Below are 52,073 nucleotides of genomic sequence, written 5' to 3'. Positions count from 1 at the left end.
CTTCGCCAAAGAAAAGTACCCAAAAGAAAGGCGACCCTACTGTCTGCGACCCTTCGCTGCGCTACGGGCACCCTGCGGTGCTCGCTTCAGGCGGGGTCCGCGCAAACTCGCTGCGCTCAAACATGCGCGGCCCTTGATCCGCCTGAAGCTCCGCTCCTCAGCGCATACAGAAGGGGGTGGGGAGAGATACAAACAGCCGAACTCCACAAGGACGCGCCATGGCGCGTCCTTGTTTGTATTTGCTTTTGGTTTTGTCTTGGTATTCGGTATTGGTATTTGCATCCGCTCCCACCCCGTCCTGGCTGGGCCGAGCAGCGCAGATGGAGGCGGGATCAGGGCCGCAGTTGTTTGAGCCGAAGGCGAGTTCTGCGGACCCCCGCCGGAGTCGAGCAGCGTAGGGACCCAGACTGCGGGTCGCCTTCTCTTTGCTTACTTTCTCTTGGGCAGAAGCCAAGAGAAAGTGAGTCGCCCGCCGGGGCGAGTCCCGGCCTGGCAGTGAAGGGCGACCGCTATCAACTCAATAGCTGTCTGCGCCCGCACTTCATGGGCTAGAGCGCCAAAAATATTAAAAACTCAATCCACCCTGGCGCCGGAAGCCTTGACGACTTTTTCGTATTTACCCAGCTCACTCTTCATGAAAGCGCCAAACTGCTCGGGCGTGCTGGCCACCGGTTCGGCCATCAGGGTGGCAAAGCGGGTTTTGGCTTCGGGCGAGTGAAGCGCGGCGACAAAGGCCTGGTTGAGTTTGGCCACCACATCCTTGGGAGTGGCCGCGGGGGCCACCAGTCCCCACCAGGTGTCGATCTCAAAACCCTTGAGCGTCTCGGCCACGGCGGGCACGTCGGGCAGGATGGCGCTGCGCTTGGCGGTGGTCACGGCCAGGGCTTTGAGCTTGCCGGACTTGATGTTGCTTGATGCGGTGGCGAGGTTGTCGAAGTTGAAGTCCACCAGGCCCGACAGCAGCGCGAGCTGGGCCGGGCTGCCGCCGCTGTAGGGAATGTGCAGCGCAAAAATGCCGGCTTCTTTCTTGAACATTTCACCGGCCAGGTGGCCGGCGCTGCCGTTGCCGCCGCTGGCGTAGTTGAGCTTGGCCGGGTTGGCCTTGGCGTATTTGATCAGGTCGGCCAGGCTGTTGATGTTCAGGCGCTTGGCGGTGTCGGCGTTCATCACCAGCACGTTGGGCACGCGCACCATCTGTGTGATGGGTGCGAAGTCGGTAGCCGCGTTGTACGGCATCTTGCTGTACAGCCAGGGGTTGATGGCGTGGGTGGCCACGGCCGAGATGCCGATGGTCAGGCCATCGGGCGGGGCCTTGGCGACCAGGTCGGCGCCGATGTTGCCGCCGCCACCGGGACGGTTTTCAATGATCACGGTGCCCAGCGTGTCTTTCACGCGCTCGGCCAGCAGGCGCGCGGTCACGTCGATCGGGCCGCCGGGGGCGTAGGGCACGATGATGCGCGTGACTTTGGGTTGGGCCAGCGCCAAAGTGGATGAAAGGGCCAGCGTGGCGGCTGCGCCGCAGGTGAGGAGGTGTCGGCGTTTCATGCGCTTGCCTTGTGTTTGTCGGCCTCGGTGGTGAATGCGTCGGCGTAAAACTCTTCCGCCGGCAGGCCGGCCAGGGCGCTGTACTCGGCACGGGCCGAGTCCACCACGATGGGCGCGCCGCAGGCATAGACCTGGTGGCCCGAAAGATCGGCGAAATCTTCGAGCACCGATTTGTGGACGAAGCCGGTGCGCCCCTGCCAGTTGTCCTCGGGCAGGGCGTTGGAGATGACCGGCACATAGCGCAGGTTGGGCATCTCGGCCACACGGGCCTGCACCCAGTCGTTCATGTAGAGGTCCGCCGGGCGGCGCCCGCCCCAGTACAGCACGGTGGGGCGCGTGATGTTCTTGAACTGCATGTGCTCGATCAGCGCCTTGATCGGCGCAAAGCCCGTGCCCGAGGCCAGCAGCACCATGGGCTTGTCGCTGTCTTCGCGCAGGAAGAAGCTGCCGTAGGGCCCTTCAATGCGCAGGATTTCCTTTTCCTTCATGGGGCCAAACACATGCTCGGTGAACTTGCCGCCGGGCATGAGGCGGATGTGCAGTTCCACGCCGGGGTTGTCGGCCTGGGTGTGCGGCGCGTTGGCCATCGAGTAGGCGCGGCGGTCGCCATCGCGCAGCAAAAACTCCACATACTGGCCGGCGTGGTACTTGAACACGTCGCTGGCCGGCAGTTGCAGGCGCACCACCATCACGTCGTGCGAGGCGCGCGTCAGGGTGCTCACGCGCGAAGGCATCTTCTTGATCGGGTAGGCGCTTTCATCGGTCACTTGGCGCGACTCGATCACCACGTCGGTGTGAGGCACGGCGCAGCAGGTCAGGATGAAGCCGCTGGCTTCCTCTTCGGGCGACAGGGCCTTGGCCTGGTGGGGGCCGTGGCTGACCGTGCCTTCGAGCTTTTTGGACTTGCAGGTGCCGCAGGCACCGTCCTTGCAGCCATAGGGCAGGCCTATGCCCTGGCGAATGGCCGCGGCCAGCAGGGCTTCGTCGGGGTTGGCGGTAAAGGCCCGGCCACTGGGCTGCACGGTCACGTTGAAGGTCATCTTGGTATCCTCGGGCGGTATCTGTTTTTTGTTTCTGCTGTGTTTTTCAGCAAACCCCTAGATTTTGCCTTCAAACCAAAACCCCCTCGGCGCACTGCCTTCCCGCTTCCGCCGCGAGCGCGTCCTTGTCATCGGCTGCGGTGACGTGGGCCTGCGCGTGGCGCGCCAGCTGGCCCGAAACGTCAGGCTGCTGGCGCTGACCTCCTCGCCCGACCGTGCGCCCGCCCTGCGCGCGCAGGCCATCACGCCCCTGCCGGGCAATCTGGACGACAGCGCCACGCTGCGCCGGCTGGCCGGCCTGGCCACGCGCGTGCTGCACCTGGCGCCGCCGCCCAGCGACGACCTGACCGACTGGCGCCGCGACCCGCGCACACAGGCGCTGCTGCGCACGCTGCGCTTGCGCAGCCGGCCGCAATCGCTGGTCTATGGCTCGACCAGCGGTGTCTATGGCGATTGCCAGGGCGACTGGGTGGACGAAACCCGGCGCGTGAACCCGCGCACACCACGCGCCCAGCGCCGCGTCGATGCGGAAAGCCAGCTGCGCTGGTTTGGCCGCGCCACCGGTACGCGCGTGCACACGCTGCGCATTCCGGGCATTTACGCCCCCGACCGCGAGGGCGGCACGCCGCGCGGACGGCTGCTCAAGGGCACGCCGGTGCTGCTCGCGCCAGACGATGTCTACACCAACCACATCCATGCCGACGACCTGGCGCGGGCCTGTGTGGCGGCGCTGTGGCGCGGCAAGCCGCAGCGCGTCACCAACGCCAGCGACGACACCCAGCTCAAGATGGGCGACTACTTTGACCTGGCCGCCGACCTGTACCAGCTGCCGCGGCCACCGCGGCTGGCGCGCAGCACGGCGCAGGAGCAGTTGCCGCTGGTGCTGCTGAGCTTCATGGGAGAGTCGCGGCGGCTGGACAACACGCGCCTCAAACGCGAGCTGGGCCTGAGGCTGCACTACCCGACCGTGGCGCAGGGCTTGCGCGCCTGAGGCGGGCTGGGACAGGTACCGCGGCGAGGATACGCTGGCGCCGGCAGAGCTGCCCCCGCGAGGCGTTTTCAATTCGGGGAAAAAAGCGTCATTCAGCCTCTTGTTGCGGTTATCGATCTCCGCAAATATTGGTACTGTGCACGTGCCCGCATCTCCCGCGTCTTGAGACGGCAGATGCCTGCAGGAAACATTACGATGCCATTGAAAAATTTGAAGGTCAGCACGCGCCTGGCGACGGGGTTCGGAATCGTGTTGTTGCTGATGGGGGGCCTGATGGCGGTGGGCCTGACCCACATGGCCGAGGTCGGCGCCGTCAGCCGGCAAATCGTCGGCGGCGACTGGGCCAGGGCCGAGGCGGCGGCCAGGGTCACCACCACGACCCAGGCCAATGCACGAAGGACCATGGAGTTGTTCTTCGCGGGCGACAAAGCCGCAGCGGCGCAGATCCGCCAGCAGATTGAAGCCAGCAAACAGGCCACCACCGCCGCGCTGGCGGTGTTGGAGCAGGGCGCCTCCCCGGACGATGGGAAGACTCTGCTGGCGGCCGCGCAAAGCACGTACACGGCTTATGTGGCGGCCTTGGACAAAGTGGCCAGGCAGCTGGAACAGGGCGACCGGGAAGCGGCATCCCGCGCCTTGATCGGCGAGGCCCTGCCGGCGCTGGATATCCTGCAGCAGGCCGCCCGGGCGCTGGCCGAGCTGCAGTCCCGCCAGGTCAAGGCCCTTGGCGACGAGATCGCGCGCGACATCGGATCGGCGCGTTATCTGATGCTCGGACTGGGGCTGGCCGCCTTGCTGATCGGCTGCGCCGTGGCTTACGGGCTGATGCGCAGCATTGCGAAACCGCTCGACGAGGCCATCTACATCGCCGAGACGGTGGCTGCTGGGGACCTGAGCCAGGAGTTTGTGACCGAGCGCGGTGGCGACTTCGGCCGCCTGCTGGGCGCCTTGGGCGACATGGAAGACACCTTGACCGATCTGGTGAGCCGCATCAAGGCCTCGACCGATTCGATCACCGTGGCCTCGAAAGAGATCGCCGCCGGCAACGCCGATCTGTCCCGGCGCACCGAAGAGCAGGCCGCCTCACTGGAAGAGACGGTTTCCAGCATGGACGAGCTGACCTCCACGGTCAAGCTCAACGCAGAGCATGCGCAGTCCGCCAGCGGCCTGGCCGCCAGCGCCTCGGGCATCGCCGAGCGCGGCGGCGAGGTGGTGGTTCAGGTGGTGGAGACCATGGTCTCGATCAGCAGCAGTTCGAAAAAAATCGTCGACATCATCGGCGTGATCGAGGGCATCGCCTTCCAGACCAATATCCTGGCGCTCAATGCCGCGGTCGAGGCGGCGCGTGCGGGTGAGCAGGGGCGGGGCTTCGCGGTGGTGGCCGGTGAAGTGCGCAACCTGGCGCAGCGCAGCGCGCAGGCGGCCCGCGAGATCAAGGCCCTGATTGGCGATTCCGTGGAGCATGTGGAAAACGGCTCGAACCTGGTGGGCCAGGCGGGCCGGACCATGCAGGACATCGTGCAGGCCGTCAAGCGGGTGAGCGACCTGCTGGCGCACATCTCGGCGGCTTCGGTGGAGCAAAGCAAGGGCATCGAGCATGTGAACCAATCCATGATGCAGATGGACAAGGCCACGCAGCAAAATGCCGCGCTGGTGCAGCAGGCGGCCACGGCTGCCGCGGCGCTGTCGGAGCAGGCTTACCAGCTGCAGACGGCGGTCGGCGAATTCAAGCTGGATGCCGAGCCTGCCGAAACGCCCGTGCCTCTGCTGGCGTGAGAGCAGGGCGGCTCACGCCGGTGAAGCGGGATTTGCTATAAAAACAGGAGCTTCCTGCGCCCATTAACAAAGGGCTGGAGGCCTGTTTGGCTCAAATAATTCAGATGCCCGAAGCTTTTTTGAGCGTGAGCATGCGGTCCTGCGCCCTGAGCACGATGGTCTTGATCTCGGCTCCCTGCAGCACCGTGAGCTTGACTTCCGCATCGGGCGCCGCGCGGGCCCAGAGTTTTTTGTAAAAACTCTCCAGGCTGGTCACGGTGCTGTCGTCCACCGCCAGCACCACATCGCCGGCAGCGAGGCCGGCCAGCGCGGCCGGGCTGTCTTCGCTGACACGCAGGATCTGCACCCGGCCCTCCTCGTCGCTGGAGGTCAGGCCCAGCCAGGGGCGGTGGCTGAGCTGGCTGCTGCCGGACTGCTGCAGCTCGGCCAGGATGGGTTTGAGCAGGTCCACCGGCACGAACATGTTGCCGGGCCGCCGGCGGTTTTGCCCCATCACATCCATCACAAACAACGAGCCAATGCCCATCAGCTCACCATGCTGGTTGAACAGTGCCGCGCCGCTGTGGTGGCCGTTGCCCGACATGATGGGCGGGCTGGTGAACAGCGCGGTGTCCAGGTGGTACTCCCAGTTGCCCGAAAAAGCCCGCTTGCTGACGAGCAGTGCCATGTTCACCTCGCCCTCATCGCCGTCGGTGCTGGCGCCGGTGACCGCCATCAGCAGTTCACCGGCTTGCAGGTCCTGGGTGCTACCCAGCGGCGCCGGGCTGATGCCGGGCAGGGGCAGCAGGGGTTTGAGCAGGCCGAAGCCGGTGGCCAGGTCGTAGGCAACGGCGGAGGCCGGGATGACTTTGTTGTCCTGTGTGATGACCTCGATCTGCTGCGCTTCCAGCATCAGGTAGCCAATCGTCAGCACCAGGTCGTCGGGTCCGATGACCACGCCCGAGCCCTGGCGCAGGCTGCCCAGCCGTTCGGAAGAGCGTGCGCCTTCGGCGGCCGTGACCTGGACCCCCACCACGGCCGCATTGGCCCGGCTCAGCGCATCGATCATGGCTTGTGGGGCCGCGGACTGCAGGGTGTTGGCATGCGCCGACGCCGCAAAGATCAGGTACAGCAGTGGGGCTGAGACCACCGAAAGAAGGGTGAAGAGCCAGCGACTTGAGGTGCGCATGATCGACTCCTGCAACGCGGCGAGGCCGCACTTCAAGAATGCACTTAAATCAAGCCGCCGACAAGAGCAAGGGGATTAAAAAAATCAGGTTTTAGCCCGCATATTTCACGCTACTGCATTTTTTGATGCTCTGCGCGTGGTGATGCTGGTGTAACGCGCCACATGGTTTGCGGCCATCGCGTCAGATGGCTTGAGCTTGCAGACCATGTGGCGCGTTACACATCGGCGTAGCACCTGCTACAAGCTTTTTTGTAGAACGCAAAGGGGATTTGTGGAAACGGTTTTGCTCTGAGAAGGGCGAAAAACCGTTTGGTGCCCGGGGCCGGAATCGAACCGGCACGCCTTGCGGCGGGGGATTTTGAGTCCCCTGCGTCTACCAATTTCACCACCCGGGCAGGAAGAAGCGAAGACCGAAATTATGGCACAGTATGGCGTATGAATTATCCAACCATTGAAGACGCGATCGGCAAAACGCCGCTGGTGGCGCTGCAACGCATCAACGCTGCCGACAACGCGCGGCGCGGCAACATCATCCTGGGCAAACTCGAAGGCAACAACCCGGCCGGCTCGGTCAAGGACCGGCCTGCACTGTCCATGATCAAGCGCGCCGAAGAGCGCGGCGAGATCAAGCCTGGCGACACCCTGATCGAAGCCACCTCGGGCAACACCGGCATTGCGCTGGCCATGGCCGCAGCCATCAAGGGCTACCGCATGGTGCTGATCATGCCGGAGGACCTGAGCATTGAACGCGCCCAGACCATGAAGGCCTTTGGCGCCGAGCTGATCCTCACGCCCAAGAGCGGCGGCATGGAGTACTCGCGCGATCTGGCCACGCAGATGGAAAAAGATGGCAAGGGCAGGGTGCTGGACCAGTTTGCCAACGCCGACAACCCGCGCATCCATTACGAAACCACCGGCCCTGAGATATGGACGGATACGTCAGGCAAGGTGACACATTTTGTCAGCGCCATGGGGACAACCGGCACGATTACCGGTGTTTCCCGCTATCTGAAAGAGAAAAATCCGGCGATTCAGGTGATTGGCGCGCAACCGAGCGAAGGCTCGCGCATTCCGGGCATTCGCAAATGGCCGCAGGAGTACTTGCCCAAGATTTACGACCCGACCTGGGTCGATGACCTGGTGCTGGTCAGCCAGGGCGATGCCGAAGACATGTGCCGCCGCCTGGCGCGCGAAGAGGGCATTTTTGCCGGCATTTCGGCCGCCGGCGCCTGCTGGGTGGCGCAGCAGATCGCCCAAAAGGTGGAAAACGCCGTGATCGTGTTTGTGGTGTGTGACCGCGGTGACCGCTACCTGTCGACCGGTGTTTTTCCAGCCTGATCCTTGCGAAACTTTATAAGAAAAGTAGCTGCAGCACCGGTAATTTGTGCGCTGACAGCTATCAAATAGATAGCAAAACACGATCCGCGTAACATGACCCACGAATTCAGGTTCTGCCCGAACTGCGCCGCTCCGCTGGCGCTGCTGACCCAGCCGGAAGACGGCGGCGAGAAGACCCGGCTGCGCTGCCCGGCCTGCGGCTACACCCACTGGAACAACCCCACGCCGGTGCTGGCCGCGGTCATTGAATATGAGGGGCAGATTCTGCTGGCGCGCAACGCCGCCTGGCCCGGCAGGATGTTTGCGCTGATCACCGGTTTCATGGAAGCCGGCGAGACGCCGCAGGAGGGCATTGCGCGCGAAATCCAGGAAGAAACCAGCCTGCAAACCAGCGAGTTGAACCTGATCGGCGTCTATGACTTTCAGCGCATGAACCAGGTCATCATGGCCTACCACGCGGTGTGCAGCGGCGAGGTGTCGCTGTCGCCCGAGCTGGTGGAGTACAAGCTGTACGCACCCGAGCAGGTGAAGTGCTGGCCCGCCGGCACCGGCTACGCCTTGGCCGATTTCCTGAAGTCGCGCGGCCATGAGCCTGCGTTTGTGGAGTGGGGTCAAAAAGGCTGAGACCGGTTGATCTTCAAGCTAAAAAACGGTTTTACCCAGGGCGGATGTTCGAAGTTTGCTACTTATTTTATAGCGAATGCATTGGACCCGAACCGCCAACGCGGTCAAGGCGCATGCCCCTGCCGCCCCTGCCGCCTTAAAATCAAGACAAAGCCTTCAAGGCTATTCGGCTATTTCCAAGGACAACCGATGCACATCGACAAAGAACTCGACACCCGCGGCCTGAACTGCCCCCTGCCTATCCTGAAGGCCAAGAAAGCCCTGGCCGAAATGAACAGCGGCCAGTTGCTGCGGGTGGTGTCCACCGATGCCGGCTCGACGCGCGACTTCCAGGCCTTTGCCAAGCAAACCGGCAATGAACTGGTGGAGCAGCAAACCTCGGGCACGGACTTCATCCACGTGCTCAAACGCCGCTAAGGCATGTAGCGAAGGGCGAGGATCGCGCGAGGCGTCAGCTCGGCGAAGCGAAGCCGTCGAGCGCGATCACAGGGTGTGCCGCCGCTGCTTGCTGCGCAACGCGGACGCTCTGGCGCACCCCCGCGCAGCGGGATCGACCAGCGTAGCGACTGGCGAACGTGACGCCCTCGATGGGCGTCACGTGAGTTGTCTTAGTCCGGTCCGCTCGGCTGGTTCAGCGCACCTGAAGGCTTCGTAGATAGCTGCGAAAGTGTTCGCCCACCTCGGGATGGGCCAGCGCCAGTTCCACCGTGGCCTCCAGAAAACCCTGCTTGCTGCCGCAGTCATAGCGCTTGCCCTGGTACTGCAGGGCGTACACGCTTTCTTCGCCCAGCAGGCCGGCAATGCCATCGGTCAGCTGGATCTCACCGCCCACGCCCGTGGGCTGGCGGCGGATGTGCTCAAAGATCGCCGGGGTCAAAATGTAGCGCCCGGCGACGCCCATGCGTGAAGGGGCGGTTTCTGGAGCCGGTTTTTCCACAATTTGCCGCACCTTGAGCAAATTCGTGCCCGCAGCATCGGCTGCGACGATGCCATAGCGGCGGGTGTGCGCCAGCGGCACTTCCTGCACTGCCAGCACGGACTGCCCCAGCACTTCAAACTGCGCGGCCATTTGCGCCAGCACCGGCAGGCCGCCGGGCGGGCCCACCATCAAATCGTCGGCCAGCAGCACGGCAAACGGTTCCTGGCCGATCAGGTGCCGGGCGCACAAAACGGCATGGCCCAGACCCAGCGAACGGGGCTGGCGGACGTAGGAGCAGTCCATGTCGCTGGGCTGAACCGAGCGCACCAAAGCCAGCAAATCGAGCTTTTGCGCCATCTCCAGCTCGTTCTCCAGTTCATAAGCGGTGTCAAAATGGTCTTCGATGGCCCGTTTATTGCGTCCGGTCACAAAAATCATGTGGCGGATGCCCGCCGCATAGGCTTCTTCGACCGCGTACTGGATCAAAGGCTTGTCCACGACGGGCAGCATTTCCTTGGGCTGGGCCCTGGTCGCCGGCAAAAAGCGCGTCCCCAGGCCTGCCACAGGGAAAATCGCCTTGTTAAGACTTGTGATTTTTTTCATCGATTTTGTTTTTGGAAAACGCTAAAGTGGACCGCTGTTGTTACAAATCAGGCGCCTGGCCTGTTTGCAAAAGAAAAACACAGGGTAACGGTCAAGGAAAAGGACTAACGGGTGGACATCTTACTTCTAGACGCGCTGGTGCCCGAGGCCATGGCCTGGCTCGAGTCACGCCACAGTGTCGAGTACCGCCCCGAGCTGGCCGATGACTTGCGCGCCCTGCGCCAGGAGGGTTACAAGACCAAGGGCATTGTGTTTCCGCGGCAAACGATTGTGACCCGCGAGTTTCTGGACTACCTGCCCAAACTCAAGGCGGTGGGCCGCTTGCATGTCGGCACTGACAACACCGACCTGGAAGCCTGCAGGGAGCGCGACATCAAGGTGGTTCATGCCAGCAGCGCCAATGTGCGCTCCAACGCCGAATACCTGCTCAGCAGCCTGCTGCTGCTGTACCGCCGCGGGCTGGTTTCGGCCTTGATGGGGCGGCGTCACCCGACCGCCCAGATGGGCCGCGAATTGCATGGCAGCACGATTGGCATTCTGGGCCTGGCCCCCACGGCGCACACGCTGGCCGGCATGCTCACGAGCCTGGGCGTGCGCCTGATCGGCTACGACCCGGCGGTGCATCACACCGCCCCGATCTGGGAGCGCCTGCGCATCCAGCCGGTCTCACTTCCCGAGCTCATGAGCCAGGCCGATGCCGTGTCGGTGCAAATGCTTTACGCCACGCGTTTCAAGGGCTTTGTCAACGACAAGCTGCTGGCGGCCTGCAAGCGCGGCCAGTTGTGGGTGGGCATCAGCCGCAGCGAGCTGTTTGATGAAGGGGCGCTGGCCACGGCGCTGTGCGATGGCCGCATCGAGGCCTGCATTCTGGACGGCGCCGAAGCCAGCTTTCTGGGTGAGAGCTCGCCCCTCAAGGGCCTTAAAAACCTGTTTGTCACGCCGCGCCTGGGCTCGCACACGCGCGAGGCGCGGCTGCGCTCGAGCTGGTATGTGGCGCACCGCATGCACGAAGCCATCAACGTGCATAAAACCGGCTTTGACCAGTTGCCCAGTGCGCCCATGGACCTGGAACTGCCGGGCGCCGGCACACCGTCACAGTGGTCCGAGCCGGAATTCATGATTAGATGATGGCCCCCACGGTCGCTCACTGCGTGTAGCTCCCTGCCCCCCGAGGGGGCGCTGCGCCTGCGGCCCGGCGAAGCCGGTTCCGCGGCCCCTGCTTGAAGTTGGAAACTTCACGCCGGCACCATGGAAAAAGCCCCGTTGAACGGGGCTTTTTTGTGGGCGGTTATTTCAACCGTGCCAGCTGCTCGCGGATTTTTTCGAGCGTGGCGGTGAAATCCACCAGGCGCTTCTTTTCCTGCTCCAGCACGGCGGGTGGCACCTTGGCCACAAAAGCCTCGTTGCCCAGCTTGGCGTTGACCTTGACCAGCTCGCCTTCCAGGCGGGCGGCTTCCTTGCCGAGGCGCGCTTTCTCAGCCACCACATCGACCTCCATATGCAGGCAGACGTGTGCTTCACCCACCACAGCCACGGGGGCTGCCTGTGCGGCGGCGGCCCAGGCGGCCTCGTCGTCGAACACCTTGACTTCGCTCAGCTTGGCCAGCGACTTGAGCACGGGCGCAACGCTGGTCATGAACGCACTGTCGCCCAGCACAAACAGGGGCAGCCGGGTGGCAGGCGACACGTTCATCTCGCCGCGCAGGTTGCGGCAGGCATCGACCAGGGTCTTGAGCTTGGCCACATGCGCCTCGGCTTGCGGGTCGATCTTTTCGGGCTGGCTCTGCGGGTAGGCGGCTTGGCCGATGAAGAGGCCTTTCTTGAGTCCTGCCACAGGCGCAACCTTTTGCCACAGCTCTTCGGTGATGAAGGGAATCAGCGGGTGCGCCAGGCGCAGGATGCCTTCCAGTGTGCGGATCAAGGTGCGGCGCGTGGCGCGCTTTTGCGCATCCGTGCCGGTCTGGATCTGCACCTTGGCGATTTCCAGGTACCAGTCGCAGAACTCGTCCCAGACAAACTGGTAAATGCTGCCGGCCACGTTGTCCAGGCGGTAGTCGGCAAAGCCTTTGGCCACGTCGGCTTCCACGCGCTGCATGGTTGAGGAGATCCAGCGATCGGCCTGCGAGAACGTCAGGTAGTTTTCAAATTCGCCACCGGGCGCGCACTGTGCCTTGGTGTGCTCGGCCAGGCCGCAGTCCTGGCCTTCGCAGTTCATCAGCACGAAGCGCGTGGCGTTCCACAGCTTGTTGCAGAAGTTGCGGTAGCCCTCGCAACGCTTGCTGTCAAAGTTGATGCTGCGGCCCAGGCTGGCCAGCGAGGCGAAGGTAAAGCGCAGCGCGTCGGCGCCATAGCCCGGAATGCCGGCCGGAAATTCTTTCTCGGTGTTCTTGCGCACCTGCGGCGCGGTCTCGGGCTTGCGCAGGCCTTGTGAACGCTTGTCGAGCAGCGGCGCCAGTTCAATCCCGTCAATCAAATCAACCGGGTCCAGCACATTGCCCTCGGACTTGCTCATTTTCTTGCCGTGGGCATCCTTCACCAAACCGTGGATGTACACGTGGTGGAAGGGTACCTGACCGGTGAAATGCGTGGTCATCATGATCATCCGGGCGACCCAGAAAAAGATGATGTCGTAGCCGGTGACCAGCACGCTGGACGGTAAAAACAGGTCCAGTTCTTTGGTTTTCTCGGGCCAGCCCATGGAGGAGAACGGTACGAGGGCCGACGAGTACCAGGTGTCCAGCACGTCTTCATCACGCGTGAGCTTTTTGCCGGGTGCCTGTTTTTGCGCTTCTTCCTCATTGGTGGCGACATAGACCTTGCCGTCTTCGTCGTACCAGGCCGGAATCTGGTGGCCCCACCAGAGCTGGCGCGAGATACACCAGTCCTGGATGTTGCCCATCCACTGGTTGTAGGTGTTGACCCATTGTTCGGGTACGAACTTCACGGCGCCGCTGTCGACGGCATCAATGGCTTTTTGCGCGATTGATTTTCCGGTCGGGTCTTTGTCGCTGACCTTGTTCATGGCGACAAACCACTGGTCGGTCAGCATCGGTTCAATGATTTGGCCGGTGCGCGCGCAGCGCGGCACCATGAGTTTGTGCTTCTTGGTCTCGACCAGCAGGCCCAACTCTTCGAGGTCGGCCACCACCGACTTGCGGGCATCGAAGCGGTCCAGGCCACGTAGGTTCAACGGTATTGTTGCCAGCGCTGCTTGCTCTTGGCTCTCTTCACCGCTCATAACGCCTGCTTTTATGCCCGGCGCAACTTCTGAACGCTTTGAAAAACTCGCTTCAAAGTTTGTTTGTGCTGAGCCTTCAACGATCTTGGCGTCGAGTGTCAGTACGCAAATCACCGGCAGCCCGTGTCGTTTTCCCACGGCATAGTCGTTCTGGTCATGCGCTGGTGTGACCTTCACAACACCGGTACCGAAGGTCTTGTCCACGTAGTTGTCGGCAATCACCGGGATGTTGCGGTTGCAAAGCGGCAGGTTGACGAGCTTGCCAATCAGGTGCTTGTAGCGCTCGTCCTCCGGATGCACCATCAGCGCTACGTCACCCAGCATGGTTTCAGGCCGCGTCGTGGCAACCGTCAGTGAGCCCGAACCATCGGCCAGCGGGTAGCGAATGTGCCAGAGAAAGCCGTCTTCCTCTTCGCTTTCCACTTCGAGGTCGGACACGGCGGATTTGAGGATGGGGTCCCAGTTGACCAGGCGTTTGCCGCGGTAGATCAGGCCCTGCTCATACAGCTGCACAAAGGTTTCGGTCACGACCTTGGACATTTTCGGGTCCATGGTGAAGTACTCGTGTTTCCAGGAGACCGAGTCGCCCATGCGGCGCATCTGGCGCGTGATGGTGGAGCCCGATTCTTCTTTCCACTCCCAGACCTTGGCGACAAAATTCTTGCGGCCCAGGTCATGGCGGGACTGTCCTTGCTCTTGCAGCTGGCGCTCAACCACGATTTGCGTGGCAATGCCGGCGTGGTCGGTGCCGGGCACCCACAGCGTGTTGTGGCCGCGCATGCGGTGGTAGCGCGTCAGCGAGTCCATGATGGTCTGGTTGAACGCATGGCCCATGTGCAGCGTGCCGGTCACATTGGGTGGCGGCAGCTGAATGGAAAACGAGGGCTTGGCACTGTCCAGCGTAGGCTCGTACTGGCCGCTTTGCTCCCACAGCGGGCCCCAGCGGCTTTCAATGGCGGCGGGCTCGAACGACTTGGCCAGGCCGTCCAGTCCGGGCGTGGGGACGGGTGTTTTGTCCGTGGCAGAGGCGGCAGCGGTCGGGGTGGGGGTGGCAGAGTCGGTCATGGTGCAATGAAAAACGGCATCTTGGGAGATGCCGCCGGGGTGGATACAACTGCCCTGATTTTATTCGACTGGCTGCTAGGAGCCTGCCGAGCTTGGGAAGCGCCGGCTGCAAATTGGCCGCAGCGGTCCATTTTCCACCGTCTTTTTGTCCCATAGGCTGGCTATGGGACTGCAAACCCGGCGAAAACTGTCCTCGCTGGGGCCAATTTTCGCTTTCGACGTCCCAAGCCCGACAGGCTCCCAAGCCTGCAATCTGCCGGTAACCCACCGGCCAATCAGTGGCCGGGGCTAGTGTGGTGTTGCACGCTATCCGGCACATAAAACCGCGTCTTTTTGTCCATGGCGGCGTTGCAAATCCGCGCCATAGTGCAACTATGGCTGTGGTTTGCGCCTTGCCTTGAACAAAAATCCATCGGTTTTATTGGTGCCGTCAAGCATGCAACACCACACTAGTTTCAGGCCCGCCGGGCCGGGCCGCGGCAATGCACTCGCGCAGCAGCTGCGTGTTGCCCAGCTGGTTGGCCATGAGCAGGATCAGGCGGGCATTGAGCAGCTCGGACTGCTCCCGGCTCAGGCCCTGGTGGGCGTCGAGCAGGGATTCGTAAAACGCATCGGCATCCTGGAAGTTGAGGGTGGTTTTCATGCGGTCTCTCCGTGCAGGCTCAGATCGGTGCCCAGCGCCATGGCAATGGCGTGCACCAGCGATACGTCAATGCTTTCGCCGGTCGCGGCCACGTAGCTGTCGGGCCGCAGCAGCGCCCAGGCATGGCCAAACACGTGGCAGCTGGCCTGCAGGTGGCCTTCCTGGTCAATCACGTGCTCCACGGCGCTCGCCTTGCTGTCGGGTGGAATGACCTGCACGCTGCGCACATCGGTGTGCGCGGCCAGCTCCTGTAGACGCGCTGCGGCGGCGGGGGACAAATCGCCAAACACCAGCAGCAGCAAACGGCCGCCCGCCCAGTTGAGCAGGTCGATCAGTTCGCCTTGGGTCCCGTTGGGCCAGGTCAGGCCGACGTTTTGTGTGGCCAGTCCGCCGGTTTTCTCGCAAACGCTGGAGTGTGTGTAGGTGTTGGGGGTGGACATGCGGCCGGTGTTGACCAGCTGCCGGGCAAACGCATGCTGCTTGGCCAGGCCCAGGACGGCGCTGCGAAACAGGCGCTCGGCGCCATCGGTGGGGCGCAAAAAGCGCGCGGTGCGGTTGGTGACCAGCACGTTGTGCTGCGCGGCCTCGTGCCGCTCGGCGCTGTAGCTGTCCAGCAGTTGTGGCGCGGCGCGGCCTTGCACCACGGCGGCCAGCTTCCAGGCCAGGTTGTCGGCGTCCTGCACCCCCGAGTTGCCGCCGCGTGCACCAAAGGGGCTGACCACATGGGCTGAATCGCCGGCAAAGAACACGCGGCCGTGACGCAGCGTGTCCAGGCATTCGCTGCGGTAGGTGTAAGGTCCCACCCAGACGATTTCACACTCCTCCGGCTTGAGTTCGCGTTTGAACTGGGCGTTCAGCCGGGCGCGCACCACGTCTTCGCGGCTCATGGCTTCCGGGTCGGCATGGTGCGACATCTGGTAGTCAATGCGCCAGACGCCATCGGCCATCAGGTGCTGCCAGACGGCGCGGCCTTCGTTGAAGGGCGCTTCAATCCAGGTGTGGCGCTCTACCGGCGGTGAATCCTTGAAACGCACGTCGGCGATGCACCAGCGGTCGTCGCCTTTCTTGGCGGTGGCCGTGGCCTTGCACCAGCCGCGAAACGGGCTGTGCGAGCCGGTGCAGTCGATCACATGGTCGGCCTGCAGCGAATAGGCCCCGGCAGGCGTGTCTATGGACAGCGTCGCAAATTCGGCATTCTGCTCAAAGCCGGTGATGCGGTGGCGCCAGCGCAGCTCCACGCCGGGACGGGCCTGGGCCAGCTGGTAGATCTGCTCGACCAGAAAGCCTTCCACATAGAACTGCTGGATGTTGATGAAAGGCGGCTGCTTGCTCAGCGAGTGCGTTTGCTGCTGGCGCAGGTCGAAGCTGTAGACCTCGTCGTCGCCGGCAAAGGTGCGCCCCACACTCCACTGCACGCCTTTGGCGGCAATGCGCTCGTAAACGCCCAGCCGCTTGAAGATTTCCAGTGTCTTTTGTGCATAGCAAATGCCGCGTGACGAAGCTCCCTTGACGCCGACGGTGTTGTCTTCGTCGAGCAGCACGGCCGGCACACCGTAATGCGCCAGCGCGCAGGCCAGCGTCAGGCCGGTGATGCCGCCACCCACGATGACGATGGGGTGGCGCTTGACCTCGCCCGAGGCAAGTTCGGGAGGAGCGACAAACGGGTATTCGGGCAGGCGGTAGCCTGTGCCCTGGGTGAATTCGTAGCCGTTGGTGAAGGCGGCTTCGGCATAGCCCGAGTGGTTTCGTAGCATGGGTGCAATCGCTCCTGCCTGCATTTATTTGAATGAATTCGGGCTTTAGCCCTTGTATTTGTTGCGTAGACAGCTATTAAATCAATAGCAATAGCGGTTTCTCATGGTTTCGTCGCTGCTTTTGCCGCCACTTCGGGCCGGTCGTTGTGCTGCGGCTTCAAAACCTCGGTGGCCTTGCCGGCGGCGCGGTCCTTGCGCCACTGCTCCTTGCGTGCCGTCCACTCGGCCAGCCGGGCGTGGGCGGTTTTGCTTTCCTCCTGCATCTTGAGTTCATCGGCCAGCTGGGCGGTCAGTTCGAGCCGTACGCCGTTGGGGTCGAAAAAGTAGATGCTCTTGAAGATATGGTGATCCGTCACGCCGATCACGTCAATGCCATCGGCTTGCAGCCGTATCTTCATGGCCTCCAGATCGGCGACCGAATCGACGCGAAACGAGATGTGGTTGACCCACAGCGGCGTGTTGGGCGAGGGCAGGGCGGCCTCGTCGTTGCCGAGGTCGAAAAACGCGATGAAGGAGCCGTCCTGCAGGCGGAAGAAGAAGTGGGTGTAGGGGCAGTACTCGCCGGTGCTGGGCACATAGTCGCTCTGGATGATGTGGTACAGCGGCAGGCCCAGGATGTCCTCGTAAAAATGCCGGGTTTCCTCGGCATCTTTGGCGCGGTAGGCGAAGTGGTGCAACTGGTGGATGGGGGCGGGCGGCGGCAGGCCGGCGGTTGAAGCGTTGACGAGCGAAATCATGGCAGTCTCCGGCAAGTGGTCGGGGTTGGTACCTTGGGGTGGTCAAGGCGCTTGGTGTTTTTGATTTACCTAATCATAATTGATTTACTATAACGTAATTAAAATGCCTTGCCAATCTGGCGATGGCCAATGCATCTGTCTCGCGGCGCCGGGCAAAGCCATGCAGCCAGGCTATGTGCTTGATCCGGATGATTGAGAATTGTTATTGATTGACGGTCATTAATAGCCTTTTTCAATTTTTTGTATTGAATCGCCCAATTAGACGAAACGCTCCAATTGGTCTATGGTTTTAGAGTCCTCGGCCCTTTCCTTTGGGCCAAAGCGACGGACTACCCTTGTTTATCAACCACGAAGGAGATTTCCATGGCTGCTCTCAAAGGCTCCAAGACGGAAGAGAACCTGAAAGCCGCATTTGCGGGCGAATCACAGGCCAACCGCCGCTATCTGTATTTCGCCAACAAGGCTGACGTGGAAGGCCGGCCCGATGTTGCGGCCTTGTTCCGCTCTACCGCAGAAGGCGAAACCGGCCACGGCTTTGGCCATCTGGAGTGGTTGGAACAATGCGGCGACCCCGCCACCGGCATGCCCTTCGGCGCCACCCGCGAGAACCTCACTTCGGCCATCGCAGGCGAGACCCACGAGTACACCGACATGTACCCCGGCATGGCCAAGACCGCCCGTGACGAAGGTCACGACGAAGTGGCCGACTGGTTTGAAACCCTGGCCAAGGCTGAGCGTTCGCATGCAAACCGTTATACGAAGGCTCTCGCCGAACTGGTCGATTGATTTTTGCCCGCTACGCTGCACGGCGTGGCGGGTTTTGGAAAGGATTTCAATCGCAAATCTTTTCCAAAGCCCACTCACCGAAGGTTCCATCAAAAGGGACAGACCATGGCTACTGAAGGCAATCTGCAAGCCCCCACCCGTCACGCTATCGACTGGAAGAACCCGGAGTTCTACAACGAGGAGGCAACCCTCCATGAGATGGGACGCATCTTCGACATTTGCCATGGCTGCCGGCGCTGCGTCAGCCTGTGTGGCACGTTTCCCACGCTGTTCGACCTGATCGATGCAAGCAAAACCGGCGAGGTCGATGGCGTGGACCAGAAGGACTACCGCAAGGTGGTCGACCAGTGCTACCTCTGCGACCTCTGCTACATGACCAAGTGCCCCTATGTGCCGCCACATCCGTGGAACGTGGACTTTCCGCACACCATGCTGCGCGCCAAGGCCATCAAGTTCAAGAGCGGTGAGGTCAAGACCAGCGAGAGGCTTCTCGCTTCGACCGATGTGCTCGGCCAGTTTGCCGGTATTCCCATCGTGGTGCAGCTGGCCAATGCGGTCAACAAGACCAGGCCCGCGCGCGCAGTCATGGAAAAAGTGCTGGGCGTGGATAAAAACGCCTGGCTGCCCGAGCTGGCCACGCAAAAATTCCGCTCCGGCGCGCTGGAGTCGCCGCCGCATCCGGTCAGGGACGGCGCCAAGACCCCCGGCAAGGTGGTGATTTATTCCACCTGCTACGTCAACTACAACGAACCCGGCATTGGCCACGACCTGCTCAAGGTGCTGGACCATAACGAAGTGCCTTATGTGCTGGTTGAAAAAGAAAAATGCTGCGGCATGCCCAAGCTGGAGCTGGGTGACCTCGATTCGGTCAACTCAGCCAAGGAGGCCAACATCCCGGTGCTGGTGAAATACGCCAAAGACGGTTTCGCCATTTTGAGTGCGGTGCCCAGCTGCACCCTGATGTTCAAGCAGGAAATCCCGCTGCTGTACCCCGACGATGCGGACGTGCAGCTGGTCCAGCAGCACATGTGGGACCCGTTTGAATACCTGATGGCGCGCAAGCGCGATGGGCTGCTGAAAACCGACTTTTCCATACCGCTGGGCAAGATCAGCTACCAGATTCCCTGCCACGGCCGGGTGCAGAACATCGGCAAGAAGACCGAGGAAATGCTCAAGATGGTGCCGGGCACCAGCGTGCACACGCATGAGCGCTGCTCGGGCCATGCGGGCACCTTTGGCGTGAAAAAGCCCACCCACCAGCAGGCCATGAAAATCGGCAAACCGCTGTTCAAGGCCATGGCCAGCCACAAGGACGGCGGCTTGCCTGACGTCATCAGCAGCGACTGCCCGCTGAGCGGCCATCACATTGCCCAGGGCTTTGACGTGAACCAACTGGGTGCCCCGCCGCAAAAGCACCCGCTGACGCTGATACGCACGGCCTATGGCCTCAAATAAACAGAGCTGAATGCATCCATGAAAACCACCGGAAAAATCACGCGCGGCAGCCTCATGACGCTGGAGGCCTACAGCCAATATCGCAAGGAAAACAAACCCGCCATCATGGCGCACCGCCAGCTGCGCAGCGTGCGCCTGGGCGAGCACATCAACGTGCAGTTTGAGAGCGAGACCAGCATCCGCTACCAGATCCAGGAAATGCTGCGCCTCGAAAAAATCTTCGAGGAAGAAGGCATTGAGCAGGAGATCGAGGCCTACGCTCCCTTGGTGCCCGACGGCAGCAACTGGAAGGCCACCATGCTGCTGGAGTACCCCGATGTCAACGAACGCAAGCGTGAGCTGGCGCGCCTGATCGGGGTCGAAGACCGCCTGTTTGTCGAAGTTGAAGGCCATGCCCGCGTGTACGCGATTGCCGACGAAGACATGGCTAGAGAGAACGACGAAAAAACCTCGGCCGTGCATTTTGTGCGCTTTGAACTCGACCCGGCCATGTGCGCGGCGGTCAAGGCCGGAGCCGGCGTCAAGCTGGGCTGCGACCACACCCACTACCCGGCGCACACGACGATTCCGGCGGAATCGCTAGCGTCGCTTGCCAGCGATTTGCGTTGATTTAAGCTTTTTGTCGGCGTGTTCGGCAGCCGGCGTGCTGCGCCTGTAAAGTCGCAGGTTTGGTTTAAATCAACAATCCCGGACCATGCTGTTTCTCATTTCTCCCGCCAAATCGCTGGACTACGACACGCCACCGCACATTGCGGAGCACACCAAGCCGCTTTTCACACACCAATCAAGCCAGCTGATGGAGGTGCTGAAAACCAAAACGCCGCAGCAGGTCAGCACCCTGATGCGTTTGTCGGACAAGCTCGCAGGGCTGAACGTCGCACGCTACCAGGCTTGGTCGCCCAGGTTCACCGCCAAAAATTCCAAGCAGGCGGTGCTGGCCTTCAACGGGGATGTCTACGACGGGCTGAGCGCCAAGACCCTGAGCGAGCAGCAACTGGTTTGGGCGCAGGCGCATCTTTGCATCCTGAGCGGCCTGTACGGCGTGCTGCGCCCGCTGGACTGGATGCAGCCCTACCGGCTGGAGATGGGCACAACGCTGGCCACCGAGCACGGCAAAAACCTTTACCAGTTCTGGGGCTCGAAAATTGCCGGCTACCTCAATGAGCGCGCTGCTGCCGACACCTCGCCCGTGGTGGTGAATCTGGCCAGTGAAGAGTATTTCAAGGCGGTGGACCGCAAGGCTCTCAAGCCGCGTGTGGTGACTTGCGTGTTTGAAGAGTACAAGGCCGGCAAATACAAGATCATCAGCTTCATGGCCAAGCGCGCACGTGGCCTGATGGTGCGTTATGCGATTGAAAAAAAGCTGGTTGCTGTCAAAAAACTCGAAAACTTTGATGCCGAGGGCTACCGCTTTGAAGCTTCTGTTTCCGAACCCGACCGGCTGGTGTTCCGGCGCCGGCAGGCCGCTTAAGACGGTGCGGGCCATGCGGGAAGCGAACGGGCTGAACGCGGTGCCGGTCCCCAGGCCCGACGTGGGCCAGGGTGCCGCGCAGATCGATGCGGGAGACCGCCTGGTTGATGTGCTGATGGTCAGGCAGCAGCCCGACATGGTGGTGTTCGGCAACCTGCTCAGTGCGCAGGAATGCCATGCGCTGATCGAAGCCGCGCGCCCGCACATGGCGCGCTCCCTGACGGTGGCGCCGCAGACGGGCGGCGAGGAAGTCCACCACGACCGCACCAGCCAGGGCATGTTTTTCAGGCGCGGTGAAAACGCCTTGGTCCAGCGCCTTGAAGCCCGCATTGCCCGGCTGCTGAACTGGCCGCTGGAAAATGGCGAGAACCTGCAGTTGCTGCATTACGGCCCGGGCGCGCAGTACAAGCCCCATTACGACTACTTTGACCCGGCCGAGCCCGGCACGCCCGCCATCCTGCAGCGCGGCGGCCAGCGCGTGGCCACCCTGATCATGTACCTCAACGAGCCGGAGCAAGGCGGCGCCACGGTGTTTCCCGAGCTGGCGCTGCAGGTGGCGCCGCGGCGCGGGCAGGCGGTGTTTTTCAGCTACGGGTGCGCCCATCCCTGCAGCCGGTCCCTGCACGGGGGCGAGACGGTGCTGGCCGGGGAAAAATGGGTGGCCACCAAATGGCTGCGCGAAAGGGAATTTGTCTAACACCCCCGTCCAGGCTCACTTCGTGTAGCCTGTTCCCCCCTCAAGGGGGCGGCGCCTGCGGCCTGGCAAAGCCAGCTCCGCGGCCCCTGCTGGCGGGGAATTCGTTCACTCCCGTTGAGGCGCGGATCAAGGTGTACATAATCACTAGATGAGAATCAAAGCCAACAACATTGATATCGAGGTTGAGGACACTCACCCGGGCGATGCCACGGGCCGGCCCGTGGTGCTGCTCATCATGGGGCTGGGCATGCAGCTGATTGCCTGGCCGCCGGCCATGGTGCAGGGCCTTAGCGATGCCGGCTACCGGGTGGTGCGCTTTGACAACCGCGATGTTGGCCTGAGCCAGCATTTCGACCATCTGGGCAAGCCCAACCTGCTGTGGGAGAGCCTCAAACACAGGTTTGGCTTGGCCAACAAGCCAGTTTACACCCTGCAGGACATGGCGGCCGATGCCTTGGGGGTGCTGGATGCCCTGGCGATTGACAAGGCCCACATCGTGGGCGTGAGCATGGGCGGCATGATTGCCCAGCGTGTGGCACTGGCAGCGCCCGGGCGCTGCCTGAGCCTGACCAGCATCATGAGCTCCAGCGGTGCCCGCGGTTTGCCGCAGGCGGAGCCGGCCGTGTTGCACGCGCTGCTCGGCCGCCCGGCGGGCCAAGGCCTGGATGCCGTCATCAACCACTCGGTCCAACTGCTCAAAACCATTGGCAGCCCGGGTTTCCCGATGGACGATGCCGATTTGCGCGGCCGCGTGACCGCGGCCACGCAGCGCAGCTTTCACCCCGACGGCATTCTCCGCCAGATGGTGGCCGTCGTGGCCGACGCCACGCGTGCTGCTGCACTGGCCGGCGTGAACCTGCCCACGCTGGTCCTGCATGGCAAGGCCGACCCGCTGGTGCCCTTTGCCTGTGGCGAAGACACGGCGCGGCGCATCAAGGGGGCACGGCTGGTCGGCATCGAAGGCATGGGCCACGATTTGCCGCCGGGCGTGGTGGAGCGGCTGCTGGCGACCATGATTCCTCATCTGAAGGGAGTGAACATATGAGCACCGGCAACATTCCAGAGCATTCGCAGCTCGGCAAGACCTCAACATATATCGACCAGTATGACGCTTCGCTGCTGTTTCCGATTCCGCGCGCGGACAAGCGCTTAGAGATAGGCATCACCGGCGCGCCGCCGTTTTTCGGCGCCGACATGTGGACGGCGTTTGAGTTGAGCTGGCTGAACCTGCGCGGCAAACCGCAGGTGGCGCTGGCGCACATCACCGTGCCCTGCGAGTCGCCCAACATCGTCGAGAGCAAGTCCTTCAAGCTTTACCTCAACAGCTTCAACAACACCCGTTTCGCGGACGCGCGCGAGGTGCGGGAACGCATTCGCGCCGACCTCAACGCGGCGGTGGGCGCCGGCGTGGGTGTCAAAACGCTGGGGCCGGAGCTGTTCGACCAGGAGCCCGTCCATGAGCTCGATGGCCTGAACCTGGACCGGCTGGACGTGGAATGCACCCACTACACGCCGGCGCCGGAGCTGCTGTTTGCCGAGTTCGACGAGCCGCCGGTCAGTGAAACCCTGGTGTCTAATCTGCTGAAAAGCAATTGCCTGGTCACCGGGCAGCCCGACTGGGGCAGCGTGCAGATCAGCTACTCAGGCCCCCAAATCAATCAGGAAGGCCTGCTGCAGTACCTGGTGAGTTTTCGCAATCACAACGAGTTTCACGAGCAGTGCATCGAGCGCATCTTCATGGATGTCTGGACGCGCTGCCGGCCCGTGAAGCTGTCGGTCTATGCGCGCTACACGCGGCGCGGCGGGCTGGACATCAACCCCTTCCGTACCAGCCATCCGCAGGCGCTGCCGGCGAATGTGCGGACCGCGCGGCAGTAGGCGAACGCACTGTCATTGCGGGCTCCGACCCGCAATCCATGAGTCCGTATTGGCAACCCGAATAACGGGGACATGGATCCCGGATCAGGTCCGGGATGACAACTTTCTTCCGGTTATGTGCTACTAAATAAATAGCTGGTTGCGCCCATTAATAAAGGGCTAGAGCCCGATTTCCTTGAAATTTTGGAGCGGCGGCAGCGCTGCGAACTCGCCCGCGCGTTTTTCCTTCATCGCCGTCACGGCCTCGCGCACATGCGCGTTGCTCCAGATCGCGCCCTGCAGCCAGCCCATTTGTTTGAGCGCATCGTCCACCGAATGGTCGCGGGTGTAGTGAATCGCCTGCTTGGTGCCCCAGATGGCCACCGGTGGTTTGGCGGCAATCTCTTTGGCGCATTGCAGCGCACCGGCCAGCATCGCCTCTTGCGACTCAAACACCTCGTTGACCAGGCCATACGCCAGCGCCTTGGCCGCGCTGAGCCGGCGGCCGGTGTAGGCCAGCTCCTTGACCACGGCCAGCGGCACCAGCTTGGGCAGGCGCTGCAAGGTGCCGACGTCGGCGACCATGCCGATGTTGATTTCCTGAATGCAAAAAAATGCGTCGGCGGTGGCATAACGGATGCAGCAGGCGGTCACCATGTCGACCGCGCCGCCTATGCAGCCGCCGTGGATGGCTGCAATCACCGGAATGCGAAGCGTCTCGAGTTTGGTGAAGGTGGCCTGCATGTCGGTCAGCATGTCGAAGATGGCCGCACGGCCTTCGGGGCTTTGGTCGTCCATCGCGATGGCGCCGCTGAAGGCTTCCAGCGCCATGCCGGCACTGAAATGCTTGCCGGTGCTGGAGATCACCAGCACGCGGGCCTCACCCGCCTTGTGGAGCTGCGTCAGCACCTCGTCCAGCTCGCGCCAGAAGGTCGGGTTCATGGTGTTCATCGCTTCCGGGCGATTGAGCACCAGGTGGGCAAGGTGGTCGGTGGTGGTCAGTGAGAAGCAGGTGAGTGGGTTCATGCCTGCAATGTAAGCCAGACCAGCTCAGGCCACCAGATCCAGCCAGTCACACCTGAGACGCCCAGTTGCATGAACATGTTTGCGCCATTGCACATAAAGTTGTGGTGCAAGAACGCCGAGCAGGCACAGCGGGTAGGCCCAGGGCGCTTCAAACATGTAGGCGGGCAGCCAGCCTATCCAGCCCATCATCCACAGCGTCAGCACGGCCTCCCAGAGCTGGCGTTCCGCCGGGTGCGCGCCTTGCTGGGCCGCATGCCAGTTTTTGACGCGCTGCATCTGCTTGAGCGTGATGGGGTGCCAAAGGTCGCGACTTGAAAGGTTTGACATAAAGCCTCCGTGCAATGCGCTTTGCAAATTGACGTGAAGAGACTTCAATGTAAGTTTCGCGAAAGGTTCTGTCAACAGTCCAAAGGCTGCTTTTGTAAGGCTCTTAGATCCGGCGCCGGCGCGGCACCACGCTCAGTTGCAGGGTGAGCTTGCCCGGTGAGGTGGCCACGGTGTAGGGCTGCGCTGCGCTGTCGATCAGCTGGTCGGCATGCCAAACCTTGATTTGTGCCGGCCCTTCGGGCACCTGTTCCAGTTGCGCCAGCCCGTCGGCGCCGGTCAGCACGGCCCAGGGCGACTCGCTGACATAAACATGCCCGCGCATGGAACCGTGGATATGGCAGCCCAGCAGCACCGCGCCGGCCTTGTTGAATAAGGCTTCTGCTGTTTTGGCAGCTTTGCCTTCAGGCCTGCCGTCCAGCCGCAACTCGAAACCCTCGCCCGCCGCCGCATTGAACTGCGCCACGCCGGCGGCCGAAGCGCGCACATGGTGTTCCCAGGGGTCGTTGTTGACAAACTGGGCCTTGGCGCCTAGCGCAACCACGCTGACAGCCGGCACAAAGCGCATTTTTTCCTGGTAAATCGTCACCTGGCTGGGCAGCGGGTTTTTAGGGCTGCCGGTTTTGCTGGCCGGCACCACGACCACCACCGCATCGGGCGCTGGCTTGCCGTCCTTGTCGAGCACCTGTACCAAGACATTTCCGGCTGTAGCCGGTATGGACAGGGCGCAGGCAGCTATAAAAATGAGAGCGTGTTGCAGCAGTTTCGGGTTCAGGCGATTGAAGCAGTGCATGGGTTTCTTTCGGCCAGTCTGGCAATGAGAAAGGGGTGAAAAGCCCTCCCGGCAAGGCTTGGGCCGGGTGGGCAGAGCCGCAGGGGCTTATTTGGCCGCCGCAACGGCCTTGGCCAGTTCACTGGTTTCTTCGCAAGTCGCGCAAATCGCCTGCAGCCTGGCGAGCTGGGCGTCGGCCTGGGCTTTCTGGCCGGTCTTGAGGTAAGCCATGCCCGAGTACTGCAACGCGCCCTTGTGCTTGGGGTCCAGCGCCAGCGCCTTGCCATAGGCGGCAAACGCGTCGTCGTATTTGCCCATCCAGCGGCTGGAATAACCAAGGTAGTTGTAGGCGTCGGCGTTTTTGGGGTTCTGGGCGACGACCTTGTTGAAGCTGCTGACAGCCTCAGACCAGTTTTTGGCATCGAGGGCTTTTTTGCCAGCCGCGAAGTCGTCAATCTGCACGTTTTGCGCGGGCGTGGTTTGAATGTCGGCGGCCAGCGCGGCGCCGGCCAAAGCCAGGCTCAGCACGGGCAATGCAATGAAGTTGCGAAGGGTTAATGCGTTCATTTCTGGCTCCTTGGATAGTCGGTTGATTGAGATGCGCTGCAAATCAGCACCTGAGACAAACGACAGAACCCGAAAAACGGATGCAGGCCAAGTTGTAATTCTTTTGTAATCGGAATGCGAAGGCCTGCGCCTATCACCCCGGGCCTGCGCGTCACATCACCATAACTTGGCGCAGTTGCCGCTGAACACCACCGTTTCGCTGGGGCTGGCCGGCGTTGCGCTGGTTTCCAGCGTCACCACCAGCTTGCCGACTTTGGACAGCAGCTTCTCCGAGGTGTCGGGCAGTAGGGAAACGGCTGAGCCACTGGTGGGTACGGCGCCGAGCGCAAAGGCCGGTGCGTTGGCGGGCAAGGCCCACAGCACCAGCCTGCCGCTGGCAGGCGCTGTGATGGGGCCTATCACCTTGACCGTCATGGTTTTGCCGTGACGCAGCGAGCTCACCAGCAGCTTGCCGTTGCCCTGGGCGTCGGTGAGCAGGCCCACATAACTTTGCGGCAGCTTTTCACCCGAGCGCATGGCGATCTGGTCGCTGGACATGAACACCCCCGGCGCCGTGACAAACAGCACGCTGGCTGCAATCACGCCCATAGCTAGGCCAACCAGGCCACCGAAGCCGAAGCCCGCTGGTTTCAGCCGGCCCAGCCAGGAAATAGCACGTGGTGCAGCGGGCGCGTGAGCGGGTTGTGTACGCGCCGCAATCGCGGGCCACAACTGGGGCGAAGGCCGCTGCGCCGGTACCGACAGGGCCAGTTGGCCCAGCCGCGTTTCCCATTGCGCGACCAGCACACGCACATCGGCGCGGTCGCGTTGCAGCCGCTCAAAACGGCGCCGTGCGCCACCCGTCAAGGTGCCCAGCACATACGACGAGGCCAGGTGTTCCATCACAGCGGAGTCGGTATACCTCATGCCACCACTCCCTGCGCCGCCAGGCAGCCCTTGAGCTTTTCCAGCCCGCGCCGTATCCAGGCTTTGACGGAGCCCAGCGGTGCGCCCATCTGTGCGGCCACTTCGGTGTGTGACAAGCCCTGGTAATAGGCCAGTGCCAGGCTTTGGCGGTAACTGCCGTTAAGCATGTTCATGCAGCCTTCGATGTGCAGGGTTTGCGTGGCCTGCTCCAGCAAGTGCAGGGCGCTCGGGCCCGGATTGCTTGTGGGCGCGGTATCGTCATCGCCATCGCCCAGCGCGTCTTCATCGGGCAATTCGGTTTCCTTGCGCCGCGCACGCGTGCGCAAGGCGTCAAGCGCCTTGTTGCGCACGATGGCAATCAGCCACGTCATGGGTTGAATCTCCTGCCCACCGACCTCGGAGCGGTAGCTGCCTGCGTTTTTCCAGATACTCACAAAAGCCTCTTGCAGCACATCTTCGGCTGCCTGTTGTCGTCCCAACATACGTACGGCAACGCCAAACAGATGCGTGTGGGTACGGTCATAGACCTGGGCGAAACTGGCGTGGTCGCCACGCGCCGCGCTGGCGATCAACTCCTGCAGGCTGCGGGTGTCTGGTTTCATGCGGCTGAGTATATGAACTTCCGCGGGTATGGCAAACGCCTTTGTGGCACGAGAAAAATATTCTTGTGGACTTGCATCCGATTTTCGAAACGCAACGTTTGTCGGTAGTAGCAAGACGCCGCGTCATGACGTCAGGCCACACACCTCAGCCGACCGGTTGGCTCGTTTGTTCCTTAACTTCAGGAGATGCCCATGAACCCGATTCCCGCAACCCCATCCTTTGGTACCCCCTTCATCCTGGCCGCGCTTTGCGCCGGTCTGCTGAGCGCCTGCGCCTCTAAACCGGTGGGGTCCGCAGACGCTGCGAAGCCCGTCCCCGCCGCACTCAAGCCGGCCGACAGCGAACGTGCCGTCTTCACCTGGCATGCCATCGGTTCGCAGATTTATGAATGCCGCACGGAGAAGGGCGCATGGGCCTGGGTGTTTGTGGCGCCTGAGGCCGATCTCTTCAATCAGAAAGACGAAAAAGTCGGCACACACGGTGCAGGCCCGAACTGGACAGCGCTCGATGGCAGCAAGACCGTCGGTACCGTCAAGGCTCGCGCCAACGGTGAGCGCACGGCAGATATTCCCTTGCTGCTGTTGTCTGCCAAATCAAGCGGCATCGCCGGCAAGATGGCCAGCGTCACCAGCGTGCAGCGTCTCAATACCGAAGGCGGCAACGCACCCTCGAAAGGTTGCGAGGCGCAAGCTGATGCAGGCAAGCGCATCAAGGAAGGCTATACCGCCGACTATGTTTTCTTTGCTGCGAAGTAAGCGCCAGGCAAAACCTAAAAATGCACGACCGTAGGGCTGCGGCGGGTTCGTCCGTGGCTGCACTCTATACCAGTGCCACGTCGGTGCATGGCCATGACACCAGATGACCTTGATCCAGCACGCATTGCGCTCGCGTTTTGACAAGGCACGCGAGCTGGCCGGGGTCGATTTTCAGTTTCGGGATATTCGGGCGAAGGCTGCAGCCGACACTGGCGATCTGGCCCATTCGCAGAAGCTCCTTGCACACAAAATCGCCAGATGACCGAACACTACGTCAAGGCCTGGCTGGGTGAACGAGTAAAGCCTTTTCGGTAAACTGACCTCATGAAAAGCACCGCCGCTTCTGCCACCAAACGGAAACCCGCTGGTTTAATCCAGGCGGGCAGTGCATTCACGACCACTCAGCTCGGCAAACCGCTGGCAACTTCGGTGGTTCTCAAGACGAAGCCAGACGCTCGCAGGCAACATGCCGCAATTGTCAAACTGATGAAGATGTGCCAAGCATCGCCGGTGGTCAAGAACGCCAGCCGGGGCATCACCGCCGAAGTTCGCAGGGATCGCGACCGCGGGCATGAGTGAACTGGTTGTGATCGATGCCAGCGTGCTGCTGGCGATTCCATTACCAGACCCGCAAGCCAATAAAGACTACGCCATGGCGCTTCTGTTCGCCATTGACAAGGGCGACATCACGCCTGTGCTGACCCAGCTTTGCCACCATGGGGTGGCCGCCAAGCTGGTACGCAAAGTCAGAGGCCAGACCATCACCGCGGCCAAGGCGCGAGAGTTTTTCGACCTGCTGACCGATGTGAGCTTTCAGCACGTGGTGGATATTCGCGATTTTCAGTCTCTGTTTGCTGACGCAACGGAACTGGGCTGTGGCAGTTACGATGCCGTCTATCTGCGGGCTGCACTCGATAACGGCGCTCAACTGGCCACCCTCGATAAAAAACTCATGCCGCACCTGGTTTCAAACGGCGTGCAGCGCTGGGAGCCCTGAGCGGGCGTAATCGTGCCGCATGGGCTGCTACCATCGCAGCCATGAAACGCCGCGACTTTCTCGCCACGACCACGCTGGCTTTAACCGGAGGACTGGCCATGGCCGATTTACCCAAAGTCCAGTCGCTGGACGACGCGCTGCGCTGGCTCGACAAAATGGACAAGGCCGCCAGCGTCAAAACCACCGGCCAGTGGCCCATGGTGTCGGTGCTGGAGCATCTGGCCCAGAGCATCGAGATGAGCCTGGACGGTTTTCCGCAGCCCAAAAGCGCGCTGTTTCAATCCACGGCCGGTGCTGCCGCGTTTGCGTTTTTCAAATGGCGCGGCCGCATGAGCCACGGCCTGGCCGAGCCGATCCCGGGCGCCGGACCGCTGACGCCACAAGGCGACTGGAGACCTGGCTCAGTGCGGCTGCGCGCTGCGATTGCCCGTTTCAACGCCAGCACCGGGCCGCTCAAGCCGCACTTTGCCTATGGCGCGCTGGATAAAACCGACTTCGCGCTGGCCCATGCCTTTCACATTGCCAACCATCAAGACGAGATTGTCATCGGCTGAAGAACGGCGACGATTCACTCAGCAATCCGTAACGAAGGCGACGCCCCATGCTGTCATTCTGAGCAACGCGAAGAATCTTGCTGGCTGCCAAGATCCTTCGCTGCGCTCAGGATGACAAAGCATGTCGCGCTACTTTCGGACTGCCGAGTAATCACAGCTTAAAAGAGTTGATCGGTAGTTGCTATAAAATCGATAGCTGCTTGCGCAACAGGAACGCCGGCAGAAACTGTTTTTGATTCAGTGCTTTGAGCCTTGGCCGCTTCGCTGGCCTTGAGCAGCGTTCCCACGCGCACCCCCAGCAGGCGCAGGCGCAGCTCCAGCGGCACGCGCTTGAGGCACAGGCCGGCGGTGTGGCGTATGGTTTTGGCGTCGGCCGTGTAGCTGTCCAGGGTCTGGTCGCGCGTCACGCTCTTGAAGTTGTCGTAGCGCAGCTTGATGCCAATGGTTTTGCCCACATAGCCCTTGCGCTGCAGGTCCTCGGCGAGTTTGACGCACAGCTCGGTGAAGATGGCGCTTAAGCTCGCCTTGTCGCGCACCGCATGCAGGTCGCGGTCGAAAGTGGTTTCGCGGCTCATGCTGACGGGCTCGCTCTCGGTCACTACCGGGCGCTCGTCGCGGCCCCAGGCGGCCTCATGCATCCAGGCGCCCGTGGCCTTGCCGAAGTTGTCCACCAGCCATCCCGGGTCCTGTGCGGCCAGCTCACCTATGGTGTGAATGTGCAGCCTGGCCAGTTTCTCGCCGGCCTTGGGACCAATGCCGTTGATCTTGCGGACGTTGAGCGGCCAGATTTGGGTCTGCAGGTCTTCCGCGTGCACGATGGAAATGCCGTTGGGCTTGTTGAACTCGCTGGCCATTTTCGCCAGCAGTTTATTGGGCGCCACGCCAACCGAGCAGGTGAGGCCGGTTTTTTCAAAAATGGCTTTCTGGATCAGCCGCGCCAGCACCCGGCCCCCTTCGCGCTGGCCGCCGGGCACGTCGGTGAAATCGATGTAGACCTCGTCCACGCCCCGGTCCTGCATCACCGGTGCAATCTCGGTGATGGTGCTCTTGAACAGCCGTGAGTACTTGCGCACCTCTTCAAAATCCACCGGCAACACAATGGCCTGCGGGCAGAGTTTGGCGGCCTTCATCATGCCCATGGCCGAGCCCACGCCAAACTGCCGTGCGGCATAGGTGGCCGTGGTGATCACGCCGCGGCCCACATAGTCCAAGAGCCGCGGAAAGTCCGCCACCGGAATAAAGCGCGTGGCCCGCTCCGGCTCGGCCGCCAGCAGCAGCTCGTCGACCTTGCGCCGCCCGCCGCCTATGACCACCGGCAAACCCTTGAGTTGCGGATAGCGCAGCAGTTCAATCGACGCGAAAAACGCGTCCATGTCGAGGTGGGCAATGCGCCGGATGGGCGCGGGATCAGTCAGGTCGGCGGTACTCACGCGACAAGCATAGCGCCCGGCAACAGGTCGTGCTTCCGGGCACAAATCTTGTTCAACGCCAGTTCAGAGGGTGAGGGCGCGCTCTCGCATTGAATGCTGTTATAAATCAGCCACTTACACCAGCCAAGGCGGTTGGTCGATGAACCAAAAACCATGTGAGAGGTAGTACCCGTGGATTCGACCCTATTGACACCCCTGTTTACGCTCCTGGGCACCCTCGTGGGCGGCTTGGTCACGTTTGCGGTCAACCGGCAGCAGTTCAAGCACCAGATTGCAGCGCTGCACCAACAGTACAAGACGGAATTCATGGCCGAAGAAACAGCCCGCCACTTCCTGAGTCACAAAAGCTACACCGACCGATCGTTTGAAGTTCTCCAGAAGCATCTGGGCGGCTTTGAGGACGATGAGCTGCGCAAAATTCTCGTTCGCGCCGGCGCAGTGCGCGACTACCGTGAAGATGACGCCGAGTGGTGGTATCTCTTGTCGCGCACTGCGGAGCGAATTGAAAAGAAGCGGCAGCGCGGCTAGGGCCTGTGTCGGGCGGGCTGCTCACACGGGTTCACCTCGGACGAGGTGATTTTTTCACTGACAAAGCACCAGCGTTTATCTAAGATTCCTGGCTTTCCTGTGACGATGCACGTGCCCGGCACGCGGCGCGCAATCAGGAGTGATTGAGAAGGAAAACAATATGAAACGCTGGATCAAATGGACCATTGGCAGCTTGGGTCTGGCCGTGCTGCTGGTCGCTGGCGCGGCCGTGGTGGGCACGCAGCTGGCCGAGCGCAAACGCATACGCCAGGTCAGTGTGCCGGTGCAGCCGGTGGCTTATGCGTCCGACGCGCAGGCGCTGGAGCGTGGCAAGTATTTATTCCAGTCGCGCGGCTGCGTCGACTGCCATGGCGCGAACGGGGGCGGGCGCGACTTTGTCAATGACGGCAAGGGCACGCGCATCGCCGGGCCCAACATCACGTCGGGTGGCGTGGTGGCCGGGTACAAGCCCGAAGACTGGGTGCGCACGATACGCCACGGGGTCAAACCCGATGGGCGTCCGGCGCTGATCATGCCCAGCGAGGACTACAACCGTTTCACCAATGAAGACCTGGCCGCCTTGGTGGCGCATGTGCGCAGCCTGCCGCCCCAAAAAGGAGGTGCTGCCGTGGTCGAACTGCCCCTGCCGGCCTGGGTTCTCTACGGCTTTGACGCGATTCCCGATGCGGCGCAACGGATTGACCACTCGCTGCCGCCCTCAACCCCGGTGGCGGCCGCCGTGACGGTGCAGCATGGCGCCTATGTGGCCAATATGTGCATCGGCTGCCATGGCGAGAAGCTGTCGGGCGGGAAGATTCCCGGGGGCCCCCCGGACTGGCCGGCTGCCGCCAACATCACGCCCGGCGAGGGCAGTGCCATGGGGCGTTACAAGGACGCCGCGCAGTTCATGGCCATGATGCGCAGCGGCAAACGGCCTGACGGCACCGCCATCCAGGTGATGCCGTTTGGATCGCTGTCGGCCATGAACGATGTCGATACCCAGGCGCTGTATGCCTATTTGCAAACGGTGCCGGCCCGGCCCGCCGGCCAGCGCTAGGCCGGGTTTCGCTTGACGCCCTGATCAGTAGCTGCCCGGCAGCAGGATGCTTTTGTTCACCGTATTGATGTCGGTGTGCCCGCAAAACGCCATGGTCAGGTCCAGCTCGTTGCGGATGATCTCCAGCGCTTTGCTCACGCCGGCTTCGCCCATGGCGCCCAGGCCGTAGAGAAAGGCGCGGCCGATGTAGGTGCCCTGGGCGCCCAGGGCCCTGGCCTTGAGCACATCCTGCCCCGAGCGGATGCCGCCGTCCATGTGCACTTCGATCTGACTGCCGACGGCGTCCACAATCTGCGGCAGAGCGCGGATCGATGACTCGGCGCCATCGAGTTGCCGGCCGCCGTGGTTGGACACGATCAGGGCGTCGGCGCCGGAGTTCACGGCCAGGCGCGCGTCTTCCACATCCTGGATGCCCTTGAGGATCAGCTTGCCGCCCCAGCGCTTTTTGATCCACTCCACATCGCCCCAGTTCAGGCCGGGGTCGAACTGCTTGGCCGTCCATTCCGAGAGCGAACCCATGTTGTCCACGCCCTTGACGTGGCCGACGATGTTGCCAAAGCCGTGGCGTTTGGTTGCCAGCATGCCCAGACCCCAGCGCGGCTTGCCCATCATGTTGATGATGTTGGGGAGGGTGAGCTTGGGCGGCGCGCTCAGGCCGTTTTTCAGGTCCTTATGCCGCTGGCCCAGAATCTGCAAATCGAGCGTCAGCACCAGCGCCGAGCAGTTGGCGGCCTTGGCGCGGTCAATCAGGTTTTCGATAAAGGCGCGGTCCTTCATCACGTAGAGCTGGAACCAGAAGGGGTGGCGGGCGGTAGCGGCGGCGACATCCTCGATCGAGCAGATGCTCATGGTCGACAGCGTGAACGGAATGCCGAACTTTTTGGCGGCGCGTGCACCCAGGATTTCACCGTCGGCATGCTGCATGCCGGTCAGGCCGGTGGGGGCAATGGCCACTGGCATGGCCACGTCCTGCCCGATCATCCGGGTGCGGGTGCTGCGGTTTTCCATGTTGACTGCCACGCGCTGGCGCAGCTTGATGGCCTTGAAATCGCTTTCATTGGCGCGGTAGGTGCTTTCCGTCCACGAGCCGGAGTCGGCGTAGTCGTAGAACATCCGGGGCACGCGTTTTTGCGCCAGCACGCGCAGGTCTTCGATGTTGGTAATCACGGGCATCAGAGTCTCCTTAGGCCCCGATGGTAGCGGGAGCGCCCGGCGGCCGCCGTGAATACTGGTGATTCGGGTTTGAAATTATTTTGAAGCGGCTTGGGCGGTCATCTTGACGCCTGCACCGCGCACCTCGATCTGCACCTCGTCCAGCACGGCACCGCGTTCGCTGACCAGCTGCACCACATGCCGCCCCGGCCAGGGCAGCCACCGGGCCTGCGGGCCGCGCGCCAGCGGTTTGCCATCGATCAGCCAGCGAACGGCCTGGCCCTCGGCGCTAAAGCTCACGCGCTGGCGATTGGGCGGAATGTCAGGGTCCAGCGCAATGATGGTGCCCGACGCCGGCGCGGTGATGCGCGGTGGCAGATCCGGCGTTTCAGCTGATTTTTTCAAGCCTTTTTGGCCTCTGGCCCTCGAAGCTGGTACGTCAACAGCTATTGAATTCATAGCGAAAATGGCTTGCTCGGTGCCGCGCACAAACCATTCGCTGCGCGCCGCTTCGAGCCGGTTGCCAAATTCAATGCGGCTTTGCACCACGCCCGCAGGCGGCAGCGGTGCGCGGCTGGGTTCGGTTTTGTGCAGGTAGTTCATCAGCGCCGCCCAGACCGGCGCAGCGCCGCTGGTGCCGCTCACGTCCCACATGGGCGCGCCGCTGGCGTTGCCGACCCACACGCCGACCGTGTAGCGCTGCGAGTAGCCGACGGCCCAGTTGTCGCGCATGTCTTTGCTGGTGCCGGTTTTCACCGCCGTCCAGAAGCGCGTGGCCAGCACACTGTCGGTGCCAAAGGTGCGGGCACGCGCCAGCGGGTCGGCCAGGATGTCGCTGACGATGAAGGCGGCGCGCGGGTCGAGGGCCGCCCCCACTCCAGCCCTCCCCCAGCGGGGGAGGGAGTCCAACCCGTTTTTACTCCCTCGCCCTTTGGGAGAGGGCCGGGGTGAGGGCTCCCCGAATTTAATCTCGCCAAACCGCCCGCCGTTGCTCAAGGTGCGATACGCATTGGTCAGTGCCAGCAGCGACACCTCGGCGCTGCCCAGCGCCAGGCTGTAGCCGTAGTAGTCGCCCGATTCCCTGAGCGGCAGGCCGAGGGTTTTGAGTTGCTTGTGAAACGCATCGGGCGAGACCATCACCAGCATGCGCACGGCGGGCACGTTGAGTGACGCACCGAGGGCGGTGCGCGCCGAGACCCAGCCCTTGAACTGGCGGTCGTAGTTTTGCGGAATGTACAAGCCGCCGGCGGTGGGAATGTGGGCTGACGAGTCTTCCAGCAGCGAGGCCGCCGTGATGCGCTGCTCGGCAATGGCTTGCGCATACAAAAAAGGCTTGAGCGTGGAGCCCGGCTGGCGCAGCGCCAGCACGCCGTCGACCTCGGCCGCGCCGCTGAGCTCGCCGGAGGAGCCGACCCAGGCCAGCACCTCGCCGCTGGCGTTGTCCAGCACGACGACCGCGCCATCTTCCACATGACGGCCGGGCAGCTCGCGCAGTTGCTGGGTCAGGGTTTGCGCGGCGAAGCGCTGGAGCGGGGCGCGGAGGGTGGAGTTGATGGTGCGGCCATGGGCGTTCGGGGAGCCCTCACCCCTGCCCTCTCCCGGGGGGAGAGGGAGTAAGTCAGGGCTTTGAGAGGGTTGGGGTGAGGGCGCGCGCTGTGCCAAAAGCCGTCTTGCAAGGTGAGGCGCAACCCCCTCACTGGCATCAAAGGCCTTGCGCTGTAGCGCGGCGGTGGTGAACAGGTCCAGGCCTTCGCAGTCTGTTTTAACCGCAGCTTGCATGCGCTTCAACACACCGCAGGCGCGCTGGGCCACTTGTGCTACCTTGGCATTGGGCGCACGCACGAGCGCCGCCGCCACGGCGGCTTCTCGCTCGTCCAGCCCGTGCGCGGCCTTGCCAAACAGGGTGCGGCTCAGCGCGTCAATGCCGACCAGCTCGCCGCGAAAGGGCACGAGGTTCAGATACCCCTCCAGGATCTGGTCCTTGCGCCAGCGCCGCTCCAGCAACTGGGCCGAAACGGTCTGGCCAATCTTCTGCGTGATGCTGCGCCCGCCCGCTGCGGCCCGCCAGTCCTCGTCGAGCAAGCCCGCCAACTGCATGCTGATGGTCGACGCGCCGCGCGTGCGTGTGTTCCACAGGTTGCCCCAGGCTGCGCTGGATACCGCCTGCCAGTCGACGCCGCTGTGCTCGTAAAAGCGCTTGTCTTCGCTGAGCACCAGTGCCGTGCGCAGCGCCGGCGAGACATCGGCCAGCGCCACCCACTGGCCGCGTCGCACCGTGGCATCGGTGCGCAGGCGCTGGATGACTTCGCCGTGGCGGTCCATGATCAGCGTGTCGGATGGCCGGAACTCGCGTTTTACCTCATCAAATGTGGCCATGGCCCAGGCAGGACGGGCGCAAGAAGCTATTAAAAATATAGCAAAAAGGCTCGTCTTCACGGGGCTGGATTTCACTTTGCAGCCTCCACCTTGACGCGGGCATTGGGTATTTCACCAAACATCTCCGGCGCATACATGGCCTCGACGCGGCTGGGCGGCAGCGCGAAGTCGCCGACGTTGTTGAGCCGCACGGTGTACTCCATCTTCACCACGCCCTTGGGCAAATACTCGTAGTAGCTGCGAAAGGCCTCAAAGCTGCGCTCTTCAAATGCCGGCCAACCGACGCCGGTTTTCTTTTCACCGCTGGTGGCGATTTCGGAATCGCGGCCCAGGCCGCCGCCCAGGATGGTTGCGCCGCCGGGCACCGGGTCGCTGATCACCACCCAGGTCATGTCGGCCGAGGCGTTGACCTCCAGGGTGATGCGGATCACGTCGCCGCGGGTGTAGATGCCTTTGACGGCCTGCTCCACGGGTTGGATAGTTTTCTTGATCTGGTAGCCGGCGTTGAAGGGCGCCTTCAGTTGCACGGCGGCAATCGACTGCAGCGTGAGCCACGGTTTGCCGGCGCCCTGGTGCGCCACCGTCAGCGTGTCTTTGGCAGCGGAGCCCCAGGGCAGGAACATGTTGTTGTTGCGCAGGTTGCCGGGCGCGGCCGGCGCGCCAAACCAGGTGGTCTGATTGGGGGCGCCAGCCGCGTCGCTGGTCTTGACGCGCTCGACCTTGCTCCAGTCCACGTTGGCCGCGCTGGCCGCAGTCAGTGCCGCCTTGGTCACACCGGCGACCGGTGTGGCTTCAAACTTCGCCGAGAACTTGTCGAGTGCCAGGCCACCCCACAAGTTGGCCGTGGTGGTGTGCCAGGCGCCTTTTTGCTGGCGTGCGATGAAGCCATTGGCCAGGCGGCCCATGTCGTCTTTCCAGGCCGCATCGTCCATCACGGCCAGCATCAGGCGGGCGGTGTTCACGTCACCGTTGGTCATGAGCCACCACCAGTAGTCGTCTTTTTCGGTGCTGAAGATGAGCTTGGTGCCCTGGTAGCTCAGGCGCGATTTGAGGACCTGGGTGGCCTCGGCCATGCGCTGTTCGCGTTGCGGCACGTCCTGCACACGCTTGAGGATGTTGAGCCAGTCGATCACCGCATGCGTCGGCCACTGGTTGGGTGCAATCGTGATGCTGCCCAGCAGGCGCGCCTGCGCCTTGCCGTAGCGCGACAGCGCTTCGAGCGCGGCCAGCTTGCGCACGTCGAGATCTTTACGCGGGCTCCAGAAATCGCGCTGGATGCGGCCTTCCACGAAGGCGATCAGGCCGCGTTCCATGGGCGCGCGGGCCTCGTCGGGCAGGGCAAAGGCCGGGTTGAGGCTGGCCGCCTCGTGCGTGGCGGCCAGCAGGTAGGCGGTGAGCGCGTCGCTGCCTCGGCTCGCTTCACCATCACGCGGCGGAAAGTAGTTGGCCAGGCCGTCGCTGTCCAGGTAGCTGGGCAGCTGCGCCACCACGGTCTGCCAGAGCTTGCTGTCGCGCAGGCCCACGGACTTGCTGGTTTTCTGCTCCAGGCAGATGAAGGGGTAGTTGGCCCACCAGTCACGCACGCCATCCATGCCCTCGGCGAGCTTGGGCTGCAGCGACATCTTCAAGCCGCCACGGCCGGGAAGCGCATCCGCAGGCGGATTCACGTCCAGGTTGAATGAACCATCGAGCTGGACCAGCGTGGCCTGCTGCACCGTGAGCGGCACGGCAGGGATGATGCGCTGGCGGGCTTTCAGGCCGTCGCGTGCCCTGGAGAGGGTGTCCTTGGCCTCTATCTCCCACAGGATGGCTTCGGCGCGGGTGAGCGCCAGTTGCGCGGGCGCGGTGACCATCCAGGCCACTTCACGCGCCTCGCCGGCGGGGATGTCCACGGTCTGCGGTTTAAGGTCCAGCAGCGTCGCGCGCGGGCTGACTTCAACTTTCATTGCGGCCCTGGTGGTGTTGCGCAAGGTGAGCTGCGCGCGGAACTGGTCGTCCTCGCGCACCAGCGGCGGCAGGCCGCTGATGATTTGCAGGTCTTGCGTCGCCTTGATGCTGGTCTGGCCGGTGCCGAACAGGCCGGTGGCGGCGTCAGCCACCGCGACGATCTTGAACGTGGTCAGGGCGTCATTAAGCGGCACCGTGACCACGGCTTGCCCATTGGCATCAAGCACCAATTTCGGATTCCACAGCAGCAGCGTGTCCAGCAGCTCGCGCGTGTTGCTGCGCCCGCCGCCGCCGCCCGCCGCCACGGCCTTGCGCCCGTAGTGCCGGCGGCCGATGATTTCCATTTGCGCGGTCGATGTCTCCACGCCCCAGGCGCGGCGCTGCAGCATGGCTTCAGCCAAATTCCAGCTGGTGTTGGGCATCAGCTCCAGCAGGGCCTGATCCACGGCGGCCAGGGCCACCTCGGCATTCGCCGCGGGCTGGCCATTGGGCAATTTGGCCGTGACGGTGACCAAGGCCCGCCCGCGCACCGGGTAGCTTTCCTTGTCGGCTTTCACGCTCACATCCAGTTGGTGGGCGCGGGTGCCCACGCGGATTTCGGCCAGCCCCAAACGGAAGGCCGGCTTGCTCAGGTCTACCAGTGCGGTGGGGGCAACATACTCGCGGCCCTCATACCAGAACGACGTCCACCACTCACGCGGCGCCTTGTAGCCCCAGGTGAAAAAGCTGTACCAGGGCACTTCGCGCAGGCGGCCGCGCAGGGCCAGCACGCTCACATACACATTGGGTCCCCAGCCTTCCAAGATCCGCAGACTCACCGTCGGGTCCTGGCCGTTGAGCTGGACCACTTGCGTGTCTATGATGCCTTCACGCTCGATGGCCACCAGCGCGGTGGCAAAGCGGAAAGGCATGCGCACCTGGAACTTGGCGGTCTCGCCGGGCTGGTAGCTTTTTTTCTCAGGCAGCACGTCCATGCGGTCGTGGTTTTCGCCGCCAAACCACAGCTCGCCCTGCCTGGTGACATAGACCGAACTGGCGGCCTGAATGGTGCGGCCGTCCTTGTCTTTGGCCGTTACGATCAGCTCCACCTCGCCCGGCTCGCCGAGTTTGGTCTCGCACAGCAGCAGGCCGCGTGAGTCGCTCTTGCCGCCGCAAACTTGCCCCAGGTCCTTGGTCTCGGTCTTGTTGTCGTAGGTGTAAAAGCCGCCCACCATGCGCTTGCGGCTGGTCGTGACAATGCGCGCCACGGCCTTGACCTCGAGCGGAACATCGGCCGCGGCCTTGCCCTTGAGATCCAGCGCCAGTGCCTGGAATTTTATTTTCTGGCTGCTTGATACCCAACCTTCGGTCTTGATACCGGCGACCACCGCGGCCGGCCACAGCGGCGACACGCTGCGAATGGTTTGTACTTCGCCATTGGGGTCGGCGTAAGTGGCTTCGAGCAGCAGCTCCTGCGGCTGCTTGGCCACCGGCACGTTGTCAATCGTGAGCTTGCCGGCGCCGTTTTTGTCCAGCGTCAGGGGCAGCTTGTCGGCAATCACGCGCTGGTCCTGCGAGGCCGTGGTTTCTTCCTCGCCTTCGGACGATTCACCGCGCCGCTCGCGCGGCGGGGAGAAGTTGAACTCCTCATAATCGCTGTAACTCAAGGTTTTGCCCCGCACCAGGGCCGATACGCGCACCGGCAGGTTGACCGCACCGCCGCCCGCCACGTAGTTGATTTGCACATCGGTGGGCACCGACTTCACATGGACCAGGGCTTTCTTGTCGGCCGGGGTGACACGGCCTTCCAGCACCGGCAGGCGGAATTCCTCGACACGGAACTGCCCGCTGGTGAGGCTGCGGCCCTGCGCGGCGCTTTTGGCGTCACCCTTGAGCCCTACTTCATAGATGCCGAGCTTGGCGGCCGGCGGAATCGCAAACGTGTTTTCCGCGCTCTGCCCGCCGGTGGCGGTTTTGCGCCACACGATGGGCTGGGTGTATTGCTGGCCGCTGCCCACGTGCGTGACCACCAGCGTGGTGGGCGGCGTCCCGGACAAGCCAAAGCCCTTGCTGGTCTCGGTGCGCATGATGTGTTTCATGGACACCGTTTCACCGGCGCGCAGCAGGGTGCGGTCAAAAATGGTGTGGGCGCGCTCATCGGGCCGCGGCTCCTGGCTGGTCGGTACATTGAAGCGCCAGGGCTCGATGCCCTTGTGCCAGTCGCTCCAGGTAAAGGCCAGGTCCGCCGTGTTGCGCGCGCTGACGAAGTAGGCGCTGCTGTAGTCTTCGCCGGAACAGCGGGGCGGCTCGGGCGACAAGCCGCTGAAATTGGCAATGCCCTGCGCGTTGGTCGTGGCCTTGGCCAGTTCGGTGCCGCGGCAGTCCGACACACGCACCGTGGCGCCCGCCACTGGCGCACCCTTGTCGAGGGTGGTAACCCAGGCCAGCGCATTCTCGCGGCCCAGCTTGAAATGCACGCCCAGGTTGGTCACCAGCGCGGACGTGCGCACGTACATGGTCCGGTTGCTGCCGTGGCGTTCGTCCAGCAGCGACGCCCCCAGCTTTTGCGAGGCGATTTCTACCACGTGAAAGCCGGGCGACAGCGGAATGCCGACGACTTCAAAAGGTCTAGGGTCGTTGTTGGCGGGCGTGGGCAAATCCAGTGTCTTCACGCCGGCCTGGCCGTTCAGCAGGGACACCATGCGCGACTGCACGTGGTTCCGGTCGCGGGCATCGAGTGATGTGGGCAGCGGGCCCTTGACGTCGGCTGCGGCCGTTTTTCGCGAAACTTCGTAGCCGTCATAGCGCTGCACCTTGCGGAACCAGGCAATGATTTCGGAGTCGGTTCTGGGTTGCAGGTCGCTGACTTTGCCGCTGGTCGTGGAACCGGGGGTCAAGCCCTTGACGGGCAATGCGGCTTCGACATTGCGCAAGGTCACGGGCAAGAGCACCGGGTCACCGGGTTTGGCGCCGGGCTCGGCAAAGCGCTCCACAATACCAAACGGCGTGGCCGCAAACTTGGCCAGCGGCGGCATGGTTCCGGTGGCCACCTGTAGCGGGAAGCTGTCGGCATTGCGCAGGGTGCGGCCCGACGCATCCTTGAAGTCCTTGGGCAGCTCGAGGGTGAACTTCGTCTGCTCGGGGAAAAGAGGTTTGAATGAGACGTGGTTGACGACGCTGTCACCGTCGGCTTCTGCCTTGTCAAACGCAGGCTTGAGCGTGCCCTTGTCGGATTTGAGCCGAATGGCCTCGGCCAGCTTGCGCGGCACCGGCGCATTGAAAGACAAGCTCATCGGGCGAATCGGCAGGCAGGCCGCCTGCGCGTTTTCGCGTTCGCAGTTGAAGCTGGCGGAAAACGGTTCGCGCACCTGGAAGTTGAAGCGCTTCTCGACCGAGTTGGCCACCCCACTGGGCGTGCTCACGCCCTTGCCGTAGACCAGTTGCACTTTGGCGCCAGGAGTCAGGCGCCGGTTGCAGGCCAGGGTGACGAATTTGAGCGGGTCTTTCCCGGCAGCCTTGTCCAGGTGCTGGGACTTGAGCAGCTCAGCCCGGTCCTTGCCTTCAATCAGCTTGACGGGGATGCGCTCACCGAGCCCGTCGGCGGCGCACCAGACCTTGTCCTTGATGCTTTGCAGGGTGGCCGGGCCGTTGAGCTGCAGCAGGAAGTACTGCTCTTCGTCAATGCGCTGATAGGTGTCTGGGCGGATAGTTTGGACAAAAGGGCCGCCGGTGCTGAATTTGTAAGTGAGGTTGCCGGTGATGGCCTCGGCCTTGGGCGACTGGAAGACGGTGATGACATGCAGCGAGCAATTCACGCCGGGCGGCAGGTTGTTTTCAAATTCAAACGCCCATTCCCGGTCGCTGATCCAGCGGCCCGCGCCCTTGGTGGCCTGCGCGTCGCTGCAACTTAAGGAAAGCGGGGCGGGTGCCTTGGGGTCCCCGAAGTTGACAGCGCTGCTGTCAAACTTTGCCACCACCTGGCGCACACGAGCCACTTCACCTTGCGGCGAGAGGCTGATGATCTGGAAGGCCTGGCTGCTGAAGGCGGCCAGGGTCAGGGCAATACCTGCAGCGCCCCTGATGATTGTTTTAACGTCCACGCTTTCCTCCTGTACGGGCGAAAGCGTAGCTTAGATTGCCAGGGCCTGCTCACCCTATTTTTGCAAGATGCGTTGCGAGCCAAAAAGGCCATGAGCAAGGCGCAAAACGCCGTCGGGGTAGACCCCGACAAGGCTTTGCAACGCCGCGCATGGCCTTTTTGGTCGCAACCCTCCGGGAACGGGGTGAAAACAGCGCCACTCAGCGTTGCACTCCTAGCCCAGACGCCCGGTCTGGGCGTCGTCGCGCGCCTTGATTGGCACTGTTTTCACCCCGTTCGCATTTGCAAAAATAGGGTGAGCAGGCCCTGGACTGTGACAAAGTAGCGGGGACAGGGAGGAGAGGGCCCGCCAGCCACGAAACTCAGGCGGCTGACAAACGGGCGCGGTGCCGCGCAATCTGGGCCCGTACCTGGGCGGGCGCCGTGCCCCCCAGAATGTTGCGGGCATTGAGCGAGCCGCGCAGGCTTAAGCACTCGTACACGTCTTTTTCGATCTTGGGGTTGAACTGCTGCAGCACGGCCAGCGGCAGCTCGGACAAATCGACGTTGTGCGAGATGGCGGCCTTGACCGCATGAGCCACGGTTTCGTGCGCATCGCGGAAAGGCAGGCCTTTTTTGACCAGGTAGTCGGCCAGATCGGTGGCGGTGGCGTAGCCCCGCAAGGCGGCGCGCTCCATGGCTTCGGGCTTGACGGTGATGCCGCCCACCATTTCGGCAAAAATGCGCAGCGTGTCTTTCAGCGTGTCCACGGTGTCGAACAGCGGCTCCTTGTCTTCCTGGTTGTCCTTGTTGTAGGCCAGGGGCTGGCCTTTCATCAGGGTGATCAGGCCCATCAGGTGGCCGACGACGCGGCCGGTCTTGCCGCGCGCCAGCTCGGGCACGTCGGGGTTTTTCTTCTGCGGCATGATGGAGCTGCCGGTGCAGAAACGGTCGGCAATGTCGATAAAGCCAAAGCTCTGGCTCATCCACAGCACCAGTTCCTCGCTCATGCGGCTGATGTGCACCATGGCCAGCGAGGCGGCGGCGGTGAATTCGATGGCAAAGTCGCGGTCGCTCACGGCGTCCAGACTGTTCTGGCAGACGCCATCCATGCCCAGCGTTTTGGCCACGCGCTCACGGTCCAGCGGGTAGCTGGTGCCGGCCAGTGCGGCGGCGCCCAGCGGCAAGCGGTTCACGCGCTTGCGCACGTCCGCCATGCGCTCGGCATCGCGCGCAAACATTTCCACATAAGCCAGCATGTGGTGGCCAAAGCTCACGGGCTGGGCCACCTGCAAATGGGTAAAGCCGGGCAGGATCACCTCGACGTTTTTCTCGGCGATGTTGACCAGCGCCTGTTGCAGGTCGGTGAGCAGCCCATCGATGAGGTCAATCTCGCCGCGCAGCCACAGGCGCACATCGGTGGCCACCTGGTCATTGCGGCTGCGGCCGGTGTGCAGGCGCTTGCCGGCATCGCCCACCAGCTGGGTCAGGCGGGCTTCGATGTTGAGGTGCACGTCTTCCAGGTCCAGCTTCCAATCAAAGGCCCCGGATTCGATTTCGGACGTGATCTGGGCCATGCCTTGCTGGATGGCGGCATGGTCGCCGGCGCCGATGATGCCCTGCGCGGCCAGCATGTCGGCATGGGCCAGCGAGCCGGTGATGTCGGCCTGCCACAGGCGCTTGTCAAAAAACACGCTGGCGGTGTAGCGCTTGACCAGATCGCTCATGGGCTCGGAGAACAGGGCGGACCAGGCTTGGGATTTTTTGTCGAATTGGTTCACGTCGGGCTTTCTATGAGAGGAACGCTGGCGGGGCATTGACGGGCGTTATCAGGCGATCGGAGCGCCAAGTGCGTTATTCTGGCTGGATGTACTGGTTTTAGGGGGTGGTTGCAAACGGCAAGCAGTGCAATACTCATGCCCTGGATTTTATCTGTGGCCCGATCAACCATAAAGAAGACTTGCAGCACCCCATGAACCCCGCCCCCGATCCGCAAAGCTTTGGGGAGTCCACCCTGCTGGGAAACCATGTCCCGGGCGAGCTGGCACCCGATCCACGGCCTTTGCGCGCCAGTGTGTTTGATGCCTGCCACATAGGGGTGATTTTGCGCGCCGTGCTGTTTGTGGAGGCCGTGGTGGGGGTGGGCGCCATGTTTGGCACCAGCCAGTTGCTGGACTGGCTGCTGCGCTTTTCCCTGCTGACGGGCGGTGTGCTGCCGGCCACGCTGGCCTGGCTGATTGCGGCCTGTGCGCTCAAGGTGCCATTGGCCAGGCTGGACCCTGCGCGCCAGTGGCTGGCCGGCATCAGCCTGGGCGCTGTGGCCGGCTTGTACGGCTGCGGCCTGCTGGCCCTGATGGGGCTGCTGGAACCGGCGCCCTGGTGGGCCAGCGCCGCCGCCGGCGCCTTGCTGTCTTTCGTGCTGGTGGCCGGGCTGGTCTGGCGAGCCAAGGCCCGCACCCCGGCGGCCACGGCGGCGCGGCTGACCGAGCTGCAGTCGCGCATCCGGCCGCATTTTTTGTTCAACACCCTCAACAGCGCGATTGCGCTGGTGCGCGCCGAGCCCGCCAAGGCCGAGGCGGTACTCGAAGACCTGAGCGAGCTGTTTCGCCATGCCTTGGCCGACCCGGCCGAGTCCGTGACGCTAGGGCAGGAAATCGTGCTGGCGCAGCGCTATCTGGCGATTGAGCAGATCCGCTTTGGTGATCGCCTGCAGGTGCAGTGGAACCTGGACCCCAAGGCCGAACAGGCCAAGCTGCCACCGCTGCTGCTGCAGCCGCTGGTTGAAAATGCCGTCAGGCACGGCGTGGAGCCGAGCGCGGCCGGTGCGCAGCTCAAAATCTCCACCACGCGCCGCGGCAGCGTGGTGGTGGTCAAGGTGACCAACTCGACGCCGGCGGGCGTGGGCGAGCGCGGTCATGGCCTGGCGCTGGCCAATGTGCGTGAGCGCCTGCTGCTGCTGCATGATGTGCAGGCCCAGTTCCAGACCGCTTTCAAGGATGGTGTGTTTCAGGTCAGACTGGAAATTCCCGCATGAAAGAGGATGGAACATTGCCATGACGCTCAAGGTCTTGATTGTTGATGACGAGGCACTGGCCCGTTCGCGGCTGCGTACCTTGCTGGGTGATTGCAGCGGGCCGCAGGCCAGCGTGGCGGGGGAAGCGGTCCACGCCGTCGAAGCCGTGCAAGCCTTGCGCCGCGAAAGCTTTGATCTGGTGCTGCTGGACATCCACATGCCCGGTGCTGACGGCGTGGCACTGGCCCAGACCATTGTTCAACTGCCCGATCCGCCCGCGGTGGTGTTTGTCACGGCCCACCCGGAGCATGCGGTGCAGGCTTTTGAACTGGAGGCCGTGGATTACCTGACCAAGCCCGTACGGCTTGAGCGCCTGCAGCAGGCGCTGCAAAAAGTAGAGCGCCTGCTGCAGGCAAATCGTGCTTTGCAGCCCGATTTACCGCAGGAAATCCTGCTCATCCAGGACCGCGGCCGCACCGAGCGGGTGCCGCTGAGCGAGGTGCTGTACCTCAAGGCCGAGCTCAAGTACATCACCGTGCGCACGGCCACCCGCAGCTACATCCTGGACGGCTCGCTGAACGAGCTGGAAGAGCGTCATGCCCGGCATTTCATGCGGATTCACCGCAACGCGCTGATTGCACGGCGCGCGGTACGCGCCCTCGAAAAGCACTTTGATCCCGAAGAGGGCGAGGGCTGGGCCGTGCGGCTCAACGGCATTGATGAGCTGCTCGCGGTGTCTCGGCGGCAGCTCAGTGCGGTGCGGGAAGCCATTGCCGGCTGAGGATACCTTGACCGGCCAAGCCGGTGCGGTTGCATGCGGCGTGTGCGCCCGAGGCAGGCAAGACAGTCGGAATGAGCGCGCATTGCCGTAAATAAGCACTTGCTCGATAATTTGCCTGTGCATACCTCATTGAGCCATCAATTGCCCAGTATCGTGGCGCTGTGTGAGCGCTATGGGGTGGCGCATCTTGAACTGTTCGGCTCGGCCACGGGGAAGGAGTTTGACCCGGCCTCCAGTGACTATGACTTTCTGGTGGAGCTGGATGCCAAGGCCCCGGGCTCGCGTGCCCGGCGCTGGATTGACCTGGCCGAGGCGCTGGAGCAACTGCTGGGGCGCCATGTTGATCTGGTAAACCCCCGCTACATCCGCAACCCCTACTTCCAGCAGGCGGTCAACCGCAGCCGCACCCTGATTTATGACCGACAGAGCGCCGAAGCTGCTGGTTGACGCACTCGATGCGATCAGCGCGGCGCAGGCGTTTCTGGCCGATACGTCGCTGGATCAATACCTGGCGGACAAGATGCGCCGCTCTGCCGTGGAACGGCAACTCGAAATCTTGGGGGAGGCCTGCTCGCGCCTCGCAAAGCTGGAGCCCGGCTTGCCCAACCAGCTCAGCAATCTGAAGCTTGCCATCGGCCTGCGAAACCGCATCATTCACGGCTACGATGCGGTGGATGATGAAATCGTGTACCAGACGGTCATGGAAGATTTGCCGTTGCTCAAGACGGAGTTGGGCGGCTTGCTGAATGATCGCGCCAGTGGCTAACTGAAATCTGACTTCAATTTCCCCTTTGCGACCGGATGGATGACCTGAAACCGATGGGCGAATTCCTGGGGTCCCAGGCCGCTGCGAAGCGATGGGGCGCCGGCTGGCTAAATTGCATGAACCAGCGCATCATGTGACGCAATCGCCGGGACATTACTCAGCAGTCCGTAACGAAGGCGACGCCAGCCATGCTGTCATTCTGAGCGCAGCGAAGAATCTTGCCAGCATACCGAGATCCTTCGCTGCGCTCAGAATGACAAAGTATGTCGCACTACTTTCGGACTGCTGAGTAATGCGCACTATCAGCACCAAGCCAAGGGAGATGCCATGATTGAACTGCTGTCCGACCCACAAGCCTGGATTGCCTTTGCCACGCTCACCGCGCTGGAGCTGGTACTGGGCATAGACAACATCGTGTTCATTTCGATCCTGGTCGACAAGTTGCCCAAGGCCAAGCAGGAGCTGGCGCGGCGCCTGGGCTTGTTCATGGCCATGTTCATGCGCATCGGCCTGCTGCTGGTGCTGTCATGGATCATTGGCCTGACGGCGCCGCTTTTCAGTGTTCTGAAGCAGGAAATCTCCGGCCGCGACCTGATTCTTATCGCCGGTGGCCTGTTCCTGATCTGGAAAAGCACCGGTGAAATCCATCAATCGCTCGAAGGCGAAGAAGGCCACAGCTCCAATGCAGTCAAGGCGACTTTTACCGCGGTGATTCTTCAGATCATGGTCGTTGACATGGTGTTTTCGCTCGACTCCATCATCACGGCGGTCGGCATGGTGGACAGTCTGGCGGTGATGATTGCTGCGGTCATTGCTTCGGTCGGTTTGATGATGATTTTCGCCGGCACCATTGGACGCTTCGTTTCCGATCACCCCACCATCAAGATGCTGGCCCTGTCCTTCCTGGTGGTGGTGGGCGTGGTGCTGATCGCCGAAGGCTTTGATCACCATGTGCCCAAGGGCTACATTTACTTTGCAATGGCTTTTTCGATTGGGGTGGAGATGCTCAACATCCGCATGCGGCGGCGCACTGCCAAACCGGCGCATTTGCGAGCGTCTTACGCCGCCGACGATCGCTCCGGCGCGAAACGGCCAGAGTGAGGATTCTTCTCATTATTTCGGCCTCCAGCCCTTGGACATCGTGCGCAGGCAGCTATTAATTTGATAGTGAACACAGGTCGTGTGCGGGACTCTGGTGCACTACAAGGTCCGCCCGGCACGTCAGGTGTTGGCCCGCCAATTCCCATGAAATCCAAACGGAATGCGATGCGGCAAGCGGGCGATCGCCAGCGGCCCCGCACTGACGTTCATGGCGTCGAGTATCAACAGGTCGCTGCGGTTTTCCTGTTCGCGCCAGGCCACCGCCAGCAGCCAGCCATCACCTTCGCCGGCCTCCGTGGAGCGCGGCACGAACACCGGTTCCGAGACGACGTCGCCCGCAGGTAGCGTGTAGATTTTCCGCTGGCTGGTCGCGAAATCGAAGCAGGCGAGACTGTCGTACAGAATGCTTTCCGAATCGTCCCTGGCGCGTGCGCTCGCATGGCAGGTGTAGAAGCCGTACCTGTTGCGAAGGCCCGCGTACCGGTCGTCGATGCGCGGAAATTCCGCGACCAGGTCGTCCAGATACTCGCGCTGGAACCCTGGGCTGTCACCTGCAAGGTCGAAGGTCCAGCGGCAAAGGCGGGCAGCCATTCTTTCCGGGTCGCCGGGGCGGCCCTCCGCGTCGGGCAATCCGGGCGCGGCATCGGACTGCATGACATAGGCGACGATGGTGTTGCCATCGTCCCATGCATTCATCACGTGAAACACATGGCAGGCCTCGGCTTCGAACCAGCGCAGCGTCTCGGCCGGCTGACCTCGCCCCAGCACGCCCACATGGGTCCGCTTGTCCGTCTCCCACGCCAGCAACGGCTTGCCGCGCATGGCGCGTTCCACGCTGGTCGTCAGGGGCATGATGGGAAACAGCACATGCCTGCGCGTCAGCATGAAGTCGTGCGCCATGCTGGCATAAGGTGCATCGAAAGATTGCAGGCGAGTGACCTCGCAGTTCTCGTCCATCACCCCGTAGAGCATGCCGGGCGTCCCGGGGCCTTCGGGCGAGTAGGCAAAGAAGTGCAGTTCTCCGGTTTCGGCATCGACCTTCGGGTGGGCGGTGCAACGCGCATTCACCCGGCCGCCGAAACTCTGATGCCCCTTTGATTCGAGCGTGCGGCTGTCGAGTTCGAAGGGCTGATGAGACTCTTCAAGTGCAAAGAGTCGACCGCCATGCCAGACCACATTGGTATTGGCCGTGCCACTGTTTTTTCCGAGTGCGCTGGGGGCGCTGGTGGCGGGGTTGCCGAAGGAACCGAAGAGTGCCTGCCCCGCGTGGTTCTCCAGTTCCCATTTGGGCGTGCGGGCCCAGCGGTTTCGATAGGAAACCTGCCCCTCTTCGATATAGAAGGCGTGCAGCATGCCGTCCCCGGAAAACCAGTGGTAGTTGTTGTCCCGCGGTGCGTACTGGGGGTTGGGTCCCACGCGGTAGAGTGCCCCGGAAAGTTCTTTCGGTATGTCGCCGGTCACCTCCAGTGCGGGGAGGTGGTGCTCCTCGTGGATAGGCGCAAAGTTGCCGGTGAAGAAGTGAGGATGGGCTGGTTTCGTCGAGTTCATGGTTCTTTCTATGGTTTGCCTAGGGGGCTTCTGGTGATTCAAGCTGCCGGATGGCCTCGTTGACATAAGCCATCAATGGCGCATCGATGCCCGAACCGAGGCGCAGCGCGGCCTCGTTCTGAAACGCTGCCTGAAGTTTCGATAGCAATTGCGGGTTTCCACAGGCCTTGGCCAGGGAGAGTGCTTGCCAGCGACGCGCCAGCGCCTGCATGTCCACGCTGTCCGGCGCAGCGCCTTGACACATGTGGCTTCGTATTTCCGCGATGAGGGGCGGCCAGGCGTCGGTCTGCTCGACGTAGTGCCTGCGAAGGCGCGCCATCTCATCGGAACTGCAATAACCCGCATACAGGTTCAAGCGGCTGTAGGCCATGGCGTGCGAGATGAACGTCATGCCCGCCTGGTGGATGCCCGTGAGTGAATGCAAGGCCGGCTCGTTCCAGTGCATGGCGTACATCCTGATCAGCACGCCTTCGTCGCCGCCGGCTTCATCGAGAAGCAGCTCGATCCAGCGGCGCGCCAAAGCGATCCCCTCGGCACTGTCTGGAGAAACCCTGGCGTCAATCAACTTCCGCAGGGTGGAGGCCAGTTCGGCTTTCTCGGTTTGGACGGTTTTCGCGAGCGTGCCGCGCTGCGCTTTCAATCTGGCCAGTTCGTCGTCGCTGAAATATTTGGAACCGGAGACCATGCTCTCCAGCGCCACCAGCCAGTCGTCCACCGCTGGCTCCGTGCTGCCCTGCAACTGGTTTTGTAGCTCGACGAGGTGGGCTCGCAACGCCGTCGCCTGACGAATCTGGTGGTCCAGGAAAGACAGCTGTTGGGCCACGACTTCAGAGAGCCCGCCAGCATCCTTGTCCAGGATGGCCCCGATTTCCGTCAAGGAGATGTCCAGGCGCCGGAGCGCCTGAATTCGATACAGCCGGGCGACATCCTCGCGGCCGTACAGCCGGTACTTGCCCTCCGACCTCGCTGAGGGAATCAACAGACCGATGTCACCGTAATGACGCAAGGCGCGCACCGTCAGGCCCGTGCGCCGGGCCAGCTCGCCAATCTTCAAAAACATGCCAGATCCTCCAAGTTGAAGGCATCGTAAACCGTGCCGCTACGAGAGGGTCAAGCAAATTGGGTTGTTTCCTGAGAGTGGCATTCGGGATTGCGGCTCAGCAGGAGGATTTCACATTTTCATGAGCAAAAAGTTCCTCCAGCCCTTATCCTTTGGGTGCAGGCAGCTATTGAATTAATAGCGACTGACGCTTCAGGGCGCTGTCTGCACCAACAGATGCGCTTGTGCCGGCAGCTCAGCCAAGGCAGGTCTGTTCAGTCGCCCAGATCAATGACGCCCGCCAGGCGCACGTCGCCGGGTGCCTCGTAATCTGCGATGACCCATGCGCGAGCAGGGTGGTCCGCGGCATCTTCCAGAAGCTCCAGAACAAGGCCTATCGACGCCTTGTCAAGCGCCGCAAAGGGCTGGTCCAGCAGCGTGACGGCGGCACCCGATGCGAAGGCGGCAGCCAGCCAGACTTTGCGTTTCGACCCGGTTGACAGCATGTAGAGCTGCTTGTTCATCTGCGGAGCCAAGGCCAGGCCATCGACAAGATCGCCCAACACCTCACCGTCAAACCCGGCATGGCGGCCGCGCAGGGATTCGAAGTACTCCACCGGCGTCATTTGATCAAAGGCATCCGAGCGCGGTTCGGCCCAGAACACCTGCTGACGGTAGGCAACCGGCTGGTCTTGGAGGTTGAAGCCATTGACCTGCAGCCGTCCGGCATCGGCTGGCAGCGCACCCGCCAATAAACGCAGCAGCGTGGTCTTGCCGCGCCCGTCACCGCCGCGTACCAGGGTGACGCCGGGCAAGATGGAAGTCGACCAGCCGGTGAACAGCTTGCACCCGGGGTAGCTAAAGCACAGACCTTCAACCTGTAGAAGCGCTGGTGTGATGGTGGCGGTATGTTTGATGTGACGGTCCTTTTCAACCTAGAAACCGCAGTTGGACGCGCCCGAGTGGGCCGTCATGGGGTGGGCTGGCAAGGCGTGACGAGGCAGCAGGCTGATGCCTGCAAGGAGGAGCAACGCCGCCAGCACGCGCCAGGGCGGCTCAATCGGGTG

General features: G+C 62.6%; 46 protein-coding genes, 1 tRNA gene and 1 pseudogene. 25 read left to right on the top strand and 23 right to left on the bottom strand.

The features are described from left to right. Positions 1 to 573 precede the first annotated feature (573 nt). On the bottom strand, positions 574 to 1,545 hold the full coding sequence (locus V6M61_RS10790) for a Bug family tripartite tricarboxylate transporter substrate binding protein (RefSeq protein WP_332776573.1): 972 nt from the start codon (positions 1,543 to 1,545) through the stop codon (positions 574 to 576). Next, positions 1,542 to 2,585 carry a CDP-6-deoxy-delta-3,4-glucoseen reductase gene (locus tag V6M61_RS10785; RefSeq protein WP_332776572.1) on the bottom strand — a complete coding sequence of 348 codons (1,044 nt, stop codon included), beginning with the start codon at positions 2,583 to 2,585 and terminating at the stop codon, positions 1,542 to 1,544. The genes V6M61_RS10790 and V6M61_RS10785 overlap by 4 nt, the downstream gene beginning before the upstream one ends. A gap of 64 nt (positions 2,586 to 2,649) precedes the next feature. Here V6M61_RS10785 and V6M61_RS10780 point away from each other — a divergent pair, with 64 nt between their 5' ends. Further along, positions 2,650 to 3,576 carry an SDR family oxidoreductase gene (locus V6M61_RS10780; protein ID WP_332776571.1) on the top strand — a complete coding sequence of 309 codons (927 nt, stop codon included), beginning with the start codon at positions 2,650 to 2,652 and terminating at the stop codon, positions 3,574 to 3,576. A gap of 195 nt (positions 3,577 to 3,771) precedes the next feature. After that, on the top strand, positions 3,772 to 5,352 hold the full coding sequence (locus tag V6M61_RS10775) for a methyl-accepting chemotaxis protein (protein ID WP_332776570.1): 1,581 nt from the start codon (positions 3,772 to 3,774) through the stop codon (positions 5,350 to 5,352). A gap of 100 nt (positions 5,353 to 5,452) precedes the next feature. On the opposite strand, the gene V6M61_RS10770 is transcribed toward V6M61_RS10775, so the two are convergent. Together V6M61_RS10770 and V6M61_RS10765 are read right to left on the bottom strand one after the other, a co-directional pair. Next, on the bottom strand, positions 5,453 to 6,520 hold the full coding sequence (locus tag V6M61_RS10770) for a S1C family serine protease (RefSeq protein WP_332776569.1): 1,068 nt from the start codon (positions 6,518 to 6,520) through the stop codon (positions 5,453 to 5,455). Positions 6,521 to 6,830: 310 nt separating this feature from the next. Then, positions 6,831 to 6,915, bottom strand: a tRNA-Leu gene (locus V6M61_RS10765). A gap of 40 nt (positions 6,916 to 6,955) precedes the next feature. Between V6M61_RS10765 and cysM the strand changes: the two genes are divergently transcribed. The 3 genes from cysM (at position 6,956) to V6M61_RS10750 (ending at position 8,899) form a co-directional block, all read left to right on the top strand. Beyond that, the gene (gene cysM, locus V6M61_RS10760; protein WP_332776568.1) at positions 6,956 to 7,858 is read left to right on the top strand and encodes a cysteine synthase CysM; all 903 of its coding nucleotides are present in this window, start codon (positions 6,956 to 6,958) and stop codon (positions 7,856 to 7,858) included. 93 nt (positions 7,859 to 7,951) lie between these two features. Continuing rightward, positions 7,952 to 8,482, top strand: a complete 531-nt coding sequence (locus V6M61_RS10755) for an NUDIX hydrolase (protein ID WP_332776567.1) — start codon at positions 7,952 to 7,954, stop codon at positions 8,480 to 8,482. A 189-nt stretch (positions 8,483 to 8,671) separates the two neighbouring features. Then, positions 8,672 to 8,899 (top strand): sulfurtransferase TusA family protein, encoded by a 228-nt coding sequence (locus V6M61_RS10750; protein WP_332776566.1) that lies wholly within the window; start codon positions 8,672 to 8,674, stop codon positions 8,897 to 8,899. A 214-nt stretch (positions 8,900 to 9,113) separates the two neighbouring features. Here the strand turns inward: V6M61_RS10750 and galU are convergent, their stop codons facing one another. Beyond that, positions 9,114 to 10,004, bottom strand: coding sequence for a UTP--glucose-1-phosphate uridylyltransferase GalU (galU, locus tag V6M61_RS10745; protein WP_332776565.1), 891 nt, complete (start codon positions 10,002 to 10,004; stop codon positions 9,114 to 9,116). A 111-nt stretch (positions 10,005 to 10,115) separates the two neighbouring features. Here galU and V6M61_RS10740 point away from each other — a divergent pair, with 111 nt between their 5' ends. Further along, complete coding sequence (locus V6M61_RS10740; protein WP_332776564.1) at positions 10,116 to 11,132, top strand: NAD(P)-dependent oxidoreductase; 1,017 nt, start codon at positions 10,116 to 10,118, stop codon at positions 11,130 to 11,132. 160 nt (positions 11,133 to 11,292) lie between these two features. On the opposite strand, the gene V6M61_RS10735 is transcribed toward V6M61_RS10740, so the two are convergent. The 4 genes from V6M61_RS10735 to V6M61_RS10720 all read right to left on the bottom strand — a co-directional run bounded on the left by V6M61_RS10735 (position 11,293) and on the right by V6M61_RS10720 (position 17,441). Further along, a complete protein-coding gene (locus tag V6M61_RS10735) occupies positions 11,293 to 14,307 on the bottom strand; it encodes a valine--tRNA ligase (protein WP_332776563.1) in 3,015 nt (1,004 codons plus the stop codon). Positions 14,308 to 14,737: 430 nt separating this feature from the next. Next, complete coding sequence (locus V6M61_RS10730; RefSeq protein ID WP_332776562.1) at positions 14,738 to 14,950, bottom strand: DUF2783 domain-containing protein; 213 nt, start codon at positions 14,948 to 14,950, stop codon at positions 14,738 to 14,740. After that, on the bottom strand, positions 14,947 to 16,704 hold the full coding sequence (locus V6M61_RS10725; RefSeq protein WP_332776561.1) for an FAD-dependent monooxygenase: 1,758 nt from the start codon (positions 16,702 to 16,704) through the stop codon (positions 14,947 to 14,949). The genes V6M61_RS10730 and V6M61_RS10725 overlap by 4 nt, the downstream gene beginning before the upstream one ends. A gap of 101 nt (positions 16,705 to 16,805) precedes the next feature. Beyond that, the gene (locus V6M61_RS10720) at positions 16,806 to 17,441 is read right to left on the bottom strand and encodes a VOC family protein (protein ID WP_332776560.1); all 636 of its coding nucleotides are present in this window, start codon (positions 17,439 to 17,441) and stop codon (positions 16,806 to 16,808) included. 363 nt (positions 17,442 to 17,804) lie between these two features. Here V6M61_RS10720 and V6M61_RS10715 point away from each other — a divergent pair, with 363 nt between their 5' ends. The 7 genes and pseudogenes from V6M61_RS10715 to queF all read left to right on the top strand — a co-directional run bounded on the left by V6M61_RS10715 (position 17,805) and on the right by queF (position 23,728). Continuing rightward, the gene (locus V6M61_RS10715; protein ID WP_332776559.1) at positions 17,805 to 18,227 is read left to right on the top strand and encodes a rubrerythrin family protein; all 423 of its coding nucleotides are present in this window, start codon (positions 17,805 to 17,807) and stop codon (positions 18,225 to 18,227) included. Between the two features lie 105 nt (positions 18,228 to 18,332). Continuing rightward, positions 18,333 to 19,682 carry a heterodisulfide reductase-related iron-sulfur binding cluster gene (locus tag V6M61_RS10710; RefSeq protein ID WP_332776558.1) on the top strand — a complete coding sequence of 450 codons (1,350 nt, stop codon included), beginning with the start codon at positions 18,333 to 18,335 and terminating at the stop codon, positions 19,680 to 19,682. Positions 19,683 to 19,700: 18 nt separating this feature from the next. After that, positions 19,701 to 20,291: a DUF3501 family protein gene (locus V6M61_RS10705; protein WP_332776557.1), complete on the top strand. Its 591-nt coding sequence runs from the start codon at positions 19,701 to 19,703 to the stop codon at positions 20,289 to 20,291. Between the two features lie 85 nt (positions 20,292 to 20,376). Beyond that, complete coding sequence (gene yaaA, locus V6M61_RS10700; RefSeq protein ID WP_332776556.1) at positions 20,377 to 21,153, top strand: peroxide stress protein YaaA; 777 nt, start codon at positions 20,377 to 20,379, stop codon at positions 21,151 to 21,153. Between the two features lie 37 nt (positions 21,154 to 21,190). Continuing rightward, positions 21,191 to 21,850 (top strand): annotated as a pseudogene (locus V6M61_RS10695) (prolyl hydroxylase family protein); the annotation flags it as partial. A gap of 148 nt (positions 21,851 to 21,998) precedes the next feature. Continuing rightward, entirely contained in the window at positions 21,999 to 22,895 is an 897-nt protein-coding gene (locus V6M61_RS10690) for an alpha/beta fold hydrolase (RefSeq protein ID WP_332776555.1), read from the top strand. Beyond that, positions 22,892 to 23,728, top strand: coding sequence for an NADPH-dependent 7-cyano-7-deazaguanine reductase QueF (gene queF / locus V6M61_RS10685; protein ID WP_332776554.1), 837 nt, complete (start codon positions 22,892 to 22,894; stop codon positions 23,726 to 23,728). The genes V6M61_RS10690 and queF overlap by 4 nt, the downstream gene beginning before the upstream one ends. Positions 23,729 to 23,887: 159 nt before the next feature. Here the strand turns inward: queF and V6M61_RS10680 are convergent, their stop codons facing one another. The 6 genes from V6M61_RS10680 to V6M61_RS10655 form a co-directional block, all read right to left on the bottom strand. Further along, positions 23,888 to 24,733 carry an enoyl-CoA hydratase-related protein gene (locus tag V6M61_RS10680; RefSeq protein ID WP_332776553.1) on the bottom strand — a complete coding sequence of 282 codons (846 nt, stop codon included), beginning with the start codon at positions 24,731 to 24,733 and terminating at the stop codon, positions 23,888 to 23,890. Positions 24,734 to 24,757: 24 nt separating this feature from the next. Beyond that, positions 24,758 to 25,060: a hypothetical protein gene (locus V6M61_RS10675; protein WP_332776552.1), complete on the bottom strand. Its 303-nt coding sequence runs from the start codon at positions 25,058 to 25,060 to the stop codon at positions 24,758 to 24,760. A 103-nt stretch (positions 25,061 to 25,163) separates the two neighbouring features. Further along, positions 25,164 to 25,850, bottom strand: a complete 687-nt coding sequence (locus V6M61_RS10670; RefSeq protein ID WP_332776551.1) for a cupredoxin domain-containing protein — start codon at positions 25,848 to 25,850, stop codon at positions 25,164 to 25,166. Between the two features lie 87 nt (positions 25,851 to 25,937). Next, positions 25,938 to 26,396, bottom strand: coding sequence for a tetratricopeptide repeat protein (locus V6M61_RS10665; RefSeq protein ID WP_332776550.1), 459 nt, complete (start codon positions 26,394 to 26,396; stop codon positions 25,938 to 25,940). Positions 26,397 to 26,552: 156 nt separating this feature from the next. Continuing rightward, the gene (locus V6M61_RS10660; protein ID WP_332776549.1) at positions 26,553 to 27,302 is read right to left on the bottom strand and encodes an anti-sigma factor; all 750 of its coding nucleotides are present in this window, start codon (positions 27,300 to 27,302) and stop codon (positions 26,553 to 26,555) included. Next, positions 27,299 to 27,904, bottom strand: coding sequence for an RNA polymerase sigma factor (locus V6M61_RS10655; RefSeq protein WP_332776548.1), 606 nt, complete (start codon positions 27,902 to 27,904; stop codon positions 27,299 to 27,301). Before V6M61_RS10655 ends, V6M61_RS10660 begins: the two co-directional genes overlap by 4 nt. Positions 27,905 to 28,096: 192 nt before the next feature. Between V6M61_RS10655 and V6M61_RS10650 the strand changes: the two genes are divergently transcribed. The 5 genes from V6M61_RS10650 (at position 28,097) to V6M61_RS10630 (ending at position 30,211) form a co-directional block, all read left to right on the top strand. Continuing rightward, positions 28,097 to 28,660, top strand: a complete 564-nt coding sequence (locus V6M61_RS10650) for a DUF3455 domain-containing protein (protein ID WP_332776547.1) — start codon at positions 28,097 to 28,099, stop codon at positions 28,658 to 28,660. A gap of 103 nt (positions 28,661 to 28,763) precedes the next feature. Further along, the gene (locus V6M61_RS10645; protein ID WP_332776546.1) at positions 28,764 to 28,922 is read left to right on the top strand and encodes a hypothetical protein; all 159 of its coding nucleotides are present in this window, start codon (positions 28,764 to 28,766) and stop codon (positions 28,920 to 28,922) included. Positions 28,923 to 28,984: 62 nt separating this feature from the next. Continuing rightward, positions 28,985 to 29,239 carry a hypothetical protein gene (locus tag V6M61_RS10640; RefSeq protein ID WP_332776545.1) on the top strand — a complete coding sequence of 85 codons (255 nt, stop codon included), beginning with the start codon at positions 28,985 to 28,987 and terminating at the stop codon, positions 29,237 to 29,239. After that, positions 29,232 to 29,657, top strand: coding sequence for a type II toxin-antitoxin system VapC family toxin (locus V6M61_RS10635; RefSeq protein ID WP_332776544.1), 426 nt, complete (start codon positions 29,232 to 29,234; stop codon positions 29,655 to 29,657). The genes V6M61_RS10640 and V6M61_RS10635 overlap by 8 nt, the downstream gene beginning before the upstream one ends. A gap of 41 nt (positions 29,658 to 29,698) precedes the next feature. Continuing rightward, a complete protein-coding gene (locus V6M61_RS10630) occupies positions 29,699 to 30,211 on the top strand; it encodes a DUF1569 domain-containing protein (protein WP_332776543.1) in 513 nt (170 codons plus the stop codon). A 158-nt stretch (positions 30,212 to 30,369) separates the two neighbouring features. Here the strand turns inward: V6M61_RS10630 and V6M61_RS10625 are convergent, their stop codons facing one another. Then, on the bottom strand, positions 30,370 to 31,584 hold the full coding sequence (locus tag V6M61_RS10625) for a Y-family DNA polymerase (RefSeq protein ID WP_332776575.1): 1,215 nt from the start codon (positions 31,582 to 31,584) through the stop codon (positions 30,370 to 30,372). Positions 31,585 to 31,812: 228 nt separating this feature from the next. On the opposite strand from V6M61_RS10625, the gene V6M61_RS10620 reads away from it, so the two are divergent. After that, on the top strand, positions 31,813 to 32,169 hold the full coding sequence (locus V6M61_RS10620; protein ID WP_332776542.1) for a hypothetical protein: 357 nt from the start codon (positions 31,813 to 31,815) through the stop codon (positions 32,167 to 32,169). A 160-nt stretch (positions 32,170 to 32,329) separates the two neighbouring features. Continuing rightward, entirely contained in the window at positions 32,330 to 33,226 is an 897-nt protein-coding gene (locus V6M61_RS10615) for a c-type cytochrome (protein WP_332776541.1), read from the top strand. Positions 33,227 to 33,250: 24 nt separating this feature from the next. On the opposite strand, the gene V6M61_RS10610 is transcribed toward V6M61_RS10615, so the two are convergent. From V6M61_RS10610 to argH, 4 genes are all read right to left on the bottom strand, one after another. Next, positions 33,251 to 34,399, bottom strand: a complete 1,149-nt coding sequence (locus tag V6M61_RS10610) for an alpha-hydroxy acid oxidase (RefSeq protein WP_332776540.1) — start codon at positions 34,397 to 34,399, stop codon at positions 33,251 to 33,253. A 75-nt stretch (positions 34,400 to 34,474) separates the two neighbouring features. Continuing rightward, positions 34,475 to 36,754 (bottom strand): penicillin-binding protein 1C, encoded by a 2,280-nt coding sequence (gene pbpC / locus V6M61_RS10605; protein WP_332776539.1) that lies wholly within the window; start codon positions 36,752 to 36,754, stop codon positions 34,475 to 34,477. A 71-nt stretch (positions 36,755 to 36,825) separates the two neighbouring features. Further along, complete coding sequence (locus V6M61_RS10600; protein ID WP_442957763.1) at positions 36,826 to 42,780, bottom strand: alpha-2-macroglobulin family protein; 5,955 nt, start codon at positions 42,778 to 42,780, stop codon at positions 36,826 to 36,828. 361 nt (positions 42,781 to 43,141) lie between these two features. Next, positions 43,142 to 44,539: an argininosuccinate lyase gene (gene argH / locus V6M61_RS10595; RefSeq protein ID WP_332776538.1), complete on the bottom strand. Its 1,398-nt coding sequence runs from the start codon at positions 44,537 to 44,539 to the stop codon at positions 43,142 to 43,144. A gap of 191 nt (positions 44,540 to 44,730) precedes the next feature. Here argH and V6M61_RS10590 point away from each other — a divergent pair, with 191 nt between their 5' ends. From V6M61_RS10590 to V6M61_RS10570, 5 genes are all read left to right on the top strand, one after another. After that, positions 44,731 to 45,792 (top strand): sensor histidine kinase, encoded by a 1,062-nt coding sequence (locus V6M61_RS10590; protein ID WP_332776537.1) that lies wholly within the window; start codon positions 44,731 to 44,733, stop codon positions 45,790 to 45,792. Between the two features lie 19 nt (positions 45,793 to 45,811). Beyond that, on the top strand, positions 45,812 to 46,552 hold the full coding sequence (locus V6M61_RS10585; RefSeq protein WP_332776536.1) for a LytR/AlgR family response regulator transcription factor: 741 nt from the start codon (positions 45,812 to 45,814) through the stop codon (positions 46,550 to 46,552). 129 nt (positions 46,553 to 46,681) lie between these two features. After that, entirely contained in the window at positions 46,682 to 46,999 is a 318-nt protein-coding gene (locus tag V6M61_RS10580; RefSeq protein ID WP_332776535.1) for a nucleotidyltransferase family protein, read from the top strand. Beyond that, complete coding sequence (locus V6M61_RS10575; RefSeq protein ID WP_332776534.1) at positions 46,968 to 47,318, top strand: HepT-like ribonuclease domain-containing protein; 351 nt, start codon at positions 46,968 to 46,970, stop codon at positions 47,316 to 47,318. The genes V6M61_RS10580 and V6M61_RS10575 overlap by 32 nt, the downstream gene beginning before the upstream one ends. Before the next feature lie 327 nt (positions 47,319 to 47,645). After that, the gene (locus tag V6M61_RS10570; RefSeq protein ID WP_332776533.1) at positions 47,646 to 48,419 is read left to right on the top strand and encodes a TerC family protein; all 774 of its coding nucleotides are present in this window, start codon (positions 47,646 to 47,648) and stop codon (positions 48,417 to 48,419) included. A 120-nt stretch (positions 48,420 to 48,539) separates the two neighbouring features. Here the strand turns inward: V6M61_RS10570 and V6M61_RS10565 are convergent, their stop codons facing one another. The 3 genes from V6M61_RS10565 to V6M61_RS10555 form a co-directional block, all read right to left on the bottom strand. Next, entirely contained in the window at positions 48,540 to 49,967 is a 1,428-nt protein-coding gene (locus tag V6M61_RS10565; protein WP_332776532.1) for a carotenoid oxygenase family protein, read from the bottom strand. Between the two features lie 19 nt (positions 49,968 to 49,986). Then, on the bottom strand, positions 49,987 to 51,027 hold the full coding sequence (locus V6M61_RS10560; protein ID WP_332776531.1) for a MerR family transcriptional regulator: 1,041 nt from the start codon (positions 51,025 to 51,027) through the stop codon (positions 49,987 to 49,989). Positions 51,028 to 51,281: 254 nt separating this feature from the next. Continuing rightward, entirely contained in the window at positions 51,282 to 51,875 is a 594-nt protein-coding gene (locus tag V6M61_RS10555) for an ABC transporter ATP-binding protein (protein ID WP_442957764.1), read from the bottom strand. Positions 51,876 to 52,073 lie beyond the last annotated feature (198 nt).

It is taken from the genome of Polaromonas sp. (assembly GCF_036676035.1).
Lineage (GTDB): Bacteria > Pseudomonadota > Gammaproteobacteria > Burkholderiales > Burkholderiaceae_C > Polaromonas.
This window is presented reverse-complemented; position numbering and strand designations above follow the sequence as displayed.

Coding starts and splice junctions, on each gene's coding strand:
- V6M61_RS10790 (WP_332776573.1), bottom strand. CDS start 1,545: ATGAAACGCCGACACCTCCTCACCTGCGGCGCAGCCGCCACGCTGGCC.
- V6M61_RS10785 (WP_332776572.1), bottom strand. CDS start 2,585: ATGACCTTCAACGTGACCGTGCAGCCCAGTGGCCGGGCCTTTACCGCC.
- V6M61_RS10775 (WP_332776570.1), top strand. CDS start 3,772: ATGCCATTGAAAAATTTGAAGGTCAGCACGCGCCTGGCGACGGGGTTC.
- V6M61_RS10770 (WP_332776569.1), bottom strand. CDS start 6,520: ATGCGCACCTCAAGTCGCTGGCTCTTCACCCTTCTTTCGGTGGTCTCA.
- cysM (WP_332776568.1), top strand. CDS start 6,956: ATGAATTATCCAACCATTGAAGACGCGATCGGCAAAACGCCGCTGGTG.
- V6M61_RS10755 (WP_332776567.1), top strand. CDS start 7,952: ATGACCCACGAATTCAGGTTCTGCCCGAACTGCGCCGCTCCGCTGGCG.
- V6M61_RS10750 (WP_332776566.1), top strand. CDS start 8,672: ATGCACATCGACAAAGAACTCGACACCCGCGGCCTGAACTGCCCCCTG.
- galU (WP_332776565.1), bottom strand. CDS start 10,004: ATGAAAAAAATCACAAGTCTTAACAAGGCGATTTTCCCTGTGGCAGGC.
- V6M61_RS10735 (WP_332776563.1), bottom strand. CDS start 14,307: ATGACCGACTCTGCCACCCCCACCCCGACCGCTGCCGCCTCTGCCACG.
- V6M61_RS10730 (WP_332776562.1), bottom strand. CDS start 14,950: ATGAAAACCACCCTCAACTTCCAGGATGCCGATGCGTTTTACGAATCC.
- V6M61_RS10725 (WP_332776561.1), bottom strand. CDS start 16,704: ATGCTACGAAACCACTCGGGCTATGCCGAAGCCGCCTTCACCAACGGC.
- V6M61_RS10720 (WP_332776560.1), bottom strand. CDS start 17,441: ATGATTTCGCTCGTCAACGCTTCAACCGCCGGCCTGCCGCCGCCCGCC.
- V6M61_RS10715 (WP_332776559.1), top strand. CDS start 17,805: ATGGCTGCTCTCAAAGGCTCCAAGACGGAAGAGAACCTGAAAGCCGCA.
- V6M61_RS10710 (WP_332776558.1), top strand. CDS start 18,333: ATGGCTACTGAAGGCAATCTGCAAGCCCCCACCCGTCACGCTATCGAC.
- V6M61_RS10705 (WP_332776557.1), top strand. CDS start 19,701: ATGAAAACCACCGGAAAAATCACGCGCGGCAGCCTCATGACGCTGGAG.
- yaaA (WP_332776556.1), top strand. CDS start 20,377: ATGCTGTTTCTCATTTCTCCCGCCAAATCGCTGGACTACGACACGCCA.
- V6M61_RS10690 (WP_332776555.1), top strand. CDS start 21,999: ATGAGAATCAAAGCCAACAACATTGATATCGAGGTTGAGGACACTCAC.
- queF (WP_332776554.1), top strand. CDS start 22,892: ATGAGCACCGGCAACATTCCAGAGCATTCGCAGCTCGGCAAGACCTCA.
- V6M61_RS10680 (WP_332776553.1), bottom strand. CDS start 24,733: ATGAACCCACTCACCTGCTTCTCACTGACCACCACCGACCACCTTGCC.
- V6M61_RS10675 (WP_332776552.1), bottom strand. CDS start 25,060: ATGTCAAACCTTTCAAGTCGCGACCTTTGGCACCCCATCACGCTCAAG.
- V6M61_RS10670 (WP_332776551.1), bottom strand. CDS start 25,850: ATGCACTGCTTCAATCGCCTGAACCCGAAACTGCTGCAACACGCTCTC.
- V6M61_RS10665 (WP_332776550.1), bottom strand. CDS start 26,396: ATGAACGCATTAACCCTTCGCAACTTCATTGCATTGCCCGTGCTGAGC.
- V6M61_RS10660 (WP_332776549.1), bottom strand. CDS start 27,302: ATGAGGTATACCGACTCCGCTGTGATGGAACACCTGGCCTCGTCGTAT.
- V6M61_RS10655 (WP_332776548.1), bottom strand. CDS start 27,904: ATGAAACCAGACACCCGCAGCCTGCAGGAGTTGATCGCCAGCGCGGCG.
- V6M61_RS10650 (WP_332776547.1), top strand. CDS start 28,097: ATGAACCCGATTCCCGCAACCCCATCCTTTGGTACCCCCTTCATCCTG.
- V6M61_RS10645 (WP_332776546.1), top strand. CDS start 28,764: ATGACCTTGATCCAGCACGCATTGCGCTCGCGTTTTGACAAGGCACGC.
- V6M61_RS10640 (WP_332776545.1), top strand. CDS start 28,985: ATGAAAAGCACCGCCGCTTCTGCCACCAAACGGAAACCCGCTGGTTTA.
- V6M61_RS10635 (WP_332776544.1), top strand. CDS start 29,232: ATGAGTGAACTGGTTGTGATCGATGCCAGCGTGCTGCTGGCGATTCCA.
- V6M61_RS10630 (WP_332776543.1), top strand. CDS start 29,699: ATGAAACGCCGCGACTTTCTCGCCACGACCACGCTGGCTTTAACCGGA.
- V6M61_RS10625 (WP_332776575.1), bottom strand. CDS start 31,584: ATGGACGCGTTTTTCGCGTCGATTGAACTGCTGCGCTATCCGCAACTC.
- V6M61_RS10615 (WP_332776541.1), top strand. CDS start 32,330: ATGAAACGCTGGATCAAATGGACCATTGGCAGCTTGGGTCTGGCCGTG.
- V6M61_RS10610 (WP_332776540.1), bottom strand. CDS start 34,399: ATGCCCGTGATTACCAACATCGAAGACCTGCGCGTGCTGGCGCAAAAA.
- pbpC (WP_332776539.1), bottom strand. CDS start 36,754: ATGGCCACATTTGATGAGGTAAAACGCGAGTTCCGGCCATCCGACACG.
- V6M61_RS10590 (WP_332776537.1), top strand. CDS start 44,731: ATGAACCCCGCCCCCGATCCGCAAAGCTTTGGGGAGTCCACCCTGCTG.
- V6M61_RS10585 (WP_332776536.1), top strand. CDS start 45,812: ATGACGCTCAAGGTCTTGATTGTTGATGACGAGGCACTGGCCCGTTCG.
- V6M61_RS10575 (WP_332776534.1), top strand. CDS start 46,968: ATGACCGACAGAGCGCCGAAGCTGCTGGTTGACGCACTCGATGCGATC.
- V6M61_RS10570 (WP_332776533.1), top strand. CDS start 47,646: ATGATTGAACTGCTGTCCGACCCACAAGCCTGGATTGCCTTTGCCACG.
- V6M61_RS10565 (WP_332776532.1), bottom strand. CDS start 49,967: ATGAACTCGACGAAACCAGCCCATCCTCACTTCTTCACCGGCAACTTT.
- V6M61_RS10560 (WP_332776531.1), bottom strand. CDS start 51,027: ATGTTTTTGAAGATTGGCGAGCTGGCCCGGCGCACGGGCCTGACGGTG.